Annotated in this window: 56 protein-coding genes (2 of these 56 cut by a window edge); 28 read left to right on the top strand and 28 right to left on the bottom strand. The window is 62.7% G+C overall.

Going from position 1 to position 55272, the window contains the following annotated elements:
- A protein-coding gene (gene fumC / locus AB4Z53_RS18545) for a class II fumarate hydratase (RefSeq protein WP_162768898.1) crosses the window boundary here: on the top strand, positions 1-166 show its 3' portion. The gene continues 1226 nt to the left of window position 1, outside the view; the window shows 166 of its 1392 coding nt (coding positions 1227-1392); its start codon lies off the left edge, out of view; its stop codon occupies positions 164-166.
- Positions 167-358: 192 nt separating this feature from the next.
- On the top strand, positions 359-1429 hold the full coding sequence (locus AB4Z53_RS18540) for a GGDEF domain-containing protein (protein WP_223727532.1): 1071 nt from the start codon (positions 359-361) through the stop codon (positions 1427-1429).
- Positions 1430-1538: 109 nt separating this feature from the next.
- On the opposite strand, the gene AB4Z53_RS18535 is transcribed toward AB4Z53_RS18540, so the two are convergent.
- The 3 genes from AB4Z53_RS18535 to AB4Z53_RS18525 form a co-directional block, all read right to left on the bottom strand.
- Complete coding sequence (locus AB4Z53_RS18535) at positions 1539-2330, bottom strand: M15 family metallopeptidase (RefSeq protein ID WP_441596995.1); 792 nt, start codon at positions 2328-2330, stop codon at positions 1539-1541.
- Positions 2331-2385: 55 nt separating this feature from the next.
- Positions 2386-2994 (bottom strand): pyridoxamine 5'-phosphate oxidase family protein, encoded by a 609-nt coding sequence (locus tag AB4Z53_RS18530; RefSeq protein WP_441596993.1) that lies wholly within the window; start codon positions 2992-2994, stop codon positions 2386-2388.
- Between the two features lie 127 nt (positions 2995-3121).
- On the bottom strand, positions 3122-4030 hold the full coding sequence (locus tag AB4Z53_RS18525; protein WP_441596991.1) for an alpha/beta fold hydrolase: 909 nt from the start codon (positions 4028-4030) through the stop codon (positions 3122-3124).
- A 47-nt stretch (positions 4031-4077) separates the two neighbouring features.
- Between AB4Z53_RS18525 and AB4Z53_RS18520 the strand changes: the two genes are divergently transcribed.
- On the top strand, positions 4078-4560 hold the full coding sequence (locus AB4Z53_RS18520) for a MarR family winged helix-turn-helix transcriptional regulator (RefSeq protein ID WP_419195811.1): 483 nt from the start codon (positions 4078-4080) through the stop codon (positions 4558-4560).
- A 59-nt stretch (positions 4561-4619) separates the two neighbouring features.
- On the opposite strand, the gene AB4Z53_RS18515 is transcribed toward AB4Z53_RS18520, so the two are convergent.
- Positions 4620-4994, bottom strand: coding sequence for a gamma-butyrobetaine hydroxylase-like domain-containing protein (locus AB4Z53_RS18515; protein WP_113540122.1), 375 nt, complete (start codon positions 4992-4994; stop codon positions 4620-4622).
- A 206-nt stretch (positions 4995-5200) separates the two neighbouring features.
- Here AB4Z53_RS18515 and moaA point away from each other — a divergent pair, with 206 nt between their 5' ends.
- On the top strand, positions 5201-6250 hold the full coding sequence (gene moaA, locus AB4Z53_RS18510) for a GTP 3',8-cyclase MoaA (protein WP_441596988.1): 1050 nt from the start codon (positions 5201-5203) through the stop codon (positions 6248-6250).
- Between the two features lie 268 nt (positions 6251-6518).
- Here moaA and AB4Z53_RS18505 read toward each other — a convergent pair whose 3' ends face one another.
- Entirely contained in the window at positions 6519-9062 is a 2544-nt protein-coding gene (locus tag AB4Z53_RS18505) for a methyl-accepting chemotaxis protein (protein ID WP_441596986.1), read from the bottom strand.
- 452 nt (positions 9063-9514) lie between these two features.
- Here AB4Z53_RS18505 and AB4Z53_RS18500 point away from each other — a divergent pair, with 452 nt between their 5' ends.
- The 3 genes from AB4Z53_RS18500 to mobB are packed head-to-tail and all read left to right on the top strand — an operon-like array spanning position 9515 to position 11623.
- On the top strand, positions 9515-10423 hold the full coding sequence (locus AB4Z53_RS18500) for a DMT family transporter (RefSeq protein WP_113540125.1): 909 nt from the start codon (positions 9515-9517) through the stop codon (positions 10421-10423).
- A 10-nt stretch (positions 10424-10433) separates the two neighbouring features.
- Entirely contained in the window at positions 10434-11099 is a 666-nt protein-coding gene (mobA, locus tag AB4Z53_RS18495; protein ID WP_441596984.1) for a molybdenum cofactor guanylyltransferase MobA, read from the top strand.
- Positions 11096-11623: a molybdopterin-guanine dinucleotide biosynthesis protein B gene (mobB, locus tag AB4Z53_RS18490; protein WP_113540127.1), complete on the top strand. Its 528-nt coding sequence runs from the start codon at positions 11096-11098 to the stop codon at positions 11621-11623. The genes mobA and mobB overlap by 4 nt, the downstream gene beginning before the upstream one ends.
- Before the next feature lie 7 nt (positions 11624-11630).
- On the opposite strand, the gene AB4Z53_RS18485 is transcribed toward mobB, so the two are convergent.
- The 3 genes from AB4Z53_RS18485 to AB4Z53_RS18475 form a co-directional block, all read right to left on the bottom strand.
- Complete coding sequence (locus AB4Z53_RS18485) at positions 11631-13235, bottom strand: tetratricopeptide repeat protein (protein ID WP_441596982.1); 1605 nt, start codon at positions 13233-13235, stop codon at positions 11631-11633.
- Positions 13236-13473: 238 nt separating this feature from the next.
- Positions 13474-14217 carry a polysaccharide deacetylase family protein gene (locus AB4Z53_RS18480; RefSeq protein ID WP_441596980.1) on the bottom strand — a complete coding sequence of 248 codons (744 nt, stop codon included), beginning with the start codon at positions 14215-14217 and terminating at the stop codon, positions 13474-13476.
- 200 nt (positions 14218-14417) lie between these two features.
- Positions 14418-16760, bottom strand: coding sequence for an OmpA family protein (locus tag AB4Z53_RS18475; RefSeq protein ID WP_441596978.1), 2343 nt, complete (start codon positions 16758-16760; stop codon positions 14418-14420).
- Between the two features lie 418 nt (positions 16761-17178).
- On the opposite strand from AB4Z53_RS18475, the gene AB4Z53_RS18470 reads away from it, so the two are divergent.
- From AB4Z53_RS18470 to AB4Z53_RS18455, 4 genes are all read left to right on the top strand, one after another.
- A complete protein-coding gene (locus AB4Z53_RS18470) occupies positions 17179-17961 on the top strand; it encodes an ABC transporter substrate-binding protein (protein WP_113539433.1) in 783 nt (260 codons plus the stop codon).
- A gap of 168 nt (positions 17962-18129) precedes the next feature.
- Complete coding sequence (locus AB4Z53_RS18465; RefSeq protein ID WP_113539432.1) at positions 18130-18933, top strand: ABC transporter permease; 804 nt, start codon at positions 18130-18132, stop codon at positions 18931-18933.
- Positions 18930-19760, top strand: a complete 831-nt coding sequence (locus tag AB4Z53_RS18460) for an ABC transporter permease (protein ID WP_113539431.1) — start codon at positions 18930-18932, stop codon at positions 19758-19760. The genes AB4Z53_RS18465 and AB4Z53_RS18460 overlap by 4 nt, the downstream gene beginning before the upstream one ends.
- A 163-nt stretch (positions 19761-19923) precedes the next feature.
- Positions 19924-20190, top strand: a complete 267-nt coding sequence (locus AB4Z53_RS18455) for an usg protein (protein WP_173516711.1) — start codon at positions 19924-19926, stop codon at positions 20188-20190.
- Positions 20191-20302: 112 nt separating this feature from the next.
- Here AB4Z53_RS18455 and AB4Z53_RS18450 read toward each other — a convergent pair whose 3' ends face one another.
- The gene (locus AB4Z53_RS18450; RefSeq protein WP_441596975.1) at positions 20303-21028 is read right to left on the bottom strand and encodes a DUF2270 domain-containing protein; all 726 of its coding nucleotides are present in this window, start codon (positions 21026-21028) and stop codon (positions 20303-20305) included.
- Positions 21029-21199: 171 nt separating this feature from the next.
- On the opposite strand from AB4Z53_RS18450, the gene AB4Z53_RS18445 reads away from it, so the two are divergent.
- From AB4Z53_RS18445 to AB4Z53_RS18435, 3 genes are all read left to right on the top strand, one after another.
- On the top strand, positions 21200-22027 hold the full coding sequence (locus AB4Z53_RS18445; RefSeq protein WP_113539428.1) for a class I SAM-dependent DNA methyltransferase: 828 nt from the start codon (positions 21200-21202) through the stop codon (positions 22025-22027).
- A gap of 101 nt (positions 22028-22128) precedes the next feature.
- Positions 22129-22998, top strand: coding sequence for an NAD(P)-dependent oxidoreductase (locus AB4Z53_RS18440; RefSeq protein WP_113539427.1), 870 nt, complete (start codon positions 22129-22131; stop codon positions 22996-22998).
- On the top strand, positions 22995-23705 hold the full coding sequence (locus tag AB4Z53_RS18435; RefSeq protein ID WP_113539426.1) for a DNA alkylation repair protein: 711 nt from the start codon (positions 22995-22997) through the stop codon (positions 23703-23705). Before AB4Z53_RS18440 ends, AB4Z53_RS18435 begins: the two co-directional genes overlap by 4 nt.
- Positions 23706-23714: 9 nt before the next feature.
- Here the strand turns inward: AB4Z53_RS18435 and AB4Z53_RS18430 are convergent, their stop codons facing one another.
- The 3 genes from AB4Z53_RS18430 to AB4Z53_RS18420 form a co-directional block, all read right to left on the bottom strand.
- Complete coding sequence (locus AB4Z53_RS18430; RefSeq protein WP_113539425.1) at positions 23715-24203, bottom strand: Lrp/AsnC family transcriptional regulator; 489 nt, start codon at positions 24201-24203, stop codon at positions 23715-23717.
- A gap of 65 nt (positions 24204-24268) precedes the next feature.
- The gene (locus tag AB4Z53_RS18425; protein ID WP_113539424.1) at positions 24269-24907 is read right to left on the bottom strand and encodes a uracil-DNA glycosylase family protein; all 639 of its coding nucleotides are present in this window, start codon (positions 24905-24907) and stop codon (positions 24269-24271) included.
- A complete protein-coding gene (locus AB4Z53_RS18420; RefSeq protein WP_113539423.1) occupies positions 24900-25487 on the bottom strand; it encodes a thermonuclease family protein in 588 nt (195 codons plus the stop codon). Before AB4Z53_RS18420 ends, AB4Z53_RS18425 begins: the two co-directional genes overlap by 8 nt.
- A gap of 313 nt (positions 25488-25800) precedes the next feature.
- Here AB4Z53_RS18420 and AB4Z53_RS18415 point away from each other — a divergent pair, with 313 nt between their 5' ends.
- Positions 25801-27336: a sensor histidine kinase gene (locus AB4Z53_RS18415; RefSeq protein ID WP_113539422.1), complete on the top strand. Its 1536-nt coding sequence runs from the start codon at positions 25801-25803 to the stop codon at positions 27334-27336.
- 3 nt (positions 27337-27339) lie between these two features.
- On the top strand, positions 27340-27885 hold the full coding sequence (locus tag AB4Z53_RS18410) for a GNAT family N-acetyltransferase (RefSeq protein WP_113539421.1): 546 nt from the start codon (positions 27340-27342) through the stop codon (positions 27883-27885).
- Positions 27886-27889: 4 nt separating this feature from the next.
- Here AB4Z53_RS18410 and AB4Z53_RS18405 read toward each other — a convergent pair whose 3' ends face one another.
- Both AB4Z53_RS18405 and cobT read right to left on the bottom strand, forming a co-directional pair.
- Positions 27890-28303 (bottom strand): diacylglycerol kinase, encoded by a 414-nt coding sequence (locus tag AB4Z53_RS18405; RefSeq protein WP_113539420.1) that lies wholly within the window; start codon positions 28301-28303, stop codon positions 27890-27892.
- Between the two features lie 227 nt (positions 28304-28530).
- Positions 28531-29547, bottom strand: a complete 1017-nt coding sequence (gene cobT, locus AB4Z53_RS18400; protein ID WP_113539419.1) for a nicotinate-nucleotide--dimethylbenzimidazole phosphoribosyltransferase — start codon at positions 29545-29547, stop codon at positions 28531-28533.
- 215 nt (positions 29548-29762) lie between these two features.
- Here cobT and AB4Z53_RS18395 point away from each other — a divergent pair, with 215 nt between their 5' ends.
- From AB4Z53_RS18395 to AB4Z53_RS18380, 4 genes are all read left to right on the top strand, one after another.
- The gene (locus AB4Z53_RS18395; protein ID WP_113539418.1) at positions 29763-30551 is read left to right on the top strand and encodes an adenosylcobinamide-GDP ribazoletransferase; all 789 of its coding nucleotides are present in this window, start codon (positions 29763-29765) and stop codon (positions 30549-30551) included.
- A 36-nt stretch (positions 30552-30587) separates the two neighbouring features.
- Complete coding sequence (locus AB4Z53_RS18390; protein WP_173516725.1) at positions 30588-30809, top strand: DUF1289 domain-containing protein; 222 nt, start codon at positions 30588-30590, stop codon at positions 30807-30809.
- Positions 30806-31507: a retropepsin-like aspartic protease family protein gene (locus AB4Z53_RS18385; protein WP_291149981.1), complete on the top strand. Its 702-nt coding sequence runs from the start codon at positions 30806-30808 to the stop codon at positions 31505-31507. Before AB4Z53_RS18390 ends, AB4Z53_RS18385 begins: the two co-directional genes overlap by 4 nt.
- A gap of 72 nt (positions 31508-31579) precedes the next feature.
- Entirely contained in the window at positions 31580-32269 is a 690-nt protein-coding gene (locus tag AB4Z53_RS18380) for a permease (RefSeq protein ID WP_441596969.1), read from the top strand.
- Between the two features lie 13 nt (positions 32270-32282).
- On the opposite strand, the gene AB4Z53_RS18375 is transcribed toward AB4Z53_RS18380, so the two are convergent.
- The 8 genes from AB4Z53_RS18375 to AB4Z53_RS18340 all read right to left on the bottom strand — a co-directional run bounded on the left by AB4Z53_RS18375 (position 32283) and on the right by AB4Z53_RS18340 (position 40179).
- On the bottom strand, positions 32283-33044 hold the full coding sequence (locus tag AB4Z53_RS18375; protein ID WP_223727559.1) for an ABC transporter permease: 762 nt from the start codon (positions 33042-33044) through the stop codon (positions 32283-32285).
- Positions 33041-33967 (bottom strand): ABC transporter ATP-binding protein, encoded by a 927-nt coding sequence (locus tag AB4Z53_RS18370; protein WP_291149977.1) that lies wholly within the window; start codon positions 33965-33967, stop codon positions 33041-33043. The genes AB4Z53_RS18375 and AB4Z53_RS18370 overlap by 4 nt, the downstream gene beginning before the upstream one ends.
- A 103-nt stretch (positions 33968-34070) precedes the next feature.
- The gene (locus AB4Z53_RS18365; protein ID WP_291149975.1) at positions 34071-34553 is read right to left on the bottom strand and encodes a YeeE/YedE family protein; all 483 of its coding nucleotides are present in this window, start codon (positions 34551-34553) and stop codon (positions 34071-34073) included.
- A complete protein-coding gene (locus AB4Z53_RS18360; protein ID WP_441596966.1) occupies positions 34550-34957 on the bottom strand; it encodes a YeeE/YedE family protein in 408 nt (135 codons plus the stop codon). The genes AB4Z53_RS18365 and AB4Z53_RS18360 overlap by 4 nt, the downstream gene beginning before the upstream one ends.
- Positions 34954-35286: a metalloregulator ArsR/SmtB family transcription factor gene (locus AB4Z53_RS18355; RefSeq protein WP_441596964.1), complete on the bottom strand. Its 333-nt coding sequence runs from the start codon at positions 35284-35286 to the stop codon at positions 34954-34956. Before AB4Z53_RS18355 ends, AB4Z53_RS18360 begins: the two co-directional genes overlap by 4 nt.
- 617 nt (positions 35287-35903) lie before the next feature.
- A complete protein-coding gene (locus tag AB4Z53_RS18350; RefSeq protein ID WP_291149967.1) occupies positions 35904-37160 on the bottom strand; it encodes an extensin-like domain-containing protein in 1257 nt (418 codons plus the stop codon).
- Positions 37161-37480: 320 nt separating this feature from the next.
- Positions 37481-38032 (bottom strand): Kazal-type serine protease inhibitor family protein, encoded by a 552-nt coding sequence (locus tag AB4Z53_RS18345; protein WP_113539408.1) that lies wholly within the window; start codon positions 38030-38032, stop codon positions 37481-37483.
- Between the two features lie 335 nt (positions 38033-38367).
- Positions 38368-40179 carry a methyl-accepting chemotaxis protein gene (locus tag AB4Z53_RS18340; protein WP_441596962.1) on the bottom strand — a complete coding sequence of 604 codons (1812 nt, stop codon included), beginning with the start codon at positions 40177-40179 and terminating at the stop codon, positions 38368-38370.
- A gap of 273 nt (positions 40180-40452) precedes the next feature.
- Here AB4Z53_RS18340 and AB4Z53_RS18335 point away from each other — a divergent pair, with 273 nt between their 5' ends.
- The 3 genes from AB4Z53_RS18335 (at position 40453) to AB4Z53_RS18325 (ending at position 42205) form a co-directional block, all read left to right on the top strand.
- Positions 40453-40842, top strand: a complete 390-nt coding sequence (locus AB4Z53_RS18335) for an acyl-CoA thioesterase (RefSeq protein ID WP_113539406.1) — start codon at positions 40453-40455, stop codon at positions 40840-40842.
- Between the two features lie 13 nt (positions 40843-40855).
- Entirely contained in the window at positions 40856-41446 is a 591-nt protein-coding gene (locus tag AB4Z53_RS18330; protein ID WP_223727564.1) for a hypothetical protein, read from the top strand.
- 123 nt (positions 41447-41569) lie between these two features.
- Complete coding sequence (locus AB4Z53_RS18325; protein WP_441596960.1) at positions 41570-42205, top strand: TerC family protein; 636 nt, start codon at positions 41570-41572, stop codon at positions 42203-42205.
- 109 nt (positions 42206-42314) lie between these two features.
- Here AB4Z53_RS18325 and AB4Z53_RS18320 read toward each other — a convergent pair whose 3' ends face one another.
- Positions 42315-42668, bottom strand: coding sequence for a DMT family protein (locus AB4Z53_RS18320; RefSeq protein ID WP_291149955.1), 354 nt, complete (start codon positions 42666-42668; stop codon positions 42315-42317).
- Positions 42669-43152: 484 nt separating this feature from the next.
- Between AB4Z53_RS18320 and AB4Z53_RS18315 the strand changes: the two genes are divergently transcribed.
- Positions 43153-43596 (top strand): TIGR02594 family protein, encoded by a 444-nt coding sequence (locus AB4Z53_RS18315; RefSeq protein WP_113539402.1) that lies wholly within the window; start codon positions 43153-43155, stop codon positions 43594-43596.
- Between the two features lie 129 nt (positions 43597-43725).
- On the opposite strand, the gene AB4Z53_RS18310 is transcribed toward AB4Z53_RS18315, so the two are convergent.
- Both AB4Z53_RS18310 and AB4Z53_RS18305 read right to left on the bottom strand, forming a co-directional pair.
- A complete protein-coding gene (locus AB4Z53_RS18310; RefSeq protein ID WP_113539401.1) occupies positions 43726-44241 on the bottom strand; it encodes a GNAT family N-acetyltransferase in 516 nt (171 codons plus the stop codon).
- Between the two features lie 95 nt (positions 44242-44336).
- Entirely contained in the window at positions 44337-44981 is a 645-nt protein-coding gene (locus tag AB4Z53_RS18305; RefSeq protein WP_441596957.1) for an Asp/Glu racemase, read from the bottom strand.
- 242 nt (positions 44982-45223) lie between these two features.
- Here AB4Z53_RS18305 and AB4Z53_RS18300 point away from each other — a divergent pair, with 242 nt between their 5' ends.
- Together AB4Z53_RS18300 and AB4Z53_RS18295 are read left to right on the top strand one after the other, a co-directional pair.
- The gene (locus AB4Z53_RS18300; protein WP_113539399.1) at positions 45224-46978 is read left to right on the top strand and encodes an adenylate/guanylate cyclase domain-containing protein; all 1755 of its coding nucleotides are present in this window, start codon (positions 45224-45226) and stop codon (positions 46976-46978) included.
- A gap of 6 nt (positions 46979-46984) precedes the next feature.
- Positions 46985-49156: a CHASE2 domain-containing protein gene (locus AB4Z53_RS18295; RefSeq protein WP_441596955.1), complete on the top strand. Its 2172-nt coding sequence runs from the start codon at positions 46985-46987 to the stop codon at positions 49154-49156.
- Positions 49157-49356: 200 nt separating this feature from the next.
- On the opposite strand, the gene AB4Z53_RS18290 is transcribed toward AB4Z53_RS18295, so the two are convergent.
- On the bottom strand, positions 49357-50391 hold the full coding sequence (locus AB4Z53_RS18290) for a FecR family protein (RefSeq protein WP_291149945.1): 1035 nt from the start codon (positions 50389-50391) through the stop codon (positions 49357-49359).
- A 336-nt stretch (positions 50392-50727) separates the two neighbouring features.
- Entirely contained in the window at positions 50728-51093 is a 366-nt protein-coding gene (locus AB4Z53_RS18285; RefSeq protein WP_441596953.1) for a hypothetical protein, read from the bottom strand.
- 134 nt (positions 51094-51227) lie between these two features.
- Between AB4Z53_RS18285 and uvrB the strand changes: the two genes are divergently transcribed.
- Both uvrB and AB4Z53_RS18275 read left to right on the top strand, forming a co-directional pair.
- Complete coding sequence (gene uvrB, locus AB4Z53_RS18280) at positions 51228-54224, top strand: excinuclease ABC subunit UvrB (protein ID WP_441596951.1); 2997 nt, start codon at positions 51228-51230, stop codon at positions 54222-54224.
- A 101-nt stretch (positions 54225-54325) separates the two neighbouring features.
- Complete coding sequence (locus AB4Z53_RS18275; protein WP_441596949.1) at positions 54326-54511, top strand: hypothetical protein; 186 nt, start codon at positions 54326-54328, stop codon at positions 54509-54511.
- A 17-nt stretch (positions 54512-54528) separates the two neighbouring features.
- Here AB4Z53_RS18275 and AB4Z53_RS18270 read toward each other — a convergent pair whose 3' ends face one another.
- A protein-coding gene (locus tag AB4Z53_RS18270) for a hypothetical protein (RefSeq protein WP_441596947.1) crosses the window boundary here: on the bottom strand, positions 54529-55272 show its 3' portion. 177 nt of this gene lie beyond the right edge of the window; the window shows 744 of its 921 coding nt (coding positions 178-921); its start codon lies beyond the right edge, outside the window; it ends in the stop codon at positions 54529-54531.

The following is a 55272-nucleotide window of genomic DNA, read 5'->3' as shown; positions in this document are numbered from 1 at the left end:
CACCGCGCTCGCTCCGAAGATCGGCTACGACAACGCAGCCAAGATCGCCAAGACCGCGCACAAGAACGGCACGACGCTTCGTGAAGAAGCCGTCGGCGGTGGCTACGTCACGAACGAAGAGTTCGACGCGGTCGTGCGCCCGGAAACGATGATCAGCCCGGCCTGATCCGTTTTGATACACCACGGCGCTTTAACGGCGCCGTGGCCCACAGGCCGAAAACGCAGGGAACGATCGGCGTGAACAACCGCAGTCGATCGAATTGCGGTTCGCGGCGGCGGCAAATATTAAGACTTCGCAAATCATTTGCCCCTAAAAATCATAACCCGTAAGCAGTGATTAATATTAGGGGGTTTGCACATGCAAACGGCAAACTCGGGCAAAACTCAAACGCCCGATATCGCAGCGCAGGTAACCCATGCCATGCGCATGATGGGTGTCGCGCCCATCCCCCGCAACTACGAACTCTATTACGAAGCCTATCTCGGCTCCAATCCGCAGCTCTCCAAGGAGCTCGCGGCACTCGGCAGCCGCGCCACTCAGGAAGAGCTGGACGCGATCGGCGCGCAGTATTTCAGCCATATCCACCGCTCGAACGGCATCGAGCGCGCCCATACCACGCTTGCGGCCAAGCTTGCCGAACTCGTCACCCTGTTGCGCGACGAGCAGTACGCGCTCGAGAACTACAACAAGGTTCTCGATGAGGCCTATGTCAACATCGTCAGCAAGAGCGCATCGAGCGCCGATATTCTGCGCCACGCGATCGGCATCCTGACCGAGGCGACGGCCGAGACGATGAGCCAGGGCAAGGAGCGCGTCGAGACCGTCGTACAGAAGTCCTTCGAGATGGAGGTCATCCGGCAGGAACTCGACGAGTACAAGCGTATCGCCAACACGGATTCGCTGACGCGTCTGGCCAACCGCCGCGCCTTCGACGACAATCTGGCGGCCGTGTACAACAATGAGCACCTGAGAAACTACACCGGCCTGCTCGTTGCCGACATCGACCATTTCAAGAAGGTCAACGACACCTTCGGCCATCCGGTTGGCGACAAGATTCTCGCGACCGTCGGCGGCGTCCTTCGCGCCAACCTGCGCCGCGAGGCTTTCGTGGCCCGCACCGGCGGCGAAGAGTTCGCCATCATCCTTGGCGACAGCACCCAGGAAGAATGCCTGCAGATCGCCGATCGCATCCGCACGGTTCTTGCAGCAACGCCCTTCCGGAACTCGAAGACCGGGGTCAATTACGGCCCGATCACGCTTTCCGTCGGGGTTTGCATGGCGACGGCGGCCGATGATCCGGTGGATCTCTACAACAAGGCCGATATCGCGCTCTATTCGGCCAAGAATGGCGGGCGCAACAAGACCGTTCTCTTTGAAGACGGCATGCGCAAGGAATCAGGTCGCAACTGGCTGATCTATCGACGTTGAGCCACGGGCAAGCCCTTCGATAAGACTGAAAATAAGCGCCCTTCCCGGGCGCTTTTTTGTTGTCCAGGGTTGGAAGAAGTCAGTCGCCTGAATGTTCAGCGGCGGTCGGCTAGCGGCCGCAGGCATCAGCGTCGGCCGCCCGCGCGATCGCGATCATTTCCGGCCGATACTCGAAATGCATCGTGTCGAAGTGGTACCAGCGTCCGCCCCAGATGAAGCCGTGTTTCTCGAAGATCTCGACAATCGGGAGCGGATAGCGGTTGCGATAGCCCTGCGCACCCTTGCCTTTCGCGGTCCAGCGCCAGTAATCCGCAAAACCCGTGTCGAGATCGATAGCCGCGCCGAAGCTGTGGACCGAGAGCGTGGTAGCGCCGGCAATCGGCCGCCAGTTGAAGGTGCCGGCGCTTGGGCTGAGATAGCGCTTAAGTGCGGCATGGTGCGAGAGCTCCGCAGCCACGGCCTTCAGCGCCGCCGCCGTTCCGTGCCTCCTCGCCACCGGCAGCCGTTGGCCGAACCAGTCGACGGTAACGAGATCCCGCCGGACGGCAGCAGCGCTACCACCGTAGAGCCGTTTCAGCAGTGCTTCGCTGCGGATCCGCCCGGGGTCGAAATCGACAGCTGGAGATGGTGCACAGGCGCCCAGCGGATAGATCTGCGACAGGCTGTCCTCGATATCCGCCGCGGCTAGCTTCTCGGCATGGCTCTTCTTCCTGCCATCGTCGATAACAACAGGGGGGCCGCCATCCCGAAGTACCAGACCGTTACCATCGATCCGCTCGATCGCATCCGGGTAGGCTGCAGCCAGCAGACCGAGCTTCTCCGATAACGACAACTCGGCGGCTACAACGTTGCCGGCCAGGAGAACGAACAGGAGTGCACCTGTCAGAGCTTGCTGCCGCACCCTCGCCTCCAGCCCTTGTGCGTCGCTGACAGTGACGGTCAGCCCGGACGGCAGCCTACCACATGGTCTTGGCGGCGCGCTCCGGCCATTCGCGATCGTAGGTGTCGCGATCGAAATCCGCCTTGGCGGCCTTCAGCAGCGTGCCGGGCGTCGGCAGCGATGCTGGATCGAGGAAGTGTTCGGGGTTCCAGAGCTGCGCCCGCATCACCGCGCGAGCGCACTGGAAATAGACCTCGCCGATCGTCACGACGATGACGCTGCGCGGATGTTTGCCGTCGACCTCGAAGCTGCCGGTAAGCACCGGATCGATGCTGAGGACGGCGGTACCATTGATACGCATCGTCGTATTCGAACCGGGGATCAGGAACATCAGCGCCACGCGCGGATCGCGCACGATGTTGGCGAGCGAATCGACGCGGTTGTTGCCGCGCCAGTCGGGAAGCAACACCGTCCTGTCATCGGCGATCCGAACCACGCAGTCGTCGTCACCGCGCGGCGAACAGTCGAGCCCCTCCGGCCCGACGGTCGCGAGCGCGCAGAAGGGCGAAGCTTCGATCATCAGCCGATACTCCGCCGTCAGCGTCTTGGTGACCTTTGCCACCGAAGCTTCGCTGACACCGCCGTAGAGCGCGTTGAGTTCCTCGACCGAGGTGATGACCGACATGCCGTCCTCCAATACCGAAAGATCTCCGGATCATGGCAGGGCGCGGATTGCGCGGGGGTTCCGGAGGCTAATGCGACCCTTTCGACCGAAAGCATGACAGTCTGATGACGGCAGCAACGAAAAAGTGTCAGGCGGCGGCTTTTTGATCTTCCGCGTGTATGAAGGCATTGATCCGCGTGATCACCGGTGCGGCCGAAACGATGCGCCGGTGGCCAAAACCGTTTGCCCAGTGCATCTCGACATTCGGCCCGGCTGCCGCATAACGGCGCGCGTGGTCGGCGGAGACTTCCTTGTCATCCTCCGCATGGATGATGAGCGTCGGCACGGCGCGCGCCTGGATCACGTGCGCAGCATCGAAATCCTGAAGGCGTCGGCCGGAGAGACGCTCGACAACACCTTCGAAGGCCACCTGTGCCTTCGGCGACAAGCGAAGAATTTTCCCGAAACCTTTGAAAAGCCAGGTCATCTCGCTCGGTGCACCGATCAGCACCAGCTTCTTCGGGATATGGCTGTGTACGTCGCAGACGATGCCGCCGGCAGCGCAAGCCAGGCTACCGCCGCCGAAGGAGTGGCCGACACAAACGTCGAAATTGCCGAAGTGCCGCCAGGCGGCATCGATCGCCCTCACCGCGGCCGGCATGGTGAGCGTGCGCCCGGGCGAGCCGCCATGGCCCGGCCAGTCGAGCGTCACCACCTCGGCGCCGCCCCTGACCAGACCGTCGATCATCGCCGCCAGATAGTCGCTGCGTGATCCCCAACCGTGCACGAGGAGAATGCGCTTGGTGTTGGCGGCCTCGCGCGGCGCCGCGAACCGGCGCGCCAGCACCCAGCCGCCGGCATAGGAAAGCGTCACCGGCTGGCCCCTGGCGATCACCGGGGCGGCAGCCGCAAGCGCCGCCTTTTCCTTGGCGTTCTTCGGCTTTCTGCCGGGCGTGAGGGTGAACAGCCTGAAAGCGAGCCGCCCGGCCGCCTCGGGTGAAAACGCATCGACGCCTTTCAGCGCGTGGCGGATGACCTTGATCGCAAAGGATGCCATAGTGGAAATCTCTTATTATGTTCAATGCTGAACATAATTGTACAACGTTGAACAAAAATCAAGTGACGAGCGAACACCATTTTCCTTGGGATCATCCCCGTTTCCGCAGTTGGATCGCCGTGGCGCGTGCGTGCCAGCTCATGCAGCAGACCTTGACGCGTGAGATCGCCCACCTCGACATCAAGCCGCCGCATCTCGACATCCTGATCAACCTGTATCGGTTCGATGGCATCTCGCAGCAGGAACTGGCCCGCAAGTTGCTGGTCGGCCGCTCCAACATGAGCATGCTGCTGCCGCAACTGGAAAAGCGCGGGCTGATCCTGCGCCGTGGCGACGAAAAGGATAAGCGCGTGCTGCGTCTGTCGCTGACGCCGGAAGGCCGCACGCTGACCGAAGCAGCCATGGAGATCCACACGGGGCTTATCGAAAAATCGATGGTGGGCGCACCGATCGAGGAATGCATGATCGTCGCCCAGTCCATGGAGCGCCTGATCGGCATCCTGCTCAAGGAAGAAGACGAACTGGCCTGACGACTGGAACCTGAATGCTTCGCCTTTGCGCGGCTAAGAGAGCGCGCGGTCCCCGGCGGTCAGCGTGGCTTCTCGCCCTTATCCCGCGACATGCCCTTGTCAGCGAGTTCCTGTTCGTAGGTTGCGAACAGCTCTGCGCCCTTCTCACCCAGTTCCCGCAGATAGCTCCAGGTGAAGATGCCGGTGTCGTGAAAATCGTCGAAGCCGATGCGCACCGCATAGTTGCCGGTCGGCTGCATCGAAATGATCTGCACATTACGCTTTCCGGGCACCGTGACCCGCTGGCCAGGCCCATGGCCCTGCACTTCGGCGGACGGCGAAAGCACGCGCAGCATCTCCGCCGAGAGATCGAAGGAAGCGCCATCGTTGAAGGTGACGACGAGCCGATGGCGATCCTTGGAGACGCGCAGCTCCGTCGGCCAGATTTCACTCATGTTGCCTGCTCCTGTTTCTGGGCTGCAAAGGCAGTGCCTTGTTTCGCCGCTTATTTCACCTTCAAACCGATTCCGGCCCAAGGATAAAGTGACGCATTGCCCTGCAGCGCGAATTACCTTTCTGATCCGATCAACACTTTGCGACAGTATGCGCCTTGACGCGACCATTCTCAGCAACGACATTGAAAGGGCTGGGAGAAAGACGCTTGAACACAGCCACGATAGACAGGATCGGCGCACGACCGATCGAGCAGAGAGCCGCTCCGATGATCGACCCCTTCGGGCGGGCGATCACATATCTGCGCGTATCCGTCACGGACCGCTGCGATTTCCGCTGCACCTATTGCATGGCGGAGCACATGACCTTCCTCCCGAAGAAGGATCTGCTGACGCTCGAAGAATTGCAGCGGCTCTGTTCCGCCTTCATCGAAAAGGGCGTGCGCAAGCTGCGTCTCACCGGCGGCGAACCGCTGGTGCGCAAGAACATCATGTTTCTGGTGCGCGAACTCGGCAAGGAGATCGAGGCGGGCCGTCTCGATGAGCTGACGCTGACGACCAACGGCTCGCAGCTCGCGAAATATGCCTCCGAGCTCGCTGACTGCGGCGTCAAGCGCATCAATGTTTCGCTCGATACGCTCGATCCGGCAAAGTTCCATCAGATCACCCGCTGGGGCGAACTCTCCAAGGTCATGGAAGGGATAGACGCCGCCCAGGCCGCCGGCCTCAAGATCAAGATCAATGCCGTGGCGCTGAAGGGCTTCAACGACGCCGAGATCCCAGATCTCATGCGCTGGGCCCATGGCCGCGGCATGGACCTGACGCTGATCGAAACCATGCCGATGGGCGAGATCGAAGAAGACCGCACCGACCACTACATGCCGCTCTCGGAGATGCGCCGGCAGCTGGAAGAACAGTTCACCTTCTCGGACATTCCCTATCGCACCGGCGGCCCTGCCCGCTATCTCGAGGTTGCGGAGACCGGCGGCCGGCTCGGGCTGATCACGCCGATGACGCATAATTTCTGCGAGAGCTGCAACCGCGTCCGCCTCACCTGCACCGGCACACTCTACATGTGCCTCGGCCAGAACGATGCGGCAGACCTGCGCACGGCGTTGCGCGCCTCCGAAGACGACGCCTATCTCAGCCAGGTGATCGACGAGGCGATCGGCCGCAAGCCGAAGGGCCACGACTTCATCATCGACCGCGAGCACAACCGCCCGGCCGTTGCCCGCCACATGAGCGTCACCGGCGGCTGATTTTCCAATTTCCTGAACAAGATGGCTTGCCGGCAGGCGGCCCCTCTTCCGCCTGCCGGCATCTTCTCCCTCATCGGGGGAGAAGCGTGAGGAGAAATCTTCGTCCCCCTCACGGTATTCGCGTGGATTTCCCGAGAGCCCGGTCGCGACCGCGGCGGAGATCGAGGATCTCCCGCGGCAGGCATCTTTCCGCTTGTAGCTACGGTCAAGGAAGGGAAGCCATCCGGGCCGACAACCAAGGTCCGCCAGCCCGGATGCAGAGTGACGTTCAAGCCGCGTAGCTGCGACGGCCCTGCGACTGTGCGCCGATACCATCGGTACCGGTGCGGAAGCGCTCGATCTTCTCGTTGAGCATTTCCACCTGCCGGCGCAGGCCGTGGATCTCAGCGGTGTTCTCTTCAACCATCGCCGCATTCTGCTGGGTGATCAGTTCGACTTCGTGCACGGCCGAGTTCACCTCGTTGAGGCCGGTATACTGATCAGCGGCCGATGCCTCGATGTTGCTGACGAGATCGTGGATGGTGGTGATGTGGCTGTTGATGACGGTGAGCGCATCACCGGTCTCCTGCACGAGCGCCACGCCGCTTCTCACCTGGGCCGAGCTTTCGGAGATCAAGCCCTTGATCTCGCGCGCAGCCCCTGCGCAGCGCTGGGCAAGCTCGCGCACTTCCTGGGCCACCACGGCAAAGCCGCGTCCGGCCTCGCCAGCCCGCGCCGCCTCGACGCCGGCATTCAGCGCCAGGAGGTTGGTCTGGAAGGCAATCTCGTCGATGACGCCGATGATCGTGCTGATCTTTTCCGAGGAACGGTTGATCTCCGCCATCGCGTCGATCGCCTTGGCGACCACCTGGCCTGAATGCTTGGCGTAGGAATTGGTCTCGCCGACGGAGACGGTCGTCTTGCGCGCGCTTTCCGCGGTGGTCCGGACGATCTCCGTCAGTTGCCGAAGCGCCCGCGAGCTTTCCTCAAGTGCTGCCGCCTGCTGCTCGGTGCGCCGGGCCAGGTCGTCGGCAGAGGCCGAAAGATTGCCGGTGCCGCCAGTGATCTCGCCGGTGACAACACGCACGTCGGCAAGCGTTGCGCGTAGCGCCTCGACAGCGTTGTTATAGGTGCGCGCCATGATCACGTAGTCGGCCGGCAGGTCTTCGGCCATGCCTTCCTCGAGATTGCCGTCGGCCAAGGCGGCGAGAACGTCCGAAAGGGCATTCAACGCCTGCATCTGCTCAGCCTCGACCCGGGCGCGTTCGGCCGCGCGGCGTGCTTCCTCTTCGGCCGAAAGTGCACGTGCCGCTTCCGCCTCGCGTCCCAGCCGCACGTTTTCGACCGCATTGTCGCGGAAGACGGCAACCGAGCGCACCATGTCGCCGATCTCGTCGCCGCGGTTGCGGCCCTCAATGGCGACGTCGAGATCGCCGCTGGCAAGCCGCGTCATCGTTTCCGTCACGCGCTTCAACGGGCCACGCAGGGTTTCGACCAGCATCAGGCCACCGATGATGGCGAGCAGCGTACCGGCAATCATCGCGACGATCGAGACGTCGGCCGAGCGCTGGCTGTCGACCTTGCCAGCCTCCTGCGCGCTGCTGACGAAGCTTTCGAGTGTCGTGCTGGCGGCGGCGACAAGCACCGAGGCCTCTGCCTTGGCGACCTGCCAACGACCGCCGACGTCGATCAGAGCCGCGGTGCCGTTGTCGATGTTGTCGAGCGAAGGCCCTAGATTCGCAGGAAGATCACGGAGCGCTGCGTTCTTGCCGCCGAGTTCGCCGAGCTTGACCGCCGTTTCGCGAACTGCCTGGATGTCGGCCATGACCGGCTCGCGGCCGGCCGCATCGAGCTTGCGGTGCAGCTCGCTGATATGCAACCGGGTGCTGTCGAGCCCCTTGAAGGTATCGCCCATCAGCGCGATCAGCGTCTTCAACTGTGAAATCTCGGCGTCCATGCCGACGAAGCGCTTGGCGGCCGTATCCGAGTTCTTGGCCGCTTCCTTGGCGAAATCCGCCTCGTATTTCGAGAATTTGCTGAGGATCGGCACGAGCGCGTTCTTCTTCGCCTCGTTGTCTTCGGCACCGGCAAGGATCGCCTGAACCTTGAGCGCCTGATCCTTCACTTCCGAAATCGGTGCCTGCACCTTTTCCGAGGCGATCTTTTCGGCCTCATCGATCTGTTTCAGGAGGTGCGGCAGCAACTTGTTCGCCTGGTCGATCTTGGCGTCGGGGTTGACGGCCATGGTCACCGGCAGGCGAAACTTCTTGATGCGCTCGGCAAGACCCTGATAGGCGGCGGCATCGAAGAGCAGCGCCTTGGCGAAGGCTTCCTTCTCGCCGGATTCCTTGCGGATGATGTCGATCTGCTTGTAGGCACCGTTGCCCTTTTCGGTCATGTCGGCGAGCGCCGCTTCCAGCGATGCCGTCACTTGGTCTCGTTCGAGCTTGGTCACCCAGAGCTTGTCCGTCTGGCTACGCATCGCATCACCAAGCGCCAGCACCGAGGCGATCTCCGCCTTGTCCTGATCACGCGTCAGCAAGCCGTCAAGCGCCTTCACGCCGCTTTCCTGCTCGTCGATCTGGCTCGACAAAGCAGTCCGCGTTTCATCGCTCGGCGCATCCGAAAAGGCCTGCAGCGCACTGCGCAGCGCCTGGAAATCCGAGAGATTGTTGATGGTTTCCCGCGTCACGGTCATGTGACCGTTGAGCGTGCGGGCCGTGAAGAAGCCGATGAGACCAATACCGGCGATCAACGCCACCAGTGGAACCACGAAGAGCAGAACCTTGGTGACGATCCGCAAGCGTTGCAGCAGGCGATCGATGAAAGACATTGCGCACCCCTGATTATTCTTATGGGAAGCAGGCCCGCGCGGCGGCTTTTCTTGGTGGAAACACCGATGGAACGCTTGCCATAGGCTCTCCCAAGCCTTGGGCAGACATCCCTGGAATGGCCACCCTGCAAGGTTTACTGCGGTGCCACCCCGCCGATCGCGTCATGCGAATGGATGCGGAATTGCGGCGACGATAGGCAGCGAAACTTAAGATTCCGCGAATAAGCTTATGTTCGCCGGCGGTGCTTTACCCGCCGGCCGCAGTCTTCCGGGCAATTGAAGCGCCCGCGGCGGACCGTTCTACTTGCGCCGAAAGAAAAACCGCTGTCGCGTGCGAACCCGTTTGCACAAGCCGGCAGCCAATGCTTAAACATTAGGCGATCCATCCCGTGGATTCGCCTCCCCATTCGTCGATAGCGTAATCCGCTTTCCGGCGCCGCAGGACAGCAAGCATGCAAGCCTCCACCAACTTCCGTGGCATCCTGTTCATGTGCCTGGCGATGGTCACGTTCTCCTGCAACGATGCCCTGGTCAAATCTGTCACGGGCGCGATGAATGTGGGCCAGATCATCTTCGTGCGCGGACTGCTGACAACGCTGATGGTGGTGCTCGCCGCCTGGCAGTTTCGCGCCTTCCGTCCGCTCGGCACGCTCATGAAGCCGGTGATCCTGCTGCGCATCGCCATGGAAGCACTCGCCTCGGTCACCTATATTTCGGCCCTCGGCCAGATCCCGCTCGCCAATGCCTCGGCGATCATGCAGGCCCTGCCACTGGCAGTTACGCTCGGCGCCGCCCTTTTCCTTGGCGAACCTGTCGGCTGGCGGCGCTGGACCGCGATCATCGCCGGTTTCATCGGTGTACTGATCGTGCTGCGCCCCGGCCCCGAGGGCTTCACGCCGGCGGCGCTTACCGTCGTCGGCTGCGTCTTCGTGACGGCGACACGCGATCTCTGTACCCGTCGCATCGGCCACGACGTGCCCTCGCTCTATATCACCGTGTCGACTTCCCTCGTCACCACCATCGTCGGCGCCCTCCTCATTCAGCCGATGGGCGGCTGGCAGCCGATGTCGGCAACGACCTTCGGTCACATCGCCGTGGCAAGCGTGCTCCTGATGCTCGGCTACCAGACGATCGTGCTGGCGATGCGCGCCGGCGATATTTCGGTGATCGCGCCCTTCCGCTACACCAGCCTGATCTGGTCGATCGCGATCGGCATCTTCTTCTTTGCGGAAGTGCCGGATCACTGGATGCTGGTCGGCGTTGCGGTCATCATCGGCTCGGGCCTCTACACCTTCTATCGCGAGACGCTGCGCGGCCGGAAGGCCGTCGCCCAACGCTCGCTGACCGGCCCGCTGGAATAGGAGCCATCCGATGCCGGAAACCAGCCCCTCGCCCCTGATCAGCGGACCGCTGCCCGCCGTCATCCTCGCCGGCGGACTGTCGCGCCGGATGGGAAGCCCGAAGTCCGATCTTCAGCTTGGCGGCCAGACGATGCTGTCGCACATCATCACGCGGCTTCGTGCCCAGGTCACCGGCATCTCCGTCAACCTCAACGCCGCACCGGCGGACCCCATTGACGGCAATATCCCCATTGTCGCCGACACGGTACCGGGCTTTCTGGGGCCTCTCGCCGGCGTGCTGACGGCCATGCGCCACGTCGCGGCAACGACGCCGGACGCAAGCCATGTCGTGGTCGTTCCAACCGATACGCCGTTCTTTCCGGATGATCTCGTGGCGCGGCTGATCGGCGCCCTGACAGAGCGTCAGCAGATTGCCGTTGCGGCATCCGTCGGGCAGATGCATCCGCTGTTTGCGCTCTGGCCGGTCGCGCTCGCGGACGAGCTGGAGCACTGGCTGACGAACGACCCGAAGCGCCGCGTGCGCGCCTTCATCGAACGCCATGCCTCGGTAACGGTCGATTTTCCTGTCACCATGACGCCGAACGGCACGTTCGATCCCTTCTTCAACGTCAATACGCCTGAGGATCTCACCGAGGCGGAGCAATGGTTGAGTTTCTTTGAGGATAGCAGAGCATGAGCGCCATGAAGATTTTCGGCATCGCCGGCTGGAAGAACTCTGGCAAGACCGGGCTGATGGTACGGCTCGTCACCGAACTGACCGGGCGCGGCTATGTGGTTTCCACGGTCAAGCACGCGCACCACGACTTCGACATCGACAAGGTGGGTGCCGACAGCTACCGCCATCGCGAGGCCGGCGCTCATGAGGTGACGATCGTCTCCGGCACGCGTTTCGCAATCATGCACGAGTTGCGCGGAGCGCCCGAACCTTCCTTTGAGGATATCCTTGCGCGGCTTGCTCCTTGCGATCTCGTGCTGGTCGAAGGCTACAAGCGCGAGCCAATCCCGAAGGTCGAAGCGCGCCGTCTGGAATCGGCTAACCGCGAGCCGCTCGCCCCCACCGATCCGCACATCTGCGCGATCGCCGCCGATCATCCGGTCGCGGGCACCGATCTTCCGGTCTTCGATCTCGACGACACAACAGCCATCGCGGATTTCGTCGAGAAGATCACGGGGCTGCAGCGCAAGAACACGCCTTCCTGACCAGAGGTCAGGGGTCACCCTTCGGCGCGTCACGATACGCTTTCGGCAACCCGTCGAGCAGCTGCTGCGCTTTCTGCATGCCTTGTCCGGCCGCCTTGGCATACCATTTCGCAGCAGCTGAAAGATCCTGCTCCACGCCGCTTCCTCTGGCATAGGCGATGCCGAGATTGAATTGCGCGTCGGGATTTCCCTGTTCGGCAGCCTTGCGAAACCATCTGGCAGCAGCCACAGCATCGATATCAATGCCGATGCCGTTGAGATAGGCCATTGCAAGGTTGTACTGGGCCAAGGCATAGCCTCGATCCGCAGAAAGCCTGTAGAGCCGCGCCGCCTCCTTCACGTTCCTCTCGAGACCCTGACCGTTGGCGTACATGGCCGCCAGATTGAATTGCCCCTTGGGATCTCCGCGATCGGCGAGCATCAGGAACCAATGGTGCGCTTCCGCGTAGTTTTCGGCGACGCCTTCACCCTTCAAGTACATGAGGCCGACATTTACCTGGGCCTGTGGGTTCCCCTGCCTTGCCGCCTTCAGGAACAACTGGAATGCCTGAGCTTCGTCCTTCTCGACGCCTCGCCCCAGCATGTAGAGAATTGCCAGATCCACCTGCGCCGCGACCATGCCCTGATCGGCCGCTTTGCGGCACCATCTCACTGCCTCCCAATCGTCGCGCCCGACGCCGAAGGCGCGCACGTAGACGCTGCAGAGCATGTTTTGCGCGTCCCTGTTGCCGGCGTCCGCAGCCGGCCGGAGCCAACGAATGCCCTCCCTGGCGTTGACCCGCCCGGCCTCGCCGTTGAAATAGAGCCGGCCGGCATTGGCTTGCCCGTCCATGTTCCCCTGCTCGGCCGCACGCAGATACCAACGCAGCGCTTCGGCAAGGTTGGATTCGACGCCGGCTCCTTTCTCGTACAGGAATCCGAGATTGTACTGTGCACGGGGCTCCCCGGCGATCGCCGCTCGCGACGTCCATCGATATGCCTCCGCATCGTCCTTCAGCGTACCCTGCCCCTGAAAATAGGCGATCGACAGATTGTGCATGGCCGCAACCAGACCCTGCTCCGCCGCCTTGCGATACCATTCGAAGGCCGCGACCGGATCGCGCGTCGTGCCGCGCCCCTCCTGAAACATGTGGCCGAGGTTGTATTGGGCCGCGGCGTAGCCCTGGTCCGCTGCCAGCCGGTAGTAGGCAACAGCCTGCGCCTCGTCCTTGGCGACGCCCAATCCCTGTTCGTAGTGAACGCCGAGATTGTATTGGGCGGCCGGCGTCTTCTGGTCGGCGGAACGTCGAAACCAGCGCAGCGCCTCGGCATAGTTCTGCTTCACGCCGTCGGCACCATTGAAGTAGATGGTGCCGAGATAGAACTGCGCCTTCGCGTTGCCGCTCTCGGCCGCCCTCCCATACCAGCCGATCGCCTTCATGGCGTCGCGGGCAACACCTTCGCCGGTCTGGTAGCGCATGCCGAGATCGACCTGCGCCTCGGCATCGCCCTGTTGTGCGCGCTCCAGCACCTGCGCGAGGGGTGGCAATGGCGTGCGGGCGCCATAGGCACGCGTCGGCAGGGAAAACTGCACCAGCAGCGTAACAACGAGTCCGAAGACGACACGTTTCATCCATCCCTCCAGGACCGGGCGCAGAGCGCGCCAAGCCTATGGGGAGCCGCCAGCAACGGAAAACGGATTTCGACAGACCGCTGTTTTGCGTCGAGCAGCGGTTCATGCTGACTGGGCGAGCATGGTAGTGACCAACGGCCCGCTCCACAGCCCGCTCGTGCGGCTGGCACCGGGCGCCATCGGCGCTTCGGGTTGCTTCACCGCTTCGGAAATTTTCCGATATAAGCCTATCGGCCCGTCAGTTTGTCGCGCCGACAGTCAATTCGTCCGGAATATCGTCGAGGCGGACGAAGCTGTAGCCTTTGGCCTTGAGGTCGAGAATGCCGCGCGCGACGCCGGCGCCTGCGGAATGGGTCGGCTGGTTGATATGGGCGATGATGACGTCTCCGTCCTTGGCCGCGCGAATGCGCTTCTCGGCAACGGCGGCACCCAGCAGCGAGCCGCCGTCGCCGTTCACCGAGTAGCCGGCGATGCGATAGCCCATGGCGCGGATCTGGCTCATCGACGAATGGGTGTACTTGGCCGTCGCGCCGCGAAACCAGCGCGGCGCCGGCAAACCATGCGCCTTGATCGCCGTCGCCCCACCGTCGACCTCGGCCGCGACCGCAGCTTCAGAGCCGGCCGCAGCAAGGCCGTAGACCGAGACCTTCACATCGATCGGCGGCACATGCATGGCGCCGTGATCCTCGATCTCGAAGAGGTCCGGATGCGCCTTCATCACCTCGACGACGAGCCCGTTGCGCTTCAGCCAGCGCGCCGTCACGAAGATCGTCGCCGGGATGCGATTCTCGATCAGCGTGCCAAGGATGCGCATGTCGGTCGCGCCGCTGCAGGCATCGAGCGTGATCGCGACGCGCGGCGCGCCGCTCTTTCCGGCCGGATTGGCAGGCAGGTGCAGATCCGGCTCCACAAGCCCGGGCGCGGCGGTGGCCGATTGGGCGAACATGGCGATGGCGAGAAGCGGTAAGACGGCGGCTTTCATGACAATCCGGGAAATGAATATTTGAGACAATATTGGAACGACAGAAACCCGCCTTTTGCGAGGCGGGATTTCACTGCGTGTGTCCTTAAGTTGTTACGGATCTGAAGAAACGCGCAGCATTCAAAACACGACAGCGCCGCGCACCTCATGAGGTGCGCGGCGCTGTCGGCATTAGACAGGCAGTCCTGCCCGAAGCTTGATCAACGCTGGGCGACCGGGCGGACCAGCGGCGTGACGCGGCGTATGGTGACGCGGCGGTTCTGCTGCTCGGCTTCCTGGGTGCGAACCTTAAGGAAGCGTTCGCCGTAGCCCTGTGTCACCAGGTTTTCGGCCGGAATGCCGTAGACCTCGGTCAGGAGCGACGCCACCGATTCGGCGCGCTGGTCAGAAAGCACCAGGTTCGACCGGTCGGAACCGACGGCGTCCGTGTGGCCTTCGATGAAGAAGGTCTCGCCCGGATCCTTGGCCAGCACCTTCTCCATGGCGGCGGCGACACTACGCATGGTCTTGGCCTGCGACATCGACACCTCGGCACTGCCCGTCGGAAAGGTGATGGTGTCGAGGTCGATGCGCCGCACCTTGTCGCGCAGACGAGCGGAGTGCCGGACTTCGTCCATCGTGTAGACGCGCTCTACCCGTTCCACCGGCGGTTCGGCCAGGAAGTCGTAGTAGTCGCGGCCCGGATCGTCGGAAACGTCGGCGATGTAGTCGCGTACCGGGATGCGCAGGCGCATCGGCGGCAGTTCGTAGCCGACGTCGATAATGGCCGGACGCGGACCTTCTTCGCGCTCGGGCGCGTAGATCATCAGGTATTCGTTGCCGTCACGATCGACGCGCGAGCGCTGTAGAATGTCGCCGTAACGATTGTAGACGGTAACAATCCGGTAACCGCCCGGGCGCAGGATCGTTTCGCGGGTACGACCACGCGGAAGCTGATCGTAGTAGGTTTCTTCCGCATCGCGACGCAGGCGCGGGCGATCGTCACCGCGCACGAAAATCTGGTCGCCGACGCCGAGAATGACGCGGTTATCGATTTCCTGCACGACCTTCACTTCGGTCACGTTGTTGGTGATGTTGTTGACCGTCGTGTTGTTGTTGATCACCGTGTTGTTGATGACGGTGTTGTTGACGATGTTGGTCGTCTCCGGCACCACGAAGACCGGCGCCTCGTCGACGCGCGTGCCCTTTTCCTTGAGATTCGCCTCGATCTTCTGCGGCAGGTCGGCCGGGATTTCGGCAGCGATCGCAGCCTGAGCTGCGGCATCGTCTGCCGGCGGCGCAACGTTTTCTTCCTGGGCACGCAGCTCTTCGCGCAGCTTCTGGCGCTGTTCGCGTGCCTGGTTGCCACCGGTGTTGTCGGCATCCTTGTCGCTGTCGAGCACGGCCGCGCCGTTTTCAACAGGCAGAACCACGGTCTCGTCGGTTGCCGCCGGGTCTTCGGCGATCTTCACTTTTTCTTCCTCGGTGCGGGTGTCGACCACTTCCGGAGCCAGCTGTTGAAGCTGCGGCTGCTGCTCGGCAGTTGCCGGCTGTTCCGAACCAGGCACCGGCTGGCCTTCGCCGGTCTGCGGCTGCTCGGCACCAGGCACCGGCTGGCCTTCGCCAGTCTGGGGCTGCTCGGCACCAGGCACCGGCTGGCCTTCGCCAGTCTGGGGCTGCTGCTCGGTCCCAGGTGCCGTTTCCGTCGGTGCGGGCTGCTCGCCCGCCTTCTGTTCTTCAGCGGCCTTCTGTTCCTCAGCAGCCTTCTGTTCCTCAGCAGCCTTCTGTTCGTCAGCAGCCTTCTGTTCGTCAGCAGCCTTCTGCTCGTCAGCAGCCTTCTGCTCGTCAGCAGCCTTCTGCTCGTCGGCAGCCTTCTGCTCGTCAACAGCCTTTTGCTCTTCGGCAGCCTTTTGCTCTTCGGCAGCCTTCTGCTCTTCGGCAGCCTTCTGCTCTTCGGCGGCCTTCTGCTCTTCGGCGGCCTTCTGCTCTTCGGCAGCCTTCTGCTCTTCGGCGGCCTTCTGCTCTTCGGCAGCCTTCTGCTCTTCGGCAGCCTTCTGCTCTTCGGCAGCCTTCTGCTCTTCAGCAGCCTTCTGCTGTTCAGCGGCCTGACGGGCAGCCTCTTCCTCGGCGGCCTTCTGCTGCTCAGCGGCCTGTCGAGCGGCCTCTTCCTCGGCGGCCTTCTGCTGTTCGGCGGCCTGGCGAGCGGCCTCTTCCTCGGCGGCCTTCTGCTGCTCAGCGGCCTGGCGGGCAGCCTCTTCTTCAGCGGCCTTCTGCTGCTCAGCCGCCTGGCGCGCAGCCTCTTCTTCGGCAGCCTTCTGCTGCTCAGCCGCCTGGCGCGCAGCCTCTTCTTCCGCGGCCCTTTGTTGCTCGGCAGCCTGGCGGGCAGCCTCTTCCTCGGCCTGGCGCTGCTTCTGCAACAGCAGCTCCTCGTCAGACTGACCACCGCCCTCCTGTGCAACCTCGAATGGCTTCATCAGGCTATCGGCGACGGCAGGCGGAACCGCCACGGACACCGACAGCACTGGCAGCGCGACGGTTGCAAACAGTTTGGATCGAATCGACATTTGTCTTCCTTCCTCTTCTCGGGAGGTCCTGGTCCCACATCCTCTTCCCGGTATATGACACGCCGAAGAATGGATGCGAACTTGAATACTCACCGGGCCTTGACCCAAGGTTCCGGCTTTTTTGTGTTGCCCGCGAGACGCGCCGTCAAGCGCGACGCCCGCGCCACGCGCCGGTTCCTTGATAAGGGCTAGCGGAGGCAAGATTAACCGCCGCTGAACGCACCGTTCATGTACATTGCGCGGTCCACCATCACAATCTGCGGTCGAAATCCGATTCCCGGTGAGGACCTTCGCTTTCCTGTTGATTTTTACTGGAAAAGAGTACGAATATCGCCACAACCGGAGGCAAACGCCCCGGTCGAAATTGGTGTCCGTGAAAAAAGAAAAAACCGGACATCGACCAACAGAGAGGACTATCATGCGTATTTCCAGACGGCTGGCAGCCGCCGCATCGGCTGCCGTTTTCGTGCTCATGGCAGGCTCGGCCATGGCAGACGGCGAAAAGGTCGTTATCGGCACCGAAGGCGCCTACCCGCCCTTCAACAACCTGGAAGCGGACGGCACGCTGACGGGCTTCGACATCGACATCGCCAAGGCGCTGTGCGCGGAAATGAAGGCCGAATGCACCTTCGTCACGCAGGACTGGGACGGCATCATTCCGGCACTGATCGCCAAGAAGTTCGACGCCATCGTCGCGTCCATGTCGATCACCGCCGAGCGCAAGGAAAAGGTCGACTTCACCAACAAGTACTACAATACGCCGCCGGCGATCGTCGTGCCGAAGGACTCGCCGATCACCGAAGCGACCGAGGCCGCACTTGCCGGCAAGACGCTCGGCGCGCAGGGCTCCACCACCCACTCCAACTATGCCGAAGCGCATATGAAGGGTGCCGAGATCAAGCTCTATCCGACGGCTGACGAGTACAAGCTCGACATCGCCAACGGCCGCATCGACGCCGTCATCGACGACGTTGTCGTGCTTTCCGAATGGCTGAAGTCGACCGACGGTGCCTGCTGCAAGCTGCTCGGCACGCTGCCGATCGACCCGGTCATCAATGGCGAAGGCGCTGGTATTGCCGTGCGCAAGGGCGACGACGCGCTGCGCGAAAAGTTCAACAAGGCGATCGAAGCGATCCGCGCCAACGGCAAGTACAAGGAAATCAACGAAAAGTACTTCCCGTTCGACGTTTATGGCAGCTGATTGACGGGATCCGACACGATTTCCTAGTGAATCATGCCGGAGAAACGTCAGTTCATGCGAAAAATGCAACGGCGGATGGCTTGCCCTTCCGCCGTTTTTGTTTGACAAGAGCCTAAAACAAAGCGCGATCGATACACACAAAAACAGCGCAAAGGGGAACATTCTGACATGAGCGGGTTATTTGCCGGCTTCTATTCCATCCTCGCCTGGATCGGATCGATCGTCGATCCATTCTGCGGCCCGGTCGGGGTCTTTACCTGGCTGGCGCCTGGCACCTTGCTGGCCTGTGGCGATACCGGCTGGGGCGACGATATCGCCTACGGTTTCGTCGTCACCGCGAGCCTCGCCATCGCCACCCTGCCCGTCGGCCTGCTGATCGGCTTCTTCATCGCCCTCGGCAAGCAGTCCGAAGAGCGCACCGTGCGGTTGGCGACCAATATCTACACGACGATCTTTCGTGGCCTCCCGGAACTCCTGACGCTCTTCATCGTCTATTACGGCCTGCAGATCCTCGTTCAGCAGTTGCTGGCCTCACTCGGCTACGAGGGCCCGGTCGAGATCAATGCCTTCTTCGCCGGAATGATCGCGCTCGGCGTCGTCTTTTCCGCCTATTGTTCGGAGGTGCTGCTCTCCGCGTTCAAGGCCATTCCCCATGGGCAATACGAAGCCGGCGACGCCCTTGGCCTCCATCGCGGCAAAACCATGCGTCTCATCATCCTGCCGCAGCTCGTGCGCATCGCGTTGCCGGGTCTTGGCAATCTCTGGATGGCGCTCCTCAAGGATACGGCCCTCGTCTCCGTCGTCGGCCTCACGGATATCCTGCGCCAGACCGGTGTTGCCGCCCGCGTGACCAAGCAGGCCTTCGAATTCTACGGCGTGGCCTGCGTGCTCTTCCTGATCCTCGCGATGATTTCCTCGATCGTCTTTGCGAACCTGGAACGCTGGACCAAACGTGCGGAGATGGGCCGATGAGTGCCGTTGCAACAATGATCCCGCCGCAGGCCCCGCCTCCGGTTCCGCCAAGGCCCTATACGCTGACCCGCTTCGTCGGCAGCGTTGCGCTCGGTGTCTGGCTGGCGCTCGGCGTCGGCATCTTTCTTACCGTCGTCAATGGCTGGGATCCGGAGAAGGTCGCGAAATACGGGCCGCGGTTCCTTTCCGGCCTCGGCGTCACGCTGATGCTGGTGTCGATCTCCATCGTCTTCGGCGCCATATTGTCGCTGCCGATTGCGTTTGCGCGCATGTCGAAGAACAAGTTCTGGTCGTGGCTCGCCTACGCCTATGTCTATTTCTTCCGCGGCACGCCGCTGCTCGCGCAGCTTTTCCTGATCTATTACGGCCTCGGCAGTTTCCGCCCGCAGCTCGAAACGATCGGCATGTGGTGGTTCTTCCGCGACGCCTGGAATTGCGCCCTCTTTGCCTTCACGCTCAACACCGCGGCCTACCAGGCGGAAATCCTGCGTGGTGCGATCGAGAGCGTGCCGCGCGGCCAGCGTGAAGGTGCAGCAGCCCTTGGCCTGCCCGAGCGTGTCTCCTTCTTCAAGATTATCCTGCCGCAGGCGATGATCGTTGCGCTGCGCCCCTACGGCAACGAAATCATCCTGATGATCAAAGGCTCGGCGATCGTCGCGATCGTCACCGTCTTCGACCTGATGGGCGAAACCCGCTACGCCTTCTCCCGCACCTTCGACTTCCAAATGTATATCTGGGCAGCCATTCTCTACCTGATCATGGTCGAGATCCTGCGCAACATCTGGAGCCTGCTGGAAGCGCGGCTGACACGCCACCTCAAGCGATAGTTCCGCTTTTACCAATGACGAAGCTTGGCAGCACTCTCCGTGAGGTGCTGCCAAGCTTTTGTTATTTCTTACGAAAGTTTCATTTCGGAGCAAGTATTAGCTCTTGATTAAGAAATCGAGCGTTTCATCATAGAGACCAACCTTTGCGAGAAGTGAGGTCCTAATGACAAACGAGATGGAACTTCAGCTTAAAGGCTATGGCCTGACGACGGCCCAGATCCTCTACCACATGCCGGATCATCCGACCTTCCTCCAGACCTATGTCTGGCAGCACTACGACATCGCCCCGGACTTTCCGGAGATGCGCAGCTTCCTGAAATTCTGGCAGGAAAAACTGGATGGCCCGCTGCATTCGGTGCGCTATGTGCATCGCAAGCTGATCTCGGCGACGGAATGGCGAGCGTTGAAGGGCGAGTTCATCCTGCACTGAATGTGCCGATCGAATCCGAGGAGCCAAGGAGACGGACTTCAGTCCGGCCGGCGCCCTTGCGATTGGCAAGCTTTGAGAACCGCGTGCTCAGGACCGGGAACGCGACACCGCCTCAGACATGCACCTCCCCATGCGCCAGTTCACCTTCGCGCGGTTCTCTATGCAGCGAGCCGTAGAGCACCAGCGCGTAGAACAGCAGCACGCCAATGATCACCGGCCAGCCGGACAACGGACCGAGCGCCGCATTTTGGGCGACATCGGCCCAGGAGCGCACATGACCGAAGGGCTCGCCATTGGTCGAAATCTTCGGCGAGGAAATCTTCAGCGTCCAGGCCAGCAGCAGGATCAGATACATCCAGCAATAGTTGCGCTGCAGCCGCCGGCAGACTGCCTCGCGGTAGCTCATCAGGAAGGCCGGTTTGCGCAGGCTCTTGCCGATTGCGATTGCCCAGTTGAGGTTCGGGGTACCATCCGGCGAAAGTATCTGCGCGAAATAGCCCCGCTCCAACTGCCTGACGCGCGCCCGGTAGACATCGAAGAAGCGGTACCGCCGCGCCTCGATCAGGAGCAGCAGCGTAATCAGCAGCATCGCGAAGAGCAGCACGCTGTGGTGCGACGACGGGGTCGACAAGGAAACGGACAAAAGAGCTGCGACGACGGTGATCGCCCAGTTCGAGGTTCGGTCGATGCGATCGCGCCATCCCGCCATACGGCCCATTTCGCCGCGATAATAGTGCACGACCGCGTTGATCTGCTCCTGTGAGGTTTGCGGCAGCGGCGGCCCCTTCGGCTCCTTGATTTCGGTGCCAAGGATCAGCGGGCCCAGTTCGGCGGACATCGGCATTCCCTCCGTCTTTTCTTATGCTTACGATCATGACTCCAATCGCTTCGCCGATAAATCCCAACCCGTGCCACACGACTGGTTTTTCGGCGCAGCACGTCCTTTTACCGGTCTCTTTCGCACGGGACGGCGATTGCCAAAGCCCATTTGCGGACGTAAGAAACGGCCATGACCCAGAAGAGCACGAAAATCGACGAGGAAGCGCTGGCAGAAGCCTATAACCGCGCCCTCTCCCTGGAAAAATCCGGCAACTTCGATGCCGCTGCCGACGCCTATGCCGAAGTGCTGGCGCTCGACCCGGAAGACCATGGCGGCGCTGCCGTGCGCTTGGCCTCGATGGGGCGCGGCGAGACGCCCGTGAAGGCGCCCGACGCCTATGTCGCCACCCTCTTCGACCAGCATGCCGAAGTGTTCGACAACGTGCTCGTCGACCAGCTCGGCTATTGCGTGCCGCTCCTCGTTCGCCAACGCCTGCAGGCGCTCGAGCTAGGCCCCTTCGACCGCGTGCTCGACCTTGGCTGCGGCACGGGCCTCACCGGCGGCGCCCTGCGTGACATGGCCGAAGACATCACCGGCATCGATCTCTCGGAAAACATGGTCGAGATCGCGCACGAGAAGGACCTCTATGAGACGCTTTACGTCGCCGAAGCGGTCGATTATCTCGATGACAACGATGACGAGCCCTTCAACCTGATCGTCGCAACCGACGTACTTCCCTATATGGGCGCGCTCGAAGCGCTGTTCTTCGGCGCCGTCGACAATCTCCTGCCCGGCGGCCTGCTGATCTTTTCCAGCGAAACGCTGCCCGCAGAAACCTTCGCCGGCCGCGACTTCATGGTCGGCCCGCACCAGCGTTTCGCCCACGCCGAAACCTACCTGCGCGACCGCCTCGCGGCTACCGGCTTCGAAATCGTCGAGGTCGGCGACATCACCGTGCGCATGGAAGAAGGCGAACCGATCGCCGGCCATCTGGTGATCGCCCGCTTCAAGCCCTGACGGCATCATGTGGAGGGAGCATCGCGCGATGCTCCCTTCTCTCTTTTCCGCATCCACGCCATCGGCTACACCAAAGCGAAAGCAATGGGAGTATTCGGAAAATGGCAAAGGTTGCATTCATCGGTCTCGGCGTGATGGGGTATCCCATGGCCGGCCACCTCAAGGTCCGCGGCGGACACGAACTGACGGTCTATAATCGCACCTTCGCCAAGGCCGAGAAATGGGCTGCCGAATTCGGCGGTCGCGCGGCACGCACGCCGGCCGAAGCCGCCGACGGCGCCGACTTCGTCTTCTGCTGCGTCGGCAATGACGACGACCTGCGCTCGGTAACGACAGGCAAGGACGGCGCCTTCGAAACGCTTGGCGCCAACGCGGTCTTCATCGACAACACCACCGCTTCCGCCGAGGTCGCCCGCGAACTCTACGAAGCGGCGAAGGCCCGCAACGCCCACTTCGTCGACGCGCCGGTCTCCGGCGGCCAGGCGGGTGCCGAAAACGGCGTTCTGACGGTCATGTGCGGCGGCGAAGAGCCAGCCTTCGATCGCGCCAAGCCGGTCATCGAGGCCTTTGCCCGCATGGTCGGCCTGATGGGGCCGGCCGGCGCTGGCCAGATCACCAAGATGATCAACCAGATCTGCATCGCAGGCCTCGTCCAGGGGCTCGCCGAGGGCATCCACTTCGGCAAGAAGGCAGGCCTCGACATCGAGAAGGTCGTCGACGTCATCTCCAAGGGTGCTGCCGGCTCCTGGCAGATGGAAAACCGCCACAAGACGATGAATGCCGGAAAGTACGACTTCGGCTTCGCCGTCGACTGGATGCGCAAGGATCTCGACATCGTGCTGGCTGAAGCCCGCCGCAACGGCGCCAAGCTGCCGGTGACGGCCCTCGTCGATCAGTTCTACGGCGACGTGCAGGAGATGGGCGGCAATCGCTGGGATACGTCGTCGCTGCTTGCCCGCCTCGAAAAATGAGCCTCGGCCCATCCTCGACCGCAGGCGAGGTCATCGCTCACCTGCGGTCGCTCGGCTCTGAAGACAATCTCGCCGGCATGGCGCGCTTCGGTATTGTCACTGAAGCCGCTCTCGGGCTCTCCAATGTCGAGCTGCACAAGGTCGCGCGGCTGGTGAAGACCAATCACCAACGGGCGCTGGAGCTCTGGCAGTCCGGCATTCGCGAGGCGCGCATCCTCGCCGCCTTCACTGCCGACCCGAAAGCGCTGACGCTAAAAGAGGCGCGCCACTGGGCGGAAGATTGCAATTCCTGGGAAGTCGTCGACACCGTTGCCGACCTCTTCGTCACCGCGCGCTTCGAGCGCGAACTGATCCCTGAGTTCGCAGCCGACGAACGAGAGTTCGTCCGGCGCATCGCGTTTGCGATGATCGCCACGGCCGCAGTCCACCTGAAGAAGGAACCGGATGCGATGCTCATGGACTGGTTGCCGCTGATCGAGCGGCACGCAACGGACGATCGGAACTTCGTCAAGAAGGCGGTCAACTGGGCGCTCAGGCAGATCGGCAAGCGCAGTGCGGCCTGCCACGGTCCGACGCTGACGCTCGCTGAACGCTTGGCCGAAAGCTCGAGCCGCGCGGCCCGCTGGACGGGCAAGGACGCGGTCAGGGAGCTTGGGAGCGACAAGGTGCTGGCACGGCTAGGCCTTGATCCAAGCCGCGCCCGCTAGCGCAGTCGCTCAATCCTCCGAGGATTTCGCCTGGTCGATCATCATGTAATCGAGCGGCAGTTCGGTGGTGTACTTGATCTGCTCCATGGCAAATGCGGACGAGACGTCACGGATCTCGATCTTGGCGATCATGCGCTTGTAGAAAGCATCGTAGGCGGCGATATCCGGCACGACCACGCGCAGCAGATAGTCGACGTCGCCGCTCATGCGATAGAATTCGACCACCTCGGGAAATTCGGACACGACCTCGGAGAAGCGGCGAAGCCATTCCATCGAGTGCGAATTCGTGCGGATCGACACGAAGACCGTGACTTTGGTGTTGATCTTCACCGGGTCAAGAAGGGCGACGCGGCGGCGGATGACGCCGTCCTCTTCCATCTTCTGGATACGCCGCCAGCACGGCGTAGTCGAAAGCCCCACCTTCTTGGCAAGGTCGGCAACGGCCAGCGTGGAATCCTCCTGCAGCAGGCGCAGGATTTTGCGGTCTAGGCGGTCCATGAAAGTCCCTCTCGAATTATTTTTCCCTCTATAGCGCGAAATTGGTGAAGATAAAGAAAATTGTTTCAGGCGGTGAGCGTCAGCACCCGCTCCCGCAGGAACGGCAGTACATCCGCCTCGAACCAGGGATTGCGCTTCAGCCAGCCGGTATTGCGCCAGCTCGGATGCGGTAACGGAAGGATGGCGGGGTCGGCGTTGCGCAACGCATAGCGCCGCCAATCCTTCACCGTCTCGGTCATCGATTTCGGGCAGGCAGGCCCGATATGCCAGCGCTGCGCATAATGACCGATCGCCAGCACCAGTTCGACCTGTGGCATCCGGTCCATGACCCGCTGCCGCCACAAGGGCGCGCATTCCCGACGCGGCGGCAGGTCACTGCCATGGGCGTCGTAACCCGGAAAGCAGAAGCCCATCGGCACGATCGCGAAATTCGCCGGGTCGTAGAAGGTTTCGCGGTCCACCCCCAGCCATTGCCGAAGCCGATCGCCGGACGCGTCGTTGAAGGGTAGTCCGCTTTCGTGCACGCGAAGTCCCGGCGCCTGCCCGGCAATAAGGATACGCGCGGTCGTCGAGATCACCGCCACCGGCCGCGGCTCATGCGGCAAGCGGTCGTCGACGCCGCGCAGCGGATTGTCGCGACAGATGCGGCAGGCGGCGATCTCGGCCCGCAGCCGTTCCAGGTCTGGCAGATCGTCTTCAGGCATCGGCGATACCTGCAAACAAGGCGGTCAGTTGCTCCAGCAGCCAGCGCCTGATCGTCTCGAGCCAACCATCGACCAGATGCGGCCCCTCGTCCGGATGACTATTCGTGCGGCGCCATTCCTGCGGCGCCGTGAAAGTGCCGACCCAAATGCCGCGCCGGTCTTTCTCCGCCCGCGCCTCTTCCGCCTGATAGCGCCCGTAGCTGACCGCATAACCCGACAGCACCATCTCACGACCGATATCCCGCCCACCGGCCTCGCATGTGCCGAGGTCGCGACCGTATCGATCCCGCCCATGGAAGCGGCAGCGGACGTCGCCCGCGGAAATCAGCATTCGCAAACGATCGCGCGCCTGGAGGCCACAATCCCAGGTCTCGCCGGCGCGCTCGCAGCGCTGGTCGAGTTCCGGCGCATCGATCCCCTCGATGCGGATGCGCTTGCCGTCAAGCCGAAGACTGTCGCCATCACTTGCGATTGCGGCTCCGCGCGCCTCACCGGTCGCGGCCCGCTCCCCCACGGGCAGCTTGTCGGCATAATAGGCGACAATCGAAAGCAGCAGGAGGATGATCCATCCGCTGAGCATGCCGCCACGGCCGGCAGATCTCGAGCGGCCCGTAGACCCTCCGCTTCGCCCGCCGGTGAAGCGGTATCTCGTTCGGCCCGATTTCACGTTTCCCTGCACCTCTACTGTTGCGCACGCTGAATCTGGGGGCGAGACAACGTCATAAACATCGACGATTCCAAAAGCTTAGAGACAATAGCTCATGCGATGAGCGTCACTTTCGGCAAAAAGACACCACCGCGCCATAATGGTTGTCGAATCCTTCACACACGGCAGCAACTTCTTAAGGATTGCTCACTAGACTGCAATGAAACCATAACCTTTGCATAAGAGCATGAGTATCGCCGCCAGCACCTCGACAGATAAGATTATTGTCGACAAGTCGCGAAACCATCGAAACAAGGCAGTTTCGAGGACGGTTCGCGCGACGCGCGAACGGCTGCAAACGGGCTCGTCCGTACCTTCGGGTTTCGAGCGCGAGATGCTCAACCTTTACATCGAATCTGCCCTCCACAGCGCCATCGCCATACCGCTGCTCGTGACGCTGATTGCGGCCGTCGGTGTCTATCTCTCCGGCAGTCTCGGCATCGTCCTCTGGGCCCTGATGACCCTCTCGGCGCACGCCGTGACGCTCGTGCTGGCGAGGAAGGCACGCAAGAAGGACATCGTTGCGGAGAAGGTCCCGGTCTGGCGCCGGCGTTTCCTCTTCGGCCAGGTCCTGATGGGCCTCTGCTGGGCGGCCTTCGTCGCGCAGGATTGCGCCGCATGCGGCGATGTCCGCTTCGGCTTCTTCGAAGGCACCGCTCTGCTCTTTGCGCTCGCGGCCACCGCCATGGGCACGTTCCTGCTCCGCAATGCCCTTCTGTGCACCTTCACGCCGGTGATCGCCGCACTCGCATTCGCCTCGCTGGCGACCGGCAATCCGATCTATATCGGTCTGACGGGCATCATCTCGCTGTCGATGCTCTTCCTGGTCTTCATGACCGACCGCATGAACCGCGCCAATGTCCACATACTCTCGGTTCAATCGGAAAAGGACGACCTGATCGCCGAGCTCGAAGTGGCAAAGTCGATGTCGGACGAAGCCCGGCGCAGGGCGGAAGAAGCGAACCTTGCCAAGTCGCGTTTCCTCGCCTCCATGTCGCATGAGCTGCGCACGCCGCTAAACGCCATCCTCGGCTTCTCCGAGGTGATGTCGACGGAAGTCCTGGGGCCGCTCAGCAACCCGACCTACAAGGAATACACCAACGACATCCATCGCTCCGGCGAGCATTTGCTGAACCTCATCAACGAGATCCTCGACCTGTCGCGTATCGAGGCCGGCCGCTACGATCTGAACGAGGATGCAGTCAGCCTTGTCGAAATCGCCGAGGATTGCGTCGGCATGGTGCAACTGCGGGCGCGCGCCAAGAACATCACCATCCACTCGCAGTTCGAAGTCGGCATGCCCTCGGTCTGGGTCGACGAGAAGTCGATGCGGCAGGTCATCCTCAACCTTCTGTCCAATGCGGTCAAATTCACCAATGCAGGCGGCGAAGTCACCTTCAAGGTCGGCTGGACAGCCGGCGGCGGGCAATATCTCTCGATCAAGGACAACGGTCCGGGCATCCCCGAGGAGGAAATCCCGATCGTGCTGTCTGCCTTCGGACAAGGCTCGATCGCAATCAAGAGCGCCGAACAGGGCACCGGCCTTGGCCTGCCGATCGTCCAGGCCATTCTCGCCAAGCACAATGGCGAATTCATCCTGCGCTCCAAGCTCAGGGAAGGCACGGAGGCAATCGCCATCCTGCCGGCCCGCCGCGTGCTCGAAAGCCTGCCGGCGGTCGAGGACGTTGCCGCTCCCGTGCGCCGTCGCAAGAGCTTCGCCTGATCCATGTTCATTGAAACGCCACGCCTCAGGCTTCGGCCCTGGGAAGAGCGCGACATTGCGCCCTTTGCGGCCGCCAACGCCGACCCTGAGGTGCGCCGCTACTACTTTCCCGACATTTTGACGTTACAAGAGACGGCTGCGATGGTTGCCGACTGCGACGCGCACCTGCGCAGGCGCGGATTCGGATTCGTGGCGGTCGAACGCAAGGTGGACGGAGCCCTGATCGGCGGTCTCGGCCTTTCGCATGCCGGAGACGAGATCCCCGGCGGCCCGCATGTCGAAATCGGATGGATCCTTGCCCGCCCCTACTGGCGGCAGGGATATGCGCTCGAAGCGGCGAGCGCCTGCCTGCGCCATGCCTGGTCAGCACTCGGGCTTACGGAAATCATCGGCTACACTTCGCGTATCAACGAACCGTCGCGTGCCCTCATGGAAAAGCTCGGCATGCGCTCGGACCCGGCGGAAGATTTCGACGACGTAACGGTGCCTGAGGGCAATCCCCTGCGCCCGCACGTGCTCTATCGGATAAAGTCGACCGGTCGCCGCTGACGGTTCAGTTCAGGAAGCCGTCGAAGATCACGACGTAGCCGGCATAGACGGCGTTGGCGACGATCAGGCAGAGGCAGGCGAAGGAACCGAGGTCCTTGGCGTTCTTGCCCATTTCCGAGATCTCCGGCGACACGCGGTCGACGATTTCCTCGATCGCCGTGTTGATCGCCTCGAAGGCCATCATCAGGAGGAACAGGATCGCCATCGCGACATATTGGAAGAAGGTCGCGCCAACGATGACAAAGGCAACCACGGCGATGCCGAAGGCGATCAGTTCATGGCGGAAGGCAGCCTCGCTGATCAGCCGTTTCGCGCCGCCCAGCGAATAGCTGGCGGCAGCGAAGAGATGGCGAATGCCGGTCTGCTTCTCGACGGGACCCGTCTGTCCAATACGGTGCGTGGTGTTCTTGGCGTCCATTTCTTCTCGACTGGCTTGAAACTGCGCTTGCTTCGACATCGTGAATGAGGCGAATGCAAGGCGTTTGGCGGTTGCAGGGGCCCAAGACGACAGTTAGGGCTGCATGTGCGCTTTGGATAGGCGAGAAGCACGCGACCATCAAGGCCCGTCACACGCTGGAATGGTGCGCGCGACAGGCATTCGACAGCAATTGGCCGGCTTTGCCGTGAAAGCCGGCCGTACCTTGATCATTCCTTGTTGCTGACACCCGCCTGCGCAAACGTCGCCATGCCGCTGTGGCAGGCAGCTGCCGCCTTGACGATGCCGGCGGCAAGGGCAGCCCCCGTCCCTTCGCCGAGCCGCATGCCGAGCGCCAGCAGCGGCGTCTTGCCGAGCTTCTCGATCGCGCGGATATGGCCCGGTTCGCCCGAGACATGGCCGATCAGGCAGTGATCGAGTGCGGACGGATTGGCCGCCTTCAGGATCGACGCTGCCGCAGTCGCAACGTAGCCGTCGATGATAACCGGAACCTTCTGAACACGTGCCGCAAGGATGGCACCCGCCATCGCCGCGATCTCGCGACCGCCGAGACGGCGCATCAGCTCGAGCGGGTCGGAAAGGTGATCGCGATGGAGTGCCACCGCCTTCTCGACCGCCGCAATCTTGCGCTTCAACACTTCGCCTTCGGAGCCGGTACCCGGACCCACCCATTCCTCGGCCGTGCCGCCATAGAGGCCGAGATTGATCGCGGCCGCGATCGTGGTGTTGCCGATGCCCATTTCACCGATGCAGAGAAGGTCCGCGCCACCGGCAACCGCCTCCATGCCGAAGGCCATCGTCGCGGCGCAATCCCGCTCGGAGAGTGCCGCTTCCTCGGTGATATCGCCGGTCGGGTATTCGAGTGCCAGGTCGAAGACCTTGAGGCCGAGGTCGTGACTGACGCAGATCTGGTTGATCGCAGCACCGCCGGCGGCGAAGTTCTCGACCATCTGGGCCGTGACGGAAGACGGGAACGGGGTGACGCCCTGGCGGGTGACGCCATGGTTGCCGGCAAAGATCGCCACCAGCGGCCGGTTGACCGCCGGCGCCTTTCCGGTCCAGGCAGCGAGCCAGAAGGCGATTTCTTCGAGACGCCCGAGCGCGCCCGGCGGCTTCGTCAGCTGCGCATCCCGCTCCCGCGCGGCGACCAGCGCAGCCGAATCCGGCCCCGGCAGGTTGCGCAACAATTCGCGGAAATCATCAAACGGCAGGCCGCTGGCACTCATGCTGGGAATCCTTGCATCATCGTGAATCTCCGTTCCTCATAGAGGGCGTGGAATATTCGGGCAACGGCATTTGCGCCAATCCGCGTCGCCGGAGCATGATCCTTGACGGGATGGACGATTCGACGCACCGCGGTTCTCGATGCTCATCACGCTCTCACTTGCGGGCGGCTGTGACATCTGCGATTGCCGCTGAGGGCCAGATCTTTGGAGGGGCCATGGGCTTTCTGGGCGATTTCTGTGACGACGTGGCGCGCTCGATCGGCTTCCTGAGCCGCATCCCCATGCCGGGGCGCCACTTCGTCGGATATGACGGTCGTCTGGACCGGGCCGTGCGCGCCTTCCCGCTCGCGGGCATCGTGATCGTCCTGCCGTCTGCCGCCGCTGCCAGCGCCATGATCGCACTCAATGTGAGTTCGCTCTTTGCCGCCTTCGTCGTCGTCGCCATCCAGGCGCTCCTGACCGGCGCGCTGCACGAGGACGGCCTTGGCGATACGGCCGACGGTTTCGGCGGCGGACGCGACCGCGACGCGGCCCTCATCATCATGAAGGACAGCCGCGTCGGCAGCTACGGCGTCGTCGCGCTCATTCTCTCCTTCGGTCTGCGCGTCTCGGCGCTCGCCTCGATCCTGCCGCTGTTCACGCCCTTGGGCGCCGGCATGGCGATCCTCGGCGCTGCAGCACTCAGCCGCGCCGCCATGGTCTGGCACTGGTCGGGCCTGCCGCCTGCCCGGCGCGACGGTGTTGCGGCCGCAGCCGGCGAGCCGGACCCGGCAGCCACGCGCTTCGCCCTTGGCTTCGGCCTGATTGCGGCCATGCTGCTCTTCTATTTCGCCCGGGTCCCGGCTCTCGGCCTGATCGCCGCGCTCCTCGCCGTCTTCGTTGCGGTCAAGGGATTCGGTCGGATCGCCACCCGCAAGATCGGCGGCCACACCGGCGACACCATCGGCGCCACACAGCAACTCACCGAAATCGCGGTGTTGGGTGCCCTTGCGATGACCGTGTGAAACATCGATATATCAAGGGAAAAATAGAGCAAGGCCATGGAATCTCCCTGCATTCTCGTCTGTTCGATCGATGACAAGACCGGCTACTGTTTCGGCTGCGGCCGCACGCGTGATGAAATCGGCCGCTGGACGCTGTACACCGATGCCGAACGCCGGGCGATCATGACCACGCTGCCCGATCGGCTGGAGACAGTTGAACGCAAGCCCCGGCGCGAAACGCGCCGCAGCCGCATGGCGAGGGAACGCGGCCAAGCATGACCCGTCTCTTCATCCTGCTCTCGATCCTGGCCATCGGCCTCATCCTGCTGATCGTCAACCATGATGCCGGCCGCACCATGGGCCTTGCCAACGACGACTTCGGCAGGCTCGTGTCGCTGGGCGCCATCGCCACGCTGATCGGCGCCGGCGTTGTGCAGAACCGTCACCGTTTCGGCGAAGGGCTGCGCCAGGTTGCCATTTGGCTCCTCATCACGCTCGCCCTCGTCTCGGCCTATGTCTACCGCTTCGAGCTGCAGGGCTTCGGCAATCGCCTGCTTGCCGGCCTCGTTCCCGGCCGCGCTACCGTGATCACCGACAGCGAAGGCCAGCAGGAAGTGGTGCTGCACAAGATGCTGAACGGCCACTTCGAAACCGGCGCAATGGTCAACGGCAAGGATATCAGCATGCTGGTCGACACCGGCGCCAGCAGCATCGCGCTGACCTACGAGGATGCCGAACGGATCGGCCTCGACCCGGAAAACCTCAGCTACATCGTCACCGTCATGACGGCCAACGGCCGCGCGCAGGCCGCGCCCGTCATGCTCCAGGAAATCTCCGTCGGACCCATCACCCGCCGCAACATCGGCGCGACAGTGGCCGCCAAGGGGCGGCTCGACCAGAGCCTGCTCGGCATGAGCTTCCTGTCGACGCTGGAGATGCTGCAGATGCGCACCGACGAGTTGCGCCTGCGTGACTGACCGTCGATCGCGCCGGGCGCACCCCGCCCTGTCGCGCCAAGAGACGAAACCACGGACGCGAGAGGGCGCCTCATGGATTTCATGCGACTGTTGAAGTCGATTGAGGAGCTCCTGTACGAGCTCGTCTGCTGGCTGCTCTTCTATCCGCTGACCATGTGGCGCACGCTTCGCCGCCCCCAAGCGATGATGCGCTACGCCGACGTCGAGCTCGGTGACGAGGTGCCGGATCAGTATTCGGACGCGCTGAGCCCGCCGCTGTTTCTGCTGATCACGCTGCTCCTGGCGCACGCAATGGAACTCGGCCTCGTCAGGCAGGCTGCTCCCTGGTCGGCAACGTCGCTGCTCGCTTCCGATTCCAACCTGCTGATGTTTCGTGCCGTCGCCTTCAGCATCCTGCCCTTGCTGATGGCGGTGAAGCTGCTGCGCCACAAGGGCGCCAAGCTGACGCGCGACACGCTGCGCCCGCCCTTCTTCAGCCAATGCTACGCCACGGCACCCTTTGCCTTCGCGATCAGCCTGGGCGGCCAATTGCTGTTGGCAGGGCACAATGCGTTTACGCCCGTCGGCGCCGTCTTCGTGGCCGCCTCGATCGTATGGTACATCGTAGCCGAGACGCGCTGGTTCATGGCCGACCTCGGGCTTTCCGCTGTGCGGGCGCTTCTCCACGTCGTCGTGACGATCCTTCAGGCCCTGCTTGCGATGGTCGTCGCCAGCGTCATCATTGCCTATGCGAGTGGAGCGGTGCGAGTGCCGGCACTCTGACGGCCGCTGGCCGTCAGTTTCTCAAGCGATAACCGGTGCGGAAGATCCATGCGAGGATCGTCATGCAGGCCGTCAGGAAAGCGAGGATGATCACAGCGCTGAAGATCGGGTTGACGTCGGACACCTCGAAGAAGCTCCAGCGGAAACCGCTGATCAGGTAGAGCACGGGGTTGAAGTGGCTGACCGCCTGCCAGAAGGGTGGCAGCATCTTGATCGAATAGAAGCTGCCGCCAAGGAAGACGAGTGGCGGGATCACCAACATCGGGATCAGGTTCAGCTGCTCGAAATCCTTTGCCCAGATGCCGATGATGAAGCCGAACAGGCTGAAGGAAATGGCCGTCAGCACGAAGAAGAATATCATGACGAACGGATGCGCGATCGTCAGGTCGACGAACAGCGAGGCCGTCAAGAGGATGATCGTCCCGATCATCAGCCCCTTGGTCGCCGCCGCGCCGACGTAGCCGAGCACGATCTCGAGCATCGAGACCGGCGAGGACAGGACCTCGTAGATCGTACCGGTGAATTTGGGGAAGTAGATGCCGAAGGAGCCGTTGCCGATGCATTGGGTCAAAAGCGTCAGCATCATCAGTCCGGGGGTGATGAAGGCGCCGTAGGAAACGCCGTCGATCTCCTGGATCCGCCCGCCGATCGCAGCGCCAAAGACGATGAAATAGAGCGAGGTCGAGATGACCGGCGACACGACGCTCTGCAACAATGTCCGGCGGGTGCGGGCCATCTCGAAGAAATAGATCGACTTGATCGCTTCGATGTTCATCGCCCTGCCCCCACGATTTCGACGAAGATGTCCTCCAGCGAGCTTTGCCGCGTGGAGATGTCCTTGAGCCTGATACCGGCTTCAGCCAAGGCGGCCAGAAACGCGGTGATCCCGGTGCGTTCGGCGCTCGTGTCGTAATCGTAGATCAGACAATGGCCGTCCCCCTCGAGCGTCAGATTATAGTCGGACAGCGTTTCGGGAACCCCGTCCAGCGGATGGGCGAGATCGACGCGCAACTGCTTGCGCCCGAGCTTCGACATCAGCGCGACCTTGTCTTCGACCAGCAGAATCTTGCCGCCATTGATGACGCCGATGCGATCGGCGATTTCTTCCGCCTCTTCGATGTAGTGCGTCGTCAGGATGATCGTGACGCCGGAGGCACGCAACCGCTCGACCACCTCCCACATGCTCTTGCGCAGATTGACGTCGACACCGGCCGTCGGTTCGTCGAGGAAGAGTACCCGCGGCTCGTGCGACAACGCCTTGGCGATCAGCACGCGTCGCTTCATGCCGCCCGAAAGCTCGCGCAGCATGTTGTCCTTCTTGTCCCAGAGCGAAAGGTCCTTCAGCACCTTCTCGATATGAGCCGGATTAGGCTTCTTGCCGTGCAGCCCGCGGGAGAAGGAGACTGTGTTCCACACGGTTTCGAAGGCATCGGTCGTCAGTTCCTGCGGCACGAGCCCGATCATCGCGCGGGTCTCGCGAAAGTCGCGTACCACGTCATGGCCGCCAACAGTGACCGTTCCGCCGCTCGGATTGACGATGCCGCAGATGATGGAGATCAGGGTCGTCTTGCCGGCGCCGTTCGGGCCGAGCAGCGCCAGGATCTCGCCTTCCTCGATATCGAGGCTGACGCCCTTCAACGCCTGGAACCCGGAGGCATAGGTCTTCGACAGATTGGAAACGGAAACGATAGGCGCCATGAAGCTGATCCGGTGCGGGGGCGAAGTCGGCAGGTTTCGCCTATATGGGGCAATTGATTGCGATTTGCAGCCTACCGGATGGAAAAAACAAGGTGACGCTTTGTCAATGCGGCTGCGACAGGCGGGTCCCCGCCCCGGCGCCGCCGGCCGTTTGCGTGGGCTTGCGCGCCACCAGCCGGTCGTGGATCAGCATCCCGGCCACCATCGCCGCCACGAAAAGCATCGTCGCCGGCAGGCCGAGCGACAGCGATGCGAGTGCCGGGCCCGGGCAAAGGCCAACCAGTCCCCAACCGACGCCGAAGATTGCCGAGCCAACAATCAGTCGCCTGTCGATGACCCGGTTGTCCGGCAAATGGAAGGTTTCGTCGAACAAAGGTCGTTTGAGACGGCGTGTCAGCAGGACGCCGAGCGCAGAAACCAGGACGGCGCCGCCAAGCACGAAGGCAAGGCTTGGGTTCCAGTTGCCAGTGACATCCAGGAACGCCCGCACCCGCGCGGGATCGAGCATGCCCGACAGCGAAAGACCAAAACCGAACGCGAGGCCGGAGACGAGCGTCGCCGCAAGGCGGAAAACTGCACCGTTCATCCGACCAGGCCCATGACGAAGACCGTGACGATCGCCGCGCCCATGAAGGTGGCGACCGCCGCCATCGAACGCCGCGACAGCCTTGCAAGCCCGACGACGCCGTGGCCGCTGGTGCAGCCGGAGCCCATGCGGGAGCCGAAGCCGACCAGCAGGCCGCCGGCCACCAGCAGCGGCCAGGATGACGTGACCGTCACCGCCGGCCAGGTGCCGAAGACGAGATGAAAGACCAACGGCCCTGCCATCAGTCCCAGCACGAACAACGCCCCGGTGGAGGCCTGCACGCCTTGCAGCAGACGTCCAGCGATACCGCTGATCCCAGCCACCCGACCATTCGCCACCATCAGGATCGCTGCCGAGAGGCCGACCAACAGCCCGCCCGCCAGCGCATTCCCGTATTCACTCATGTTTTGGAACCATCCCGACAGAAGATCTGATAGAGCGCGCCAACGAGACGCGCCACCTTGTCGTGGCTAAGCCGATAGAAAACCTGCTTGGCCTGCCGACGCGTCGAGACAATGCCGGCATCGCGCAGCACGGTCAATTGCTGCGAGAGGGTCGGCTGACGAATGCTCAAGCTTTCTTCCAGTGCCGCCACCGAGTGTTCGCCCTCCAGCAAGGCGCTCGCGATCAGCAGTCGATTTCGGTTGGCGAGAGTTCTCAGGATTTTCGAAACTTCGCCGGCGTGCGCGGCCATATCCGTGCGCACCCCCGGAAATTGCATAACAGTTCCCATAGTCTCCTCCTGTCGTTGCCCTAGGAGTGTGTAGTGCCCCAATGCTTGCCGTGGCTTGCCGACCACTATCCATGATTGTTATACCAAAAAATATAATATCGTATTACTTATTAACAAACCAGACAAAACATGACCGCGCTATCAGCGCTATCCCCCCTTACCTGTCCGTTGACTGTCAAATCATATAGAAAATTCAGTTCGTTACAACGCAACCGCAACAAATGCGAAAACGCCATATTTGGGGCAACCGGCCGGACAACTTCAGTCAACCATGAAACTTCTGGTATAGTGTCCCGAAATGCGAGCCTGCGATGACACTACGGGGTCCTCGGCCGGAACGCCTGATGAGTTCCGACGTGGATGCAGGCTTCAACCGTTACCCGGCGAAAGATCCACAAAATGGATCGTCGCCAGTCGTCTGCCCTGTCACGAAACGGTGACGGACTTCGAGCAATTTGCTCGCGCGGCGCGATATCGCCCTTTGATTTGCGTTCGTGATTTGCAAACCGGAGCCTCCCCCTTTTGCTCCGGTTGTTGGGCCGGCCTCCCCGCCGGCCTCTTTTTTTGCCCGCTTTCGGCATGCAGGACCGCAGGAACAAGGTGCCGCGCTTCAGCCGTCAATCACAGTGGCGATAGCCGGTCTTGCGCGTTCTCAGATCGAAGTGGAAATGGTCCTTGTGGAACGGGTCGCTGCCCGGCCCAAGCACGGTGTTGAAATACTTGCAGCTATCGGAGCGCACGGCCTTCAGGAGACCGCGCTCGCGGAACGCGAAGAAGCCCTTCTTGCGAACATCGATTTCCTTGCCGTTCTTCAGCACGAACTTGCCGACATCGATGGCATTGCCGTGTGCGTGTTCGGACATGGGGTTGCCGCGGCGGGAGTTCATCGTGCGGCAGGAATAGCCGCCAAGCGGCTTGATGGTCTGGACACCCGACCAGTAGCGGTAGCGGGAGGATGGCGCGAGTTCGTATTTCACCCACTTGGCGAAGGCCTCGGTCACCTCGCAATTGAGCTTGACCGCCGGCTTCACGCCAATACCGCCGGAGAGGCCGCTGAGCTCGATCGGATAGTCGATGCCACAGGACGGCCCGTTGCTGATACGCGGGATGTCGCGAAAGACGACGCCGAGCTTCTTCAGGCGCTGGCGGCAAGAAATCTCCGAAGCCGGCATCTGGCCGGTATACTCGGGCGCCGACATCGGGTTGCGGACCCGCGGCAGGAACGCGACCTGTTGTGGCTCCTGCGCCCTTTGCACGGCACGCTGCTCCGCCATCGCGCGTGCCCGCTGGGCGTCTTCGGCCGCAGCCTTCTCGGCAGAAAGCGGTGGCAGATCGGGATCATAGCCAAGGTTCGCCTCGGACGCGGCCGCGCCTGCGGATGCGCGACCGAGCTGGCGCACATTGTCTTCGCCTATGCCGCCGACCACCGGCTGGCTGGCATTGCCCTCGGCGATCTCGTTGCTCTGCTCTTCCGCCAGGCCGACGACCGGCTGCTCGACGCCGAGCATGGCATCCATGTTGACGCCCTCATCGGGAATGGCAGTGGAACCCGCATTCGCCGGCTGCGCGCCGGAGGAGACCGCCTCGTCGCTGTCGATCATCGGCAGAGACCGCCGCGTTTGTTCCGGCGCGGCCTGCGCCGGCGCAGCATAGCCGCGGGTGCCATTGCTCATCGAACTCGACGTTGCGGCGGGATAGGCGGCCACTTCTTCCTGCGGCACCGCATCGACGGGCACCGGCCCGATCGAGCCGACCCGGGAGCCGCCATCGATCCGTCCGGGCGGCGAAAGCGCGTCATCGGTCGAACAGGCGACAAGCGACAGTGAAAGAACGAGTGCCGTCAGCGGGCGATGGAGACCGGTAACATACGTCATACCGAACTGCGCCTTCCTCCAAACGGTCAAAGAGACCGTCATTCATCACCCCGCCGCCCCCGCAGCGGCGCACCCACCGGCACGCAAAGATCGCTGCAGCACATCGAATTGCTGCCTATCGCCTGTGTCGCAAACCGGGCACAGCAGCCGAAAGGTCAGATTTCGAAGGCATTTTATTCAAATACGGTAAACGAAGCCTTGCGACCGATGCCCGAGATCAAAGGTGGGAGACGTTTAGCGATGCCCGACTGCTGACAGCAAGAAGCCCGCGTCTTCGGCAGACGCGGGCTCCACATTTTCCGTAGTCAGGTGGCTGGATGTCAGCGGCACTCGCCGCGATGCACGATCCGGAATCCCGCACCGCCAGCCTCGCAGGCGTTCGAGAAGGTTTCCGTCCGACCGCCACGCTGGCCGCAGACCGGCGCGAATTCGCGCGTGCAGAACTGGCCCTGCGGCGGACGATCGTCACCGCGACGGCATTCACCGCGACCGATCACCTGGAAGCCCTCGGACCGTGCCTGGCAGGCATTGGAGAAGGTCTGCGTACGGCCACCACGCTCGCCGCAGACGGGCATGTATTCCATGGTGCAGGCCTGCGGCGGCCGCGCCGGCGGGCGGTTGTCGGGACGGCACTCGCCGCGGTGGACGACATTGAAGCCGTCGGCGCGCGCCTGGCAGGAATTCGGGAAGGTGCGCAGGCGATTGCCGCGCTCACCGCAAACCGGCGCATACTCCATTGTGCAGGCCGCCGGACGGGTCGGCCGCGGCCCAGGACGCGGCTCGTCGACGACAACGGTACAGGCGGAGAGAAAGCCGAGCCCGAGCATCAGCACGACGATCGGGCGCGTCAGAAGAAGTTTGAGAAGTGCCATGGATGTCCCCTCTTGTGCATGTTTCCTTTAATCGTGCCGATTAACGGACAAAAATATGCAAAAATTCAAAGTGCTACAGCGGCCCTTTGCGCTTCCTTTAGGACGCGCGGCGCTGTCGTGCAGCGGTCGGCAACCGGAGCGACGCCCCGTCGAACACCTCCCGCTTCTCGCGTATCTATCCGCGACACCCGCAAGGTCAAGCCTGCGCGCCTGCTTTGCACCGTTAACCAAGATCCCGAAGCAGAGCGCCGGCGCCGCCCTGTTTGGGGGAGCGGCGCAAGGAAAAACCCGCGCGGCATGCCACGCGGGTCTTGCTCGTTCCCCGTCCGTATAGCTCAGGCGGCGCGGCCGTAGGACGAGTGCGATGTTGCCGACAGCCGGAACTTCGTCAGCAGCGCCTTCAACTCACGGCTCTCCGCGGCCAGCGTTTGGCTCGCCGCCGTGGTTTCTTCCACCATCGCCGCATTCTGCTGGGTCATCTGGTCCATGCTGTTGACGGCGACATTGACCTCCTGCAATCCGGTCGCCTGTTCACGGGCGGCGGTCGCGATCGAAGCCACCTGCTCGTTGACCCGGTTGACCCGCGCTTCGATTTCCGACAACGCCTCGCCGGTCGAGCGCACCAGTTCCACCCCGGCACCGACTTCGCGGACCGAAGCGCCGATCAGTTCCTTGATCTCCTTTGCCGCACCCGCAGAGCGCTGCGCGAGTTCGCGGACCTCCTGTGCGACGACGGCAAAGCCGCGACCGGCCTCGCCGGCGCGCGCCGCCTCGACGCCGGCATTCAGCGCCAGCAGGTTGGTCTGGAAGGCGATCTCGTCGATCACCCCGATGATCTGGCCGATGCGGCCGGAGGAACCTTCGATCCGCCCCATGGCGTCTATGGCGTTGCGCACGATGCCGCCGGATTTGGCGGCACTCGCCTTGGTCTCGTTGACCATCTCGCGCGCCTCGTTCGCCCGCTCGGAAGCGTGGCGAACCGTCGAGGTGATCTCGTCGAGTGCTGCCGCCGTCTCTTCGAGCGCTGCGGCCTGCTGCTCCGTCCGGCGCGACAGGTTGTTTGCCGCCTCGGAGATGTCGCCGGCACTGGCGGTGACGATCTCGGTCGAGTGCGAGATGGCGCCGATGACATCGCGAAGTGCGGCAACGGCCGTGTTGAAATCCTGCCTCAACTTGCCGTATTCCGGCGCGATGTGGCCGATCTCGGCTGTCAGGTCGCCGCTTGCCAAGAGCTCCAGAGCGACACCGACCGTCTCCATTGCATCCGCTTGCGCTTCCGCCGTTGCCCGCTGGCGCTGCTCGTTGCCACGCCGCTCGGAGCTGAGCCGCTCCTGCTGCTCGGCTTCGCGTGAACGCAGTTCCAGTCGTTCGCGAACGGAATCGCGCAGCACCACCAGCACCTTGGCCATCTGGCCGATCTCGTCGCCGCGGTCCGTCTCCGGAACCTCCGAAGATAGATCCTCATCGGCGATCGCCCGCATCGAGGCCTTCAGCTTCTCCACCGGCTTGACGACGCTGCGCACGATCGCAAGTGCCGCCATCAGGATGGCGAGGGCGGCCGCTGCGAGAATACCCGCGACCTGCCAGGCGCGCTCGCGGAACATCGCCGCCAGGTCGTCCGCATAGACACCCGTGCCGACCACCCAGCCCCAGGGCTTGAAGCCGGCGACATGCGAATATTTCAGCACCGGTGCGTCAGCGCCCGGCTTTGGCCAATAGTAGTCGACGAAACCCTGACCGCTCTTTTCGACCGTCTTCACGAATTCGACGAAGAGATGCTTGCCGTTCGGGTCCTTGTTTTCGGTGAGGTCCTTGCCGTCGAGCTCGGGCTTGATCGGATGCATCACCATGGTCGGATGCATGTCGTTGACCCAGAAATAGCCGTTGCCCTGGTAGCGCATCGCCTTGATCGCCTCGAGCGCGCGCTTCTGCGCCTCTTCCCGCGAGAGTGTCCCGGCCACTTCCAGCTTGTGATAGGCGTCGAACACCGCGATCGCGTTCTCGTCCATCGCCGAGAGCATCGCCTTGCGTTCGCCGACGAGCTTTTCCTGCGCCTGGAACAGACCGAATGTCAGCGCCGCTGCCATGGTCAAAAGCGCAAATGCCACCAGCGCGTAGAGACGCGCCGAGATTCTGAATTTCTTCATTGCCAATCCCCTGCCCCTTCGGCGCTCCCCGCGCCGCCCTTTCAGAACCTGGTCGCCGCCAGCATGGCCGGCCGCACTCCAAGAGCTTGCAGGGTAGGAAGAGGTCTTTGCCAAGCCCCTAACAACCGATCCCTAAATTTGACTTTTCTCAAGAACCACTCCGAAAGTCTAAGGTGACGGCACGGTGGATTGCGACCCGTATGTGCGGCGGCGGGCCTTCCCTCTACAAGCGCGGTCGGGTTACATCTTTCATCCAACAGGGAGACAGGCCGCATGACCGAACAGATCAAACCGACCGGCGAACTGACCTTGCGCACGCTCGCCATGCCCGGCGACGCCAATGCGGCCGGCGATATCTTCGGTGGCTGGGTGATGGCGCAGATGGACCTTTCCTGCGGCATCCGCGCGGCCGAGCGCGCTCGTGGCCGCGTCGTCACCGCCGCAGTCAAGGAGATGGCCTTCGCGCTCCCTGTCAAGATCGGCGACACGCTCTGCATCTATACCGACGTCGTCAAGGTCGGCCGCACCTCGATGACGCTCAAGGTCGAGGCCTGGGCGCAGCGCTATCTCTCGCATCTCATGGAAAAGGTGACGGACGCGATCTTCGTCATGGTCGCGCTAGACGAAAACGGCAAACCCAAGCCGGTTCCGGCGGAGGAATAGGAGCCGCATCCCCATGGAGCAGATCCAGCCCGACCCGGCGATCTTCTCGCATATCCGCACTGTCATGGGCATGGTCGTCAGCCTCAGCCTGGCGCGGCTCCTGAGTGGCGTGGCGCTCTTCGTACAACATCCCGGCAAGACGCGCGTCTACTGGATCCACCTCGGCTGGGTCCTGTTCATGTTCGTCTTCCTCGTGCATTTCTGGTGGTGGGAGTTCCACCTGCATTCACTGGCCGTGATCGACGTCAGCGTCTACCTGTTCGTCATTCTCTATTGCTGCGTCTTCTTCTTTCTCTGCGTAATGCTGTTCCCGACGACGCTCGACGACTATAGCGACTACGAACACTATTTCATGTCGCGCCGGGCCTGGTTCTTCGGTTTCCTCGCGCTGGCCTTTGCCGTTGACCTCGTCGACACCGCGCTGAAGGGCAAGCAGTATTTCGCCTCCTATGGCCTCGAATACCCTGCCCGCAACGCTGCCTATATCGTCTTCTGCATCGCCGCCGCCCTCACCTCTGACCGGCGCTTTCATGCAGCGTTCGTCGTCCTGGCGGTCGCCTATCAGCTGCTGTGGATGTATCGGGCCTTCGACCTCCTGGATTAAGGCAGCGACGGGATCGGCTGCGGAGGAATTCACCCTCGCCCCTTGATCCGAAGGCGAGGCGGTGCTTTATCCGTTAGTCATATTTGAATCTCGCATCCTGACACGTCGGGGGACTGTCGCATCATGGAAATCTTTACCGCTGCCGGTCTGGTAGCGCTTCTGCAAGTCATCGTCATCGACCTCGTTCTCGCCGGCGACAACGCCGTCGTGATCGGTCTCGCTGCGGCCGGGCTTCCGACCGAGCAGCGCAAGAAGGTCATTCTGGTCGGCATCATCGCGGCGACCGTCCTGCGCGTGGCGCTCGCCAGCGTCACCGTACAACTCCTCGAAATCATCGGCCTGCTGCTGGCCGGCGGCATCCTGCTTCTCTGGGTCTGCTGGAAGATGTGGCGCGAAATTCGTGAACAGCAGGCAGCGAACGCCGCAGGCGAAAGCGGTGCTGCCGCCGACATGCCGAAAAAGACCTTCATGCAGGCGGCCATTCAGATCGTCGTCGCCGACGTTTCGATGTCGCTCGACAACGTCCTTGCCGTCGCCGGCGCCGCCCGCGAACACCCGACGATCCTCGTCGTCGGCCTCGTGCTCTCGATCGCGATGATGGGCGTCGCCGCGGGCTTCATTGCCCGGCTGCTCAACCGCTACCACTGGATCGCCTACATCGGTCTCGCGATCATCCTCTACGTCGCGCTCGACATGATCTATCGCGGCTCGGTCGAAGTCTGGCCGCACGTGGCCCCGGCCGTGGCGGCGATGGTCTAGTACCGAACCGAAACGTTACTTTGACACATGGAAAGGCAGGGCCGGTGCCCTGCCTTTTCTCGTTTTTCAGCGTTGGGAAACCGCAAGCGGCGCCACGAGGCGCCCCTCTTCAGCCCTTGAAGATGAAGGAAGCGCCGACGGCAATCAGGGCAAAGCCGACGAGATGGTTCCAGCCGATCGACTCCTTCAGCCAGAAGACCGAAAAGGCGGCGAAGACCAGCAGCGTGATCACCTCCTGCATCGTCTTCAGCTGCGCCGCGGAATAGACCTGATGGCCGATGCGGTTTGCCGGAACCGCCAGGCAATATTCGAAGAAGGCGATACCCCAGCTTGCCACGATCGCCATGTAGAGCGGTGACGAGGTGTATTTCAGATGCCCGTACCAGGCGAAAGTCATGAAGACATTGGAAATCAGGAGCAGAAGAATCGGCCAGAGATAGGCCGGAGAGAGTGTTAAGGACATTGAGAACCTCAGTGCGCGAATCGTGCTCCGACGATGCGCCGCAGCCGTATTCGGGTGCAAGTCCCGTGCACTCCCATTGGAACAACTGACGCCTTTGCGCCGGTCGATACGAGATTTTCTGCCGGTCATAGTGACGAATCGCCATCGTGCGCGCACTTTTTCCGTCATTTAGCAAGTGCTGCCCCAATATTTTACGGGTTTTGCCACAATTTTGTACTGGCGCATGAGCAATCTCGCTCGACTGTCCGACGGGACAGGCAGGGGAATACCACACTTCGAAACGGCGGTTGCCGTGAAGTTGGCTCCGCGCTTTGAGCGCGGTTCGCCGACAGGCCGATGCTGCGTCTTAGGCGCTGGGCACGCGCATGTCCGCTGAATTTTCCCAAGGGAACTTTGGAAACAGTTGAGCAACCGGGTGCCATGCCGGCGATCGCCAGGCCGCCCCGACTGTTAGCACCCAGCAACTTGTCAAGGAGACCTGACCATGAAGGTCCTGGCGTTTCTTGCGGCTGCCTATGTCGCGCTCTTTTCGCCAAATCTCGCCAGCGCGGGCATGCTTGCCCAGGCGCAGCAATACAAAGGCCTGCACGAGGTCAAGAACAACAAGACCCTGCGCGCAGCGCTTGGCATCAACCCGGCACGAACCCCCTGGTGCGGCCATTTCATGGGCCTGATCGCCCGTAAATCCGGCCGCAGTCCACCACAGAGCTTCGGATTCGCCCGCTCCTGGCTGCGTTTCGGCGCGCCGGTGAAACTCGCCTATGCGCGTCCGGGTGATATCGTCGTGGTGCGGACCGGGCGGAGCTACCATGTCGGCATCCTGTCCGCGCTGTCGAAGTCGACGGCCCAGTTGATCGGCGGCAATCAGTCCGGCGGCGTCAGGATCTCGCAGTTCGCGCGGGGCCAGGTCGTCGGCGTCAGACGTTAGGCCAGTAGCTACGCAAATCCGGGCGCAGACCCGTTTCGCACCTTAGGCCGGGGTTGCACCCGAGCCTGGGACTCGAGCCGGAACTGACATCTGCATCGCCGCATTGGGCGGATCGCCGGTGCGCGTCCCCTAGGTAAGCGTCAGGCGCATTGCGCAACGCCGCTCTGCCGGAAGGCCGTGCGCCGCTTCGTTGGCAAGGATCTGCGCCAGACGCGGATCGAGTTCGTCCGCGGCAAGCGTTGCAAAGCCGAGTGTGCGGTAGAAGTGTTCGTTCCATTTGAGACCGCGGAAGGTCGTCAGCGAGACCGCGGTGCACGAATTGGCGCGCGCATGTGCGATCGCAGCCGCCATCAACGCGCGGCCGAGCCCCCGGCCTTGGCATTCCTCAAGCACGGCAAGCTGCCAGATGTGCAACTCGCCCTCAGCCGCCGCGGCGCAAAGGAACCCGCTCGGACGATCGCGCCCGTCGACAGACACCAGGGACAGGCCGGTGCGCAGAAACTCGACATGAGCCTCGGCAGACTGGACGTCGTCGTCGGCAATCCAGGCAAGGTCGGGGACGGTGCGAAAAAGCGCGCCGGACGAGCGTTCAATCTCGGGCAGCAGAATTGCATCGTCTTCACGGGTTGGTCGAATCAGGGTCATGACAACTGCATCCTATAGCGCAGACCGCTTCATCAGAGGCCTGAAGTTCGCTGCTGGCGTTCAAATCGAAACGTCATTACCCGGCTAATGTATCCCTAGTCGGCAACGGCAGACATAGCCGCCTCGAGCCCGGCTGCCGGGCTCGACAGCGGCCGCGGGCCGTTGCGGACGTGATCGGCGGCACCGGCCATGGATGCCTGAGCGAGCGCAACGATCGTGGCACCGTCCGCATAGGCTGCTTCGACCGCCTGCGCAATGGCCGCAAGGTAGCCGTCACGGTTTCCCTCCTTGAACAGGGCCCAGGCACCTTCGACGAGACGAACCTCGAGATCGGCACCGGAACGATGTGCCGCCGCGGCGAAAAGCGCAGTGGTTGGGGCGATCGTCGTTTCCACCGCGCAGAGCGCCACGACCTTGCCGCCGGCCGCGGTCGCTTTCTCGGCCAGCGCCGCATCAACACGCAGGATCGGGACGGCGGCCCCCATCCCGGCCTTTGCCACGCTTGGCCCGAGCGTCGAGCAGGTCAGCAGCACCGCATCCGCCTCGCCCGCCAATCCCGATAGGATTGCCGCGGTTTCTTCCGTGATTTCCTCGCTCAGACCGCCCGCCAGCTCCGCAGCCCCCAGCAGATCGGCCCTGACCGCATGGCGCAACGTCACATCCGAAAGGCCGATCTGGCGCGCAGCGTTCTCGAAAACGGCGATATTGCTATCGGCCGTATGCAGGCAGGAGATGATCATGTGAAGGCCCCGTGAATGAGGATCGCCCGCGACGCCGCGGTGTCGATTCCGCGAAACTTGCACAATCGCCGCATTCAGAAAAGTATTACCGAACACAATCTTCCGTAGAGGCCACTTGGGTTGTTTTTACGCTTCCGGCCCAGCAATGGACACAAATCGGGTAATTTATACTTCTCGCATTTTCTAATTTAAGTTACGCTCATCTTCATTCTGACCAGATGCCGCGGGAGGGGCTGGCCCTCTTGGAACGGAAGCTCGCCGTGATCCTTGCTGCCGATGTCGCTGGCTACAGTCGCCTTGTCGCGATCGATGAGGAAGGCGCGCTCGCAACGCTGGCCACCTACTGCGCCACGATCTCAAGCCTTGTGAGCGAGCATGGCGGCCGCATCTTCGGCGGCGCTGGCGACAGCCTGGTCGCAGAATTCCAGAGCGCGGTACAGGCAGTCCGCGCAGCGGTCGCCATCCAGCGCACCCTGCAGCGGCGGAACGCCGACCTCGCGCCGGAGCGGCGCATGCAGTTCCGCATCGGCCTCAATCTCGGCGACGTCGTGGTCGACGGCGGCAACCTGCTCGGCGACGGCGTCAACGTGGCGGCGCGGTTGCAACAGGTCGCGCAGCCGACCGATATCTGCATTTCCGGTGCGCTGCACGACCAGATCGTCGGCAAGCTGGAGTTTCCCGTGCACCGGCTTGGCGATCGCGCGCTGAAGAACATGCCGCGCCCGATACCCGTGCACCGCGTCGACTGGCATGAGGACCCGCTGAGGCCGGACCTGCCGGGCATGCCGCTTGCCCTGCCCGACAAGCCGTCGATTGCCGTGCTGCCCTTCGTCAACATGTCCGGCGACCCGGAACAGGACTTCTTTGCCGACGGACTGACTGAGGACATCATCACCGCACTGTCGCTTTACCGCTGGTTCTTCGTCATCGCCCGCAACTCCTCCTTCGCCTACAAGGGCCGCGCCGTTGACGTCAAACAGATCGGCCGTGACCTCGGCGTGCGCTACATCGTCGAGGGCAGCGTGCGCCGCGCAGGCTCGCGCGTCCGCGTCACCGGACAGCTGATCGAGGCTGAAACCGGCATCCATCTCTGGGCACAGCGCTATGAGCGCGAATTCGCGGACATCTTCGCGATCCAGGACGAAATCACCCAGCATGTGGTCGCGGCGATCGAGCCGGAGATCCTGATCGGCGAAAACCGCCGCGCGCTGTTGCGCGGCAGCGACAATCTCGACGCCTACGAATGCCATATGCGCGGCACCTTGCTGCACAATGCGCAGGATTCAGCCGCCCATTTCAACGAAGCGATCGAATGGCAGCGACGCGCGATCGCCCTCGATCCCGATTTCGGCCGTGCGCATATGATGCTGGCCCGCTCGCTCTTTGCCCGCTGCTATTTCGGCTTCAGCGACGATATCGACCGCGACAGCGCGGAGTTGCGAGCGGAAGCGGAGCGCGCCGTCGTGATCGAGGATCACGATCCCTATTGCCACTACGTCATGTGTCTCGCGAATTTCGCCGTCCAGCGGCCGCATGCCGCGGTCCAGGAAGCGCAACAGGCAATCGACCTCAATCCGAATTTCGCCCTCGCCCATATGGCGCTCGGCTGGGCGCGCATCTACATCGGCCGCTTCGCCGAAGCGCTCGATCCGCTGCATACGGCGCTGCGGCTGAGCCCGCACGATCCGCTGACCTATCTCTTCCTCAACCGCATCGCGCTTGCCCACTACCACCTCGGGGACTACGAGCGAGCGCTGCATCACGCCGAGCGGGCGCTGCTCCTGCGCCGCACCTATTTCAACCTGGTCATCCTGCTCGCTTGCCTTGGCCAGCTCGATCGCAAGGAGGAAGCCCGCAGGATTGTCCCCGAGGCCGTCGCCAACGCCCCCCTCGATCTGCCGCGCTACTGGCGCTTCTTCACCGGCTATGTCGACCCCGCCGACCACGCGCATTTCAAAGACGGGCTCGTCAAGGCGGGCCTGCCCATCGTCCCGTAGGCCGCCATGACACGAGCCCAGCTGTTTGGCGTTATCATCGGCCTCACAGTGGTGGCATTCTTCACGGTCCTGCGGGCCAACGATCCGCAGCTTCTGCGCCAGGCCCGCGACGTCACCTTCGACGAGTACCAGCGGATCGCGCCGCGCAGCTTCGAACCGATGCCGGTCAAGGTGGTCGATATCGACGAGGCGTCACTGCGCGAATTCGGCCAATGGCCCTGGCCGCGCGACCGCCTGGCGAAACTGACCGACCGGCTGACCGAGATGGGGGCAGCGGCGATCGCCTTCGACGTACTCTTCGCCGAACCTGACCGCCTGTCGCCACGCACCGTCGTACGCGATGTCGGCGGCGTCGATCCGTCCTTCATCGCCACCCTGCCGGACAATGACGAGATCTTCGCCCAGGCGATCCTCGACAAGCCGGTCGTGCTCGGCTTCGGCCTCACCAACGAGGGCAGCTACCTGCCGCCGGTCAAGGCGGGCTTCGCCTTTACCGGCGAAACCGCCTCCGAGGCGCCGCCACGGCTGCGTGCCGCAACGCCGCTGAGGCCGCAGCTCGAAGCCAACGCTGCCGGCCTTGGCCATATCAGCCTCAATCCCGGCTCGTCCTCGGCTGTAGTGCGGGCCGCACCGCTGTTTCTGAGCGACGGGCGGCAATTTTATCCGAGCCTCGCTCTGGAAGCGCTGCGGGTGGCCCAGGGCGCCTCCACCTATGTGCTCGCGGCGGCACCGAACGTCGCCAACACCCTCACCGCCGTCAAGATCGGCGACTTCGTGGTGCCGCTCACCTCGACCGGCGAACTCTGGCTCTACGTCACGCCGGACACGACGGAACGCTACATTTCCGCTCGGCGCGTCCTGACGGACGAGGCCGCCTCGCCGGACGTGCGCGCGGCGATCGAAGGCAGTATCGTCTTCATCGGCACCTCGGCAGCGGGCCTGCAGGATGTGCGCACAACGGCGCTCGGGCAGAACGTGCCCGGCGTCTCCATCCATGCCCAGATCGTCGAGCAGATTCTTTCCGGCCGCTATCTCTCGCGTCCCGACTGGGCCGACGGGCTCGAAATCCTCTCGATTGCGCTCGCCGGCACCTTGCTCGTGCTGCTGACCACGTTCGTCAGCCCGGTCGTGGCATTGGTCTGCGGCCTCGCGGTCACGGTGCTTGCGCTCGTCGCCTCCTGGCTCGCCTTCTATTATGTCGGGCTGCTCTTCGATCCGCTGGCGCCGATCCTTGCCGCGTCGATCACCCATTTCGGCGCCACCGCCTATCGCTTCCTGGTGACGGACCGCGAACGGCGCGAGGTCCGGCAGGCCTTTGGTCGCTATCTCTCACCGTCGCTGCTCTATCGCATCGAGCATACGCGCAACGCCCTGAGCCTCGGCGGCGACGATCGCGAGTTGACGGTGATGTTCGTCGACGTGCGCAGCTTCACCGAGATGAGCGAGCGCATGACGCCGACCGAGGTCGTCGCCTTCCTCAATACCCTGCTCGACGCGCTGAGCCGACACGTGCTCGCCAACGAAGGCACGCTCGACAAGTTCATCGGCGACTCCATCATGGCCTTCTGGAACGCTCCGGTCGACGTGATCAACCATCCGCAAAAGGCGCTTCGCGCCGCTCTCGGCATGCGCGAAACCCTCGCCCGGCTGAATGCCGAGGACGCCTTCGGCTTCGGCGCCAGCCATGAGGTCCGCATCGGCATCGGCATCCATACCGGGCTCGCCTGCGTCGGCAACATGGGCGCCGAAACCCGCTTCAACTATTCGGCGGTCGGCGACACCGTCAACATCGCGGCCCGCATCGAAGCGGCCTGCAAGGATGTCAATTTCGACGTGCTCGTGTCGGAAGCGACAGCCGAGGCGTTGCCGGAATGTGCGCTGCTGGATGCCGGAAGCCTGGGCCTCAAGGGAAAGACGACGCGAACCCGGCTGTTCGCCGTTGCCGGCGACGAAAATCTCGCCGCCTCGCCCGCCTTTGCCGAATTGCGGCTGCTGCACGACAGGCTCGTCTCGGTGCTGCGCACGCGCGCGAGCTCGAGCCGCAGCATCATCAATACGGCGAAGCTGAAGTCCGCCGCGCTCGTGCCTGGCCTCGTCGGTTTCTACGCCCGGATCTCGCGCCGGTCGGAACATTTCGCCGAAACGCCGATCGAGGGCGCCAAACGCCCGGCGGAATGAGCCAGGGCACCGCCGCGCGGATGGCGCATCCGGCGGTGCCTCACCTCGACTCGGACTCTCGGATGTATCGGTAAAGCTTTGAATCAAAGTCGATATGTCGCCGACGCGCTTGGGGGGGCAAGCGGCCCGTTGCCGACATGTCATGTGTCTCTGCAGATCGTGGCCCACGCGGAACGCCGACCCAGCCGGCGGCGCTGCGGCTAGTTCTGGCTTTGACTCTGGCTCTGGCTTTGGCTCTGTTCCTGGCGCTGCGTTCCACCGCCCTCTTGCGACTGTTCCTGCCGTTGCGATTGCGACTGGGATTGCTGCTGGCCGCCCTGGCCTTGCGCCTGCTCCTGCCGCTGCGATTGCGACTGGGATTGTTTCTGGCCGCCCTGACCCTGTTCCTGTCGCTGGCGCTGTTCCTGGCTCTGCCGCTGGCCCTGGCCGTTCTGTTCCTGCCGCTGCCTTTGTTCCTGGCGTTGCGTTCCCGGTATCAGCGGCGGTTTCTGCTGGCGCGGCTTCTCCTGCTCGACGGCGGGGGGTTGCACAGTTTTCGGCTTCGGTTCAACGTCTTCGTTGATCGCCGCCGCAAGGCTGCAGCCACCCCCCGCCCAGCCCAGCGCTCCGGACAGTCGTTGCCCACCGGAGAGGAAAGGAAGGGCTTTCGCATTGCCGAGTGATTTCAATGTATTGCGACTGACTCTTCTGGGATCACTGATGCCGCCGCCCGGCTTGGCGACGACGCAATCGCAGCGCTGTGTCAATTGCCGGCAACCGCCGGCGCCACAGAAGCTTGCGGCGCCGCTAAGCAGCACGACGGCCGTCGTACCATCGCGGCCGACGTAGAAATCGAAGGCGGTACCGCGAACGCCGATGGTGCCGGCCGGGGTGACGATCTGATAGGCGGAGTGGCCGGACTTGCCGCTGATCCAGCGGAACGTTCCCTTGGCGGCCATGATCGTCAGCTTCTTCACCGACTTCGCATCGTCGTAGACGAACTTGTCGATGACCACCGACGAGCCCCACCCGACCGCGAGCTTGGTGCCATCCTGGAAGACGAACTGGCCAAGGCCGGATTTGGATGTCGAAATCCGCTCGTCCCGATAGACCGGGTCCTTGACCGCGATCGCCCCACGCGCGCCGCTGACCGCCGTGCGTATCTCCACCGCCTGGCCGACAGGTTCGGCGGCGATGGTCGGACTGAACGTCACGGCACATAACGCGATGAGTGCGGCACCACGTAAGCAGAACATGGCCCCCTCCAAAGCGTTATTGTTATCACGTTGCAGGGATTTATGTCTTGTCGCCCAATCGGGGTAACGTTATAGCACACCGCAACCGTAAGAGTTATCTTGGCATGCAAAACCAGCCCGTTACGGTTGAACGCCCCTTCGGCCGTAGCCGTGGCCGCCGAGACAGTCTCGGTTCGGACCGGTCGCTGTCATCTCGGGATCACCGCGCCGCCGCCGCGCACTCCATCCGATCCACCAGTTCAGCTACCCAATCCTGACCCGCCATGCCAAGAACCGCGCCCGGACTGCCCAGCAATTCCTGCCGTTCAACCACGCGTCACGCTGCACCGCTCGGCATCAAAGCCTGCGAACCTCGGCAAACCTTCGCACAAAGGATGCCATATAGCCGCCGGCAACGAAGCCGGCCGCCATCAGCGACAAGCCGACAGTGGCGCGGCTCACCATGAGCGGCGCAAGACCTGACACGGTCAACACGACGATTGATGCCAGTCCTGTCCCGATGTAGGCGTCCTTGCTCTCGTATCCCCAGCGGTCCGCCACCGGCCCCTCGCTGCCCCAGGGATAACAGTCGCTCCGGGAACCGGGCTCGCTGCAGGCGTAACCCCAATACGCATCGAGAACATCGGTGACCGGAAGAACCACGAATGCCACGATCACAAGCTGTGCCACCAGTTCAAGTATCGTCGGTCGTCTGATCGTCACCTTTGGGGCCCCGCGAGATCATGCAACTCTCACGCATCCTTCGAAAAAACACAACCATCCAACCCTGTAAATGTTGCCTTTTTGTACTCCCTCGCCCCTTCACTTTCCGCCGGACTCTCTCCATATTCCCCGCCATGACCAAAGCTCCGAAGAATGCCCCGCCGAAGCCCTCCACGCCGTCCGGTTTCGAAGAAGCGCCTCAGGCGCCTTTGTCCGGTACGCCTCTGTCCGGCAATGTCTCCGACTGGGTGAAGCAGCTCGAGGCGGAAGCGGAATCGTCTGCATTCGAGACCCAGCGCGAGATCGCCTCCAAGGCCGGCAAGCACCGCAAGACGGTGGAGATCGCCGCCTCCAAGGCGGCGCGTAAGGCAGCCGGCGCCGATGACGAGGCGCCGCCGAAGAAGGCGGGCAAGAAGGGCAAGGTCGAGATCGTCGGCAGCAAGTCGGCGCGCGGCACCTCCATGGGCGGTTCGACCGATCCGAAGACCCGCGCCGCCGCCGGCCTCAATCCGGTGGCCGGCCTCGACGTGTCGCTGGAAGACGCCGCCAAGCTGACCTCCACCTCGGGCGTCACCGCCACCGTCGAGGCGCTTTCGGCGCTGATCGAGAGCGGCAATCCGCTGTTCAAGGACGGCAAGCTCTGGACGCCGCACCGGCCGGCCCGGCCGCCGAAATCGGAAGGCGGCGTCGAAATCCGCATGGCGTCGGACTACCAGCCGGCCGGCGACCAGCCGACGGCGATCGCCGATCTGGTCGAGGGCCTGAATTCGGGCGAGCGCAGCCAGGTGCTGCTAGGCGTCACCGGCTCGGGCAAGACCTTCACCATGGCCAAGGTGATCGAGGCGACTCAGCGCCCCGCCGTGATCCTGGCGCCGAACAAGACGCTGGCCGCCCAGCTCTATTCCGAGTTCAAGAACTTCTTCCCGGACAACGCGGTCGAATATTTCGTCTCCTACTACGACTATTACCAGCCGGAAGCCTATGTGCCGCGCTCGGACACCTTCATCGAGAAGGAATCCTCGATCAACGAGCAGATCGACCGCATGCGCCACTCGGCCACCCGCTCGCTGCTCGAGCGCGACGACTGCATCATCGTCGCCTCGGTCTCCTGCATCTACGGTATCGGCTCGGTCGAGACCTATACCGCCATGACCTTCCAGATGAGCGTCGGCGACCGGCTCGACCAGCGGCAGCTGCTCGCCGACCTGGTGGCACAGCAGTACAAGCGCCGCGACATGGATTTCCAGCGCGGCTCGTTTCGCGTGCGCGGGGATACCATCGAAATCTTCCCGGCCCACCTGGAAGACGCGGCATGGCGCATCTCCATGTTCGGCGACGAGATCGATGCCATCACCGAGTTCGACCCATTGACCGGCCAGAAGACCGGCGACCTGAAATCGGTGAAAATCTACGCCAACTCGCACTATGTCACGCCGCGCCCGACGCTGAACGGCGCCATCAAGGCGATCAAGGAAGAGCTTGTACATCGGCTCGCCGAGCTGGAAAAGGGCGGCCGCCTGCTCGAAGCGCAGCGGCTGGAGCAGCGCACCCGCTACGACATCGAGATGCTGGAAGCGACCGGCTCCTGCGCCGGCATCGAGAACTATTCGCGCTACCTGACCGGCCGCAATCCCGGCGAACCGCCGCCGACGCTGTTCGAATACATTCCCGACAACGCGCTTCTGTTCATCGACGAGAGCCACGTCTCCGTCAGCCAGATCGGCGGCATGTATCGCGGCGACTTCCGCCGCAAGGCGACGCTGGCCGAATACGGCTTCCGCCTGCCCTCCTGCATGGACAACCGGCCGCTGCGTTTCGAGGAATGGGACGCGATGCGCCCTGATACCATCGCCGTTTCGGCCACGCCCGGCAGCTGGGAACTGGAACAGTCCGGCGGCGTCTTTGCCGAACAGGTCATCCGCCCGACCGGCCTGATCGACCCGCCGGTGGAAGTGCGCTCGGCAAAAACCCAGGTCGACGACGTGCTCGGCGAAATCCGCGAGACGGCGGCCGCGGGCTACCGCACGCTCGTCACCGTGCTCACCAAGCGCATGGCCGAGGACCTCACCGAATACCTGCACGAACAGGGCATTCGCGTGCGCTACATGCACTCCGACATCGACACGCTGGAGCGCATCGAGATCATCCGCGACCTGCGTCTCGGCGCCTTCGACGTGCTCGTCGGCATCAACCTGCTGCGTGAAGGCCTCGATATCCCCGAATGCGGCTTCGTCGCCATTCTCGACGCCGACAAGGAAGGGTTTCTCCGCTCCGAAACCTCGCTGGTCCAGACCATCGGCCGCGCCGCCCGTAACGTAGACGGCAAGGTCATCCTCTATGCCGACCAGATCACCGGCTCGATGCAGCGCGCCATGGACGAAACCAGCCGCCGCCGCGAAAAGCAGATGGCCTACAACGAGGCCAACGGCATCACCCCGGAATCGGTGAAGGCGAAGATCTCCGACATCCTCGACTCGGTCTACGAAAAGGACCACGTCCGCGCCGACATCTCCGGCGTCGCCGGCAAGGGTTTTGCAGACGGCGGCCACCTCGTCGGCAACAACCTGCAGGCCCACCTCAACGCGCTCGAAAAACAGATGCGCGACGCCGCCGCCGACCTCGACTTCGAAAAGGCCGCCCGCCTCCGCGACGAAATCAAACGCCTCAAGGCCGCCGAACTGGCAGCGATGGACGACCCGATGGCGCGGGAAGAGGCAAGGTCGCAAGAGGGGTCGACCGGCAAAGGCACCAAGGGCGCCTCCTCTCCGTCGTCATCCTCGGGCTCGACCCGAGGATCCAAAGCCACGGAAGACAAGTCCCTCTTCCAGAAACCCTCCCTCGACGACATGGGCCCGGGCACCGACACGGAAACCCCACTGTTCCGCAAACCCGACCTCGACGAAATGGGCCGCGACGTCGCCACCCCCGCCGGCGCGGACAAGTCGCTGTTCCGCCGCAACACCCTCGACGAAATGACCGTCGGGCGGACGGAAAAGCCGGTTATCGGTCATGTCCCGGAAAAGCCGATCGTCACGCGAGCGAAACCAGGTGTCGGGTCCTATGAGGACCCGGCGGACCAGAAGCGGCAGAAGGGCCGGACGAAGGGGAAGACCGGGCGGCCGGGGCGCTGAGTAGATCTTCGATGGAGTGGTTTGGATGACAATCGCAGAGAAGCCAGATCAATCTCTGCGAACTGATCGATTGAGAAGCGTCACGACGCAACTATCCTAAGTTGCTTAATCAAAAATACAACCTAAAATGCCGCAGGCGTGAGCGGCGCTGTCTCGTAGACCCAAACCTTGTCGCAGAGGTGGAGTTTCGCGCTTGGACGGATGATGGGAAGCTCCGGCACGCGTCGTTCAAACGGTTGCGCGCGCCAGCCAACATTGCGGAGGTGTTTGAGTTTTTGCCGGATTGAGATTTGTAGCTTTCGACCTATGCGCTATTGCCACGGAATTCACCAATGGCATTCCAAGTAACTCTGATAAGTTTGTCCAAAACGTCGTCCGAAACAGGCATGCCGCGCCTTGAGAGCGAGTCCGATACTTTTATACGCAGCGCCATCGTATCGTCCGGTGTGAGGTTCGCTTTACTTGCAAAATTGCTAGTAAGTTCATCTGTGATAATCTGCGAGGCGAGGCTCACTCTTTCATTGAAGCTATCGCTTCTGAGTATATTTTTCGTATAAGATAGGATTGCATTTGAAAACTTCGCCTCATTTGGAGCTAGATTCACTGCAGTTCGGCGTTCAACGCTGTTCAGTCGGTCGAGCTGCAAACCAATATCTTGAAGCTGTTTCATAATGAACTCTACTTGAGGCACTTCTTTATTATCGATGGTTTTGGGAGTGAACGTGCCAAAGTGTGAAAGAAACGGTGAGTACTTGCTGTCCTTCTCCTTCGTTTCGATCGTAGCGAGAATCGCGGCGGTCACCTCCGCCTGAAAGCGCTCCACGTCATCAAAACGCTGATCTTTGCGGTAACCGATGTGCTTGATTACTTGGGTGTCGAACGAGTAGCCAGTTTCCTCGTCTTTCACGATGATGGTGGGTTTGTCGAACGCCAAGCGCATGCCTAGCTCGAACATGACGTTCGCATTCCTTGCGCTTACGTCGCAAACCACTATCACATCGTCGTACAGGTTTTGAACGATGCGGCTGTGGATCACACCGACATCTTC

This window comes from Ensifer sp. 2TAB8, assembly GCF_052115125.1.
Taxonomy (GTDB): Bacteria; Pseudomonadota; Alphaproteobacteria; order Rhizobiales; family Rhizobiaceae; genus Ensifer.
Note: the sequence above shows the minus strand (reverse complement) of the source record. Positions and strands in the feature narration are given on the sequence as shown.

Excerpts from the sequence above, each read along its gene's own strand:
- AB4Z53_RS18530 (WP_441596993.1), bottom strand. The coding sequence starts at position 2,994 with ATGTCGGTCATCACCTCGGTCGAGGAACTCAACGCGCTCTACGGCGGT.
- AB4Z53_RS18410 (WP_113539421.1), top strand. The coding sequence starts at position 27,340 with ATGTTCATTGAAACGCCACGCCTCAGGCTTCGGCCCTGGGAAGAGCGC.
- AB4Z53_RS18505 (WP_441596986.1), bottom strand. The coding sequence starts at position 9,062 with ATGTCTTTCATCGATCGCCTGCTGCAACGCTTGCGGATCGTCACCAAG.
- AB4Z53_RS18335 (WP_113539406.1), top strand. The coding sequence starts at position 40,453 with ATGACCGAACAGATCAAACCGACCGGCGAACTGACCTTGCGCACGCTC.
- AB4Z53_RS18425 (WP_113539424.1), bottom strand. The coding sequence starts at position 24,907 with ATGCCTGAAGACGATCTGCCAGACCTGGAACGGCTGCGGGCCGAGATC.
- AB4Z53_RS18375 (WP_223727559.1), bottom strand. The coding sequence starts at position 33,044 with ATGAACATCGAAGCGATCAAGTCGATCTATTTCTTCGAGATGGCCCGC.
- AB4Z53_RS18525 (WP_441596991.1), bottom strand. The coding sequence starts at position 4,030 with ATGGCATCCTTTGCGATCAAGGTCATCCGCCACGCGCTGAAAGGCGTC.
- AB4Z53_RS18330 (WP_223727564.1), top strand. The coding sequence starts at position 40,856 with ATGGAGCAGATCCAGCCCGACCCGGCGATCTTCTCGCATATCCGCACT.
- AB4Z53_RS18320 (WP_291149955.1), bottom strand. The coding sequence starts at position 42,668 with ATGTCCTTAACACTCTCTCCGGCCTATCTCTGGCCGATTCTTCTGCTC.
- cobT (WP_113539419.1), bottom strand. The coding sequence starts at position 29,547 with ATGAGTGCCAGCGGCCTGCCGTTTGATGATTTCCGCGAATTGTTGCGC.
- mobB (WP_113540127.1), top strand. The coding sequence starts at position 11,096 with ATGAGCGCCATGAAGATTTTCGGCATCGCCGGCTGGAAGAACTCTGGC.
- AB4Z53_RS18355 (WP_441596964.1), bottom strand. The coding sequence starts at position 35,286 with ATGGGAACTGTTATGCAATTTCCGGGGGTGCGCACGGATATGGCCGCG.
- AB4Z53_RS18420 (WP_113539423.1), bottom strand. The coding sequence starts at position 25,487 with ATGCTCAGCGGATGGATCATCCTCCTGCTGCTTTCGATTGTCGCCTAT.
- AB4Z53_RS18390 (WP_173516725.1), top strand. The coding sequence starts at position 30,588 with ATGGAATCTCCCTGCATTCTCGTCTGTTCGATCGATGACAAGACCGGC.
- AB4Z53_RS18500 (WP_113540125.1), top strand. The coding sequence starts at position 9,515 with ATGCAAGCCTCCACCAACTTCCGTGGCATCCTGTTCATGTGCCTGGCG.
- AB4Z53_RS18310 (WP_113539401.1), bottom strand. The coding sequence starts at position 44,241 with ATGACCCTGATTCGACCAACCCGTGAAGACGATGCAATTCTGCTGCCC.
- AB4Z53_RS18325 (WP_441596960.1), top strand. The coding sequence starts at position 41,570 with ATGGAAATCTTTACCGCTGCCGGTCTGGTAGCGCTTCTGCAAGTCATC.
- AB4Z53_RS18295 (WP_441596955.1), top strand. The coding sequence starts at position 46,985 with ATGACACGAGCCCAGCTGTTTGGCGTTATCATCGGCCTCACAGTGGTG.
- AB4Z53_RS18365 (WP_291149975.1), bottom strand. The coding sequence starts at position 34,553 with ATGAACGGTGCAGTTTTCCGCCTTGCGGCGACGCTCGTCTCCGGCCTC.
- AB4Z53_RS18480 (WP_441596980.1), bottom strand. The coding sequence starts at position 14,217 with ATGAAAGCCGCCGTCTTACCGCTTCTCGCCATCGCCATGTTCGCCCAA.
- mobA (WP_441596984.1), top strand. The coding sequence starts at position 10,434 with ATGCCGGAAACCAGCCCCTCGCCCCTGATCAGCGGACCGCTGCCCGCC.
- AB4Z53_RS18435 (WP_113539426.1), top strand. The coding sequence starts at position 22,995 with ATGAGCCTCGGCCCATCCTCGACCGCAGGCGAGGTCATCGCTCACCTG.
- AB4Z53_RS18405 (WP_113539420.1), bottom strand. The coding sequence starts at position 28,303 with ATGGACGCCAAGAACACCACGCACCGTATTGGACAGACGGGTCCCGTC.
- AB4Z53_RS18345 (WP_113539408.1), bottom strand. The coding sequence starts at position 38,032 with ATGGCACTTCTCAAACTTCTTCTGACGCGCCCGATCGTCGTGCTGATG.
- AB4Z53_RS18475 (WP_441596978.1), bottom strand. The coding sequence starts at position 16,760 with ATGTCGATTCGATCCAAACTGTTTGCAACCGTCGCGCTGCCAGTGCTG.
- AB4Z53_RS18395 (WP_113539418.1), top strand. The coding sequence starts at position 29,763 with ATGGGCTTTCTGGGCGATTTCTGTGACGACGTGGCGCGCTCGATCGGC.
- AB4Z53_RS18370 (WP_291149977.1), bottom strand. The coding sequence starts at position 33,967 with ATGGCGCCTATCGTTTCCGTTTCCAATCTGTCGAAGACCTATGCCTCC.
- AB4Z53_RS18340 (WP_441596962.1), bottom strand. The coding sequence starts at position 40,179 with ATGAAGAAATTCAGAATCTCGGCGCGTCTCTACGCGCTGGTGGCATTT.
- AB4Z53_RS18360 (WP_441596966.1), bottom strand. The coding sequence starts at position 34,957 with ATGAGTGAATACGGGAATGCGCTGGCGGGCGGGCTGTTGGTCGGCCTC.
- AB4Z53_RS18380 (WP_441596969.1), top strand. The coding sequence starts at position 31,580 with ATGGATTTCATGCGACTGTTGAAGTCGATTGAGGAGCTCCTGTACGAG.
- AB4Z53_RS18385 (WP_291149981.1), top strand. The coding sequence starts at position 30,806 with ATGACCCGTCTCTTCATCCTGCTCTCGATCCTGGCCATCGGCCTCATC.
- uvrB (WP_441596951.1), top strand. The coding sequence starts at position 51,228 with ATGACCAAAGCTCCGAAGAATGCCCCGCCGAAGCCCTCCACGCCGTCC.
- AB4Z53_RS18290 (WP_291149945.1), bottom strand. The coding sequence starts at position 50,391 with ATGTTCTGCTTACGTGGTGCCGCACTCATCGCGTTATGTGCCGTGACG.
- AB4Z53_RS18470 (WP_113539433.1), top strand. The coding sequence starts at position 17,179 with ATGCGTATTTCCAGACGGCTGGCAGCCGCCGCATCGGCTGCCGTTTTC.
- AB4Z53_RS18350 (WP_291149967.1), bottom strand. The coding sequence starts at position 37,160 with ATGACGTATGTTACCGGTCTCCATCGCCCGCTGACGGCACTCGTTCTT.
- AB4Z53_RS18465 (WP_113539432.1), top strand. The coding sequence starts at position 18,130 with ATGAGCGGGTTATTTGCCGGCTTCTATTCCATCCTCGCCTGGATCGGA.
- AB4Z53_RS18450 (WP_441596975.1), bottom strand. The coding sequence starts at position 21,028 with ATGTCCGCCGAACTGGGCCCGCTGATCCTTGGCACCGAAATCAAGGAG.
- AB4Z53_RS18440 (WP_113539427.1), top strand. The coding sequence starts at position 22,129 with ATGGCAAAGGTTGCATTCATCGGTCTCGGCGTGATGGGGTATCCCATG.
- AB4Z53_RS18315 (WP_113539402.1), top strand. The coding sequence starts at position 43,153 with ATGAAGGTCCTGGCGTTTCTTGCGGCTGCCTATGTCGCGCTCTTTTCG.
- AB4Z53_RS18485 (WP_441596982.1), bottom strand. The coding sequence starts at position 13,235 with ATGAAACGTGTCGTCTTCGGACTCGTTGTTACGCTGCTGGTGCAGTTT.
- AB4Z53_RS18415 (WP_113539422.1), top strand. The coding sequence starts at position 25,801 with ATGAGTATCGCCGCCAGCACCTCGACAGATAAGATTATTGTCGACAAG.
- AB4Z53_RS18305 (WP_441596957.1), bottom strand. The coding sequence starts at position 44,981 with ATGATCATCTCCTGCCTGCATACGGCCGATAGCAATATCGCCGTTTTC.
- AB4Z53_RS18460 (WP_113539431.1), top strand. The coding sequence starts at position 18,930 with ATGAGTGCCGTTGCAACAATGATCCCGCCGCAGGCCCCGCCTCCGGTT.
- AB4Z53_RS18430 (WP_113539425.1), bottom strand. The coding sequence starts at position 24,203 with ATGGACCGCCTAGACCGCAAAATCCTGCGCCTGCTGCAGGAGGATTCC.
- AB4Z53_RS18540 (WP_223727532.1), top strand. The coding sequence starts at position 359 with ATGCAAACGGCAAACTCGGGCAAAACTCAAACGCCCGATATCGCAGCG.
- AB4Z53_RS18445 (WP_113539428.1), top strand. The coding sequence starts at position 21,200 with ATGACCCAGAAGAGCACGAAAATCGACGAGGAAGCGCTGGCAGAAGCC.
- AB4Z53_RS18515 (WP_113540122.1), bottom strand. The coding sequence starts at position 4,994 with ATGAGTGAAATCTGGCCGACGGAGCTGCGCGTCTCCAAGGATCGCCAT.
- AB4Z53_RS18455 (WP_173516711.1), top strand. The coding sequence starts at position 19,924 with ATGACAAACGAGATGGAACTTCAGCTTAAAGGCTATGGCCTGACGACG.